At 69.7% G+C, this 55,272-nt stretch carries 52 protein-coding genes and 1 pseudogene (1 of these 53 only partly in view); 27 read left to right on the top strand and 26 right to left on the bottom strand.

The features are described from left to right. Positions 1-815, bottom strand: partial view of an autotransporter assembly complex protein TamA gene (locus ACFOMP_RS09180; protein ID WP_289894498.1) — the beginning only. 1,069 nt of this gene lie to the left of the window's left edge; only the first 815 of its 1,884 coding nucleotides appear in the window; its start codon is at positions 813-815; the stop codon falls past the left edge of the window. Positions 816-906: 91 nt separating this feature from the next. Then, positions 907-1,830 (bottom strand): glucokinase, encoded by a 924-nt coding sequence (locus ACFOMP_RS09175; RefSeq protein ID WP_379029732.1) that lies wholly within the window; start codon positions 1,828-1,830, stop codon positions 907-909. A 154-nt stretch (positions 1,831-1,984) separates the two neighbouring features. On the opposite strand from ACFOMP_RS09175, the gene ACFOMP_RS09170 reads away from it, so the two are divergent. From ACFOMP_RS09170 to ACFOMP_RS09155, 4 genes are all read left to right on the top strand, one after another. Continuing rightward, the gene (locus ACFOMP_RS09170; RefSeq protein WP_289894502.1) at positions 1,985-2,428 is read left to right on the top strand and encodes a hypothetical protein; all 444 of its coding nucleotides are present in this window, start codon (positions 1,985-1,987) and stop codon (positions 2,426-2,428) included. A gap of 96 nt (positions 2,429-2,524) precedes the next feature. Continuing rightward, entirely contained in the window at positions 2,525-3,916 is a 1,392-nt protein-coding gene (gene ahcY, locus ACFOMP_RS09165) for an adenosylhomocysteinase (protein WP_289894503.1), read from the top strand. Beyond that, complete coding sequence (locus ACFOMP_RS09160) at positions 3,903-4,409, top strand: HIT family protein (RefSeq protein WP_379029894.1); 507 nt, start codon at positions 3,903-3,905, stop codon at positions 4,407-4,409. Before ahcY ends, ACFOMP_RS09160 begins: the two co-directional genes overlap by 14 nt. A gap of 86 nt (positions 4,410-4,495) precedes the next feature. Next, the gene (locus ACFOMP_RS09155; protein ID WP_289894505.1) at positions 4,496-4,837 is read left to right on the top strand and encodes a DUF2853 family protein; all 342 of its coding nucleotides are present in this window, start codon (positions 4,496-4,498) and stop codon (positions 4,835-4,837) included. Between the two features lie 105 nt (positions 4,838-4,942). On the opposite strand, the gene ACFOMP_RS09150 is transcribed toward ACFOMP_RS09155, so the two are convergent. Further along, positions 4,943-5,560 carry an enoyl-CoA hydratase/isomerase family protein gene (locus tag ACFOMP_RS09150; protein ID WP_379029891.1) on the bottom strand — a complete coding sequence of 206 codons (618 nt, stop codon included), beginning with the start codon at positions 5,558-5,560 and terminating at the stop codon, positions 4,943-4,945. An 85-nt stretch (positions 5,561-5,645) separates the two neighbouring features. Between ACFOMP_RS09150 and ACFOMP_RS09145 the strand changes: the two genes are divergently transcribed. The 4 genes from ACFOMP_RS09145 (at position 5,646) to ACFOMP_RS09130 (ending at position 10,151) form a co-directional block, all read left to right on the top strand. Further along, complete coding sequence (locus ACFOMP_RS09145) at positions 5,646-7,286, top strand: DUF2125 domain-containing protein (protein ID WP_379029727.1); 1,641 nt, start codon at positions 5,646-5,648, stop codon at positions 7,284-7,286. A 95-nt stretch (positions 7,287-7,381) separates the two neighbouring features. Further along, positions 7,382-8,734, top strand: a complete 1,353-nt coding sequence (locus ACFOMP_RS09140; RefSeq protein WP_379029724.1) for a TldD/PmbA family protein — start codon at positions 7,382-7,384, stop codon at positions 8,732-8,734. After that, entirely contained in the window at positions 8,721-9,542 is an 822-nt protein-coding gene (locus ACFOMP_RS09135; protein WP_379029721.1) for a 3'(2'),5'-bisphosphate nucleotidase CysQ, read from the top strand. Before ACFOMP_RS09140 ends, ACFOMP_RS09135 begins: the two co-directional genes overlap by 14 nt. A gap of 57 nt (positions 9,543-9,599) precedes the next feature. Further along, on the top strand, positions 9,600-10,151 hold the full coding sequence (locus ACFOMP_RS09130; protein ID WP_289894511.1) for a flavin reductase family protein: 552 nt from the start codon (positions 9,600-9,602) through the stop codon (positions 10,149-10,151). 88 nt (positions 10,152-10,239) lie between these two features. Here ACFOMP_RS09130 and ACFOMP_RS09125 read toward each other — a convergent pair whose 3' ends face one another. Genes ACFOMP_RS09125 through ACFOMP_RS09110 form a run of 4 tightly spaced genes read right to left on the bottom strand, consistent with a single transcriptional unit; the run spans position 10,240 to position 14,300 of the window. After that, positions 10,240-10,890 carry a PqiC family protein gene (locus ACFOMP_RS09125; protein ID WP_379029718.1) on the bottom strand — a complete coding sequence of 217 codons (651 nt, stop codon included), beginning with the start codon at positions 10,888-10,890 and terminating at the stop codon, positions 10,240-10,242. 1 nt (position 10,891) lies between these two features. After that, positions 10,892-12,958 (bottom strand): PqiB family protein, encoded by a 2,067-nt coding sequence (locus ACFOMP_RS09120; protein ID WP_379029715.1) that lies wholly within the window; start codon positions 12,956-12,958, stop codon positions 10,892-10,894. Continuing rightward, complete coding sequence (locus ACFOMP_RS09115) at positions 12,955-13,623, bottom strand: paraquat-inducible protein A (protein ID WP_289894514.1); 669 nt, start codon at positions 13,621-13,623, stop codon at positions 12,955-12,957. Before ACFOMP_RS09115 ends, ACFOMP_RS09120 begins: the two co-directional genes overlap by 4 nt. After that, positions 13,620-14,300, bottom strand: a complete 681-nt coding sequence (locus ACFOMP_RS09110; protein ID WP_379029712.1) for a paraquat-inducible protein A — start codon at positions 14,298-14,300, stop codon at positions 13,620-13,622. The genes ACFOMP_RS09115 and ACFOMP_RS09110 overlap by 4 nt, the downstream gene beginning before the upstream one ends. Before the next feature lie 246 nt (positions 14,301-14,546). Here ACFOMP_RS09110 and ACFOMP_RS09105 point away from each other — a divergent pair, with 246 nt between their 5' ends. The 5 genes from ACFOMP_RS09105 (at position 14,547) to ACFOMP_RS09085 (ending at position 20,373) form a co-directional block, all read left to right on the top strand. Next, positions 14,547-15,344, top strand: coding sequence for a flagellar motor protein MotB (locus ACFOMP_RS09105; RefSeq protein ID WP_289894516.1), 798 nt, complete (start codon positions 14,547-14,549; stop codon positions 15,342-15,344). An 86-nt stretch (positions 15,345-15,430) separates the two neighbouring features. Further along, positions 15,431-16,771: a flagellar hook protein FlgE gene (locus tag ACFOMP_RS09100; protein WP_379029709.1), complete on the top strand. Its 1,341-nt coding sequence runs from the start codon at positions 15,431-15,433 to the stop codon at positions 16,769-16,771. Between the two features lie 31 nt (positions 16,772-16,802). Beyond that, positions 16,803-18,260, top strand: coding sequence for a flagellar hook-associated protein FlgK (flgK, locus tag ACFOMP_RS09095; RefSeq protein WP_379029706.1), 1,458 nt, complete (start codon positions 16,803-16,805; stop codon positions 18,258-18,260). Next, positions 18,257-19,276 (top strand): flagellin, encoded by a 1,020-nt coding sequence (locus ACFOMP_RS09090; RefSeq protein ID WP_379029703.1) that lies wholly within the window; start codon positions 18,257-18,259, stop codon positions 19,274-19,276. Before flgK ends, ACFOMP_RS09090 begins: the two co-directional genes overlap by 4 nt. Next, positions 19,273-20,373, top strand: a complete 1,101-nt coding sequence (locus ACFOMP_RS09085; RefSeq protein ID WP_379029700.1) for a flagellar basal body P-ring protein FlgI — start codon at positions 19,273-19,275, stop codon at positions 20,371-20,373. Before ACFOMP_RS09090 ends, ACFOMP_RS09085 begins: the two co-directional genes overlap by 4 nt. A 91-nt stretch (positions 20,374-20,464) precedes the next feature. Here the strand turns inward: ACFOMP_RS09085 and ACFOMP_RS09080 are convergent, their stop codons facing one another. Continuing rightward, positions 20,465-21,115 (bottom strand): carbonic anhydrase, encoded by a 651-nt coding sequence (locus ACFOMP_RS09080; RefSeq protein ID WP_289894520.1) that lies wholly within the window; start codon positions 21,113-21,115, stop codon positions 20,465-20,467. Positions 21,116-21,258: 143 nt separating this feature from the next. Between ACFOMP_RS09080 and ACFOMP_RS09075 the strand changes: the two genes are divergently transcribed. From ACFOMP_RS09075 to ACFOMP_RS09055, 5 genes are all read left to right on the top strand, one after another. Next, positions 21,259-21,636 (top strand): hypothetical protein, encoded by a 378-nt coding sequence (locus ACFOMP_RS09075; protein ID WP_289894521.1) that lies wholly within the window; start codon positions 21,259-21,261, stop codon positions 21,634-21,636. A 71-nt stretch (positions 21,637-21,707) separates the two neighbouring features. Further along, complete coding sequence (locus tag ACFOMP_RS09070) at positions 21,708-23,111, top strand: leucyl aminopeptidase family protein (RefSeq protein ID WP_379029696.1); 1,404 nt, start codon at positions 21,708-21,710, stop codon at positions 23,109-23,111. Then, positions 23,108-23,959 (top strand): C40 family peptidase, encoded by an 852-nt coding sequence (locus tag ACFOMP_RS09065; protein ID WP_379029693.1) that lies wholly within the window; start codon positions 23,108-23,110, stop codon positions 23,957-23,959. Before ACFOMP_RS09070 ends, ACFOMP_RS09065 begins: the two co-directional genes overlap by 4 nt. A 28-nt stretch (positions 23,960-23,987) precedes the next feature. Then, positions 23,988-25,046 carry a saccharopine dehydrogenase gene (locus ACFOMP_RS09060; RefSeq protein WP_379029690.1) on the top strand — a complete coding sequence of 353 codons (1,059 nt, stop codon included), beginning with the start codon at positions 23,988-23,990 and terminating at the stop codon, positions 25,044-25,046. A 99-nt stretch (positions 25,047-25,145) separates the two neighbouring features. Then, a complete protein-coding gene (locus ACFOMP_RS09055; RefSeq protein ID WP_379029687.1) occupies positions 25,146-26,381 on the top strand; it encodes a PQQ-dependent sugar dehydrogenase in 1,236 nt (411 codons plus the stop codon). A gap of 8 nt (positions 26,382-26,389) precedes the next feature. Here ACFOMP_RS09055 and ACFOMP_RS09050 read toward each other — a convergent pair whose 3' ends face one another. The 10 genes from ACFOMP_RS09050 to ACFOMP_RS09005 form a co-directional block, all read right to left on the bottom strand. Next, positions 26,390-26,761, bottom strand: coding sequence for a DUF3775 domain-containing protein (locus ACFOMP_RS09050; protein WP_289894824.1), 372 nt, complete (start codon positions 26,759-26,761; stop codon positions 26,390-26,392). A gap of 51 nt (positions 26,762-26,812) precedes the next feature. Next, the gene (locus tag ACFOMP_RS09045) at positions 26,813-27,460 is read right to left on the bottom strand and encodes a sulfotransferase family 2 domain-containing protein (protein ID WP_379029684.1); all 648 of its coding nucleotides are present in this window, start codon (positions 27,458-27,460) and stop codon (positions 26,813-26,815) included. Further along, a complete protein-coding gene (mutL, locus tag ACFOMP_RS09040) occupies positions 27,457-29,271 on the bottom strand; it encodes a DNA mismatch repair endonuclease MutL (RefSeq protein WP_379029681.1) in 1,815 nt (604 codons plus the stop codon). The genes ACFOMP_RS09045 and mutL overlap by 4 nt, the downstream gene beginning before the upstream one ends. 43 nt (positions 29,272-29,314) lie before the next feature. Further along, entirely contained in the window at positions 29,315-30,643 is a 1,329-nt protein-coding gene (locus ACFOMP_RS09035) for a M16 family metallopeptidase (RefSeq protein ID WP_379029678.1), read from the bottom strand. Next, positions 30,640-32,070 (bottom strand): M16 family metallopeptidase, encoded by a 1,431-nt coding sequence (locus ACFOMP_RS09030; RefSeq protein WP_379029675.1) that lies wholly within the window; start codon positions 32,068-32,070, stop codon positions 30,640-30,642. The genes ACFOMP_RS09035 and ACFOMP_RS09030 overlap by 4 nt, the downstream gene beginning before the upstream one ends. 104 nt (positions 32,071-32,174) lie before the next feature. Beyond that, positions 32,175-32,738, bottom strand: coding sequence for a DUF3035 domain-containing protein (locus ACFOMP_RS09025; RefSeq protein WP_289894531.1), 564 nt, complete (start codon positions 32,736-32,738; stop codon positions 32,175-32,177). Between the two features lie 31 nt (positions 32,739-32,769). Beyond that, the gene (lspA, locus tag ACFOMP_RS09020; RefSeq protein ID WP_354670353.1) at positions 32,770-33,468 is read right to left on the bottom strand and encodes a signal peptidase II; all 699 of its coding nucleotides are present in this window, start codon (positions 33,466-33,468) and stop codon (positions 32,770-32,772) included. Next, positions 33,468-35,057: a bifunctional phosphoribosylaminoimidazolecarboxamide formyltransferase/IMP cyclohydrolase gene (gene purH, locus ACFOMP_RS09015; RefSeq protein ID WP_379029671.1), complete on the bottom strand. Its 1,590-nt coding sequence runs from the start codon at positions 35,055-35,057 to the stop codon at positions 33,468-33,470. The genes lspA and purH overlap by 1 nt, the downstream gene beginning before the upstream one ends. Before the next feature lie 40 nt (positions 35,058-35,097). Continuing rightward, entirely contained in the window at positions 35,098-36,747 is a 1,650-nt protein-coding gene (locus ACFOMP_RS09010; protein ID WP_379029668.1) for a heparinase II/III family protein, read from the bottom strand. Positions 36,748-36,777: 30 nt separating this feature from the next. Continuing rightward, positions 36,778-38,007 carry an RsmB/NOP family class I SAM-dependent RNA methyltransferase gene (locus ACFOMP_RS09005; RefSeq protein ID WP_379029888.1) on the bottom strand — a complete coding sequence of 410 codons (1,230 nt, stop codon included), beginning with the start codon at positions 38,005-38,007 and terminating at the stop codon, positions 36,778-36,780. Between the two features lie 96 nt (positions 38,008-38,103). Between ACFOMP_RS09005 and ACFOMP_RS09000 the strand changes: the two genes are divergently transcribed. From ACFOMP_RS09000 to ACFOMP_RS08970, 7 genes are all read left to right on the top strand, one after another. Next, on the top strand, positions 38,104-38,292 hold the full coding sequence (locus ACFOMP_RS09000; RefSeq protein WP_289894535.1) for a DUF1674 domain-containing protein: 189 nt from the start codon (positions 38,104-38,106) through the stop codon (positions 38,290-38,292). A 159-nt stretch (positions 38,293-38,451) separates the two neighbouring features. Beyond that, on the top strand, positions 38,452-39,633 hold the full coding sequence (locus tag ACFOMP_RS08995; RefSeq protein WP_379029665.1) for an efflux RND transporter periplasmic adaptor subunit: 1,182 nt from the start codon (positions 38,452-38,454) through the stop codon (positions 39,631-39,633). Positions 39,634-39,636: 3 nt separating this feature from the next. Beyond that, positions 39,637-42,735: an efflux RND transporter permease subunit gene (locus ACFOMP_RS08990; protein WP_379029662.1), complete on the top strand. Its 3,099-nt coding sequence runs from the start codon at positions 39,637-39,639 to the stop codon at positions 42,733-42,735. Next, the gene (gene selD / locus ACFOMP_RS08985; protein ID WP_379029659.1) at positions 42,732-43,775 is read left to right on the top strand and encodes a selenide, water dikinase SelD; all 1,044 of its coding nucleotides are present in this window, start codon (positions 42,732-42,734) and stop codon (positions 43,773-43,775) included. Before ACFOMP_RS08990 ends, selD begins: the two co-directional genes overlap by 4 nt. Positions 43,776-43,938: 163 nt before the next feature. Next, positions 43,939-44,592: a protein-L-isoaspartate O-methyltransferase family protein gene (locus tag ACFOMP_RS08980; RefSeq protein ID WP_289894539.1), complete on the top strand. Its 654-nt coding sequence runs from the start codon at positions 43,939-43,941 to the stop codon at positions 44,590-44,592. Positions 44,593-44,615: 23 nt separating this feature from the next. Further along, entirely contained in the window at positions 44,616-46,016 is a 1,401-nt protein-coding gene (locus ACFOMP_RS08975) for a TolC family outer membrane protein (RefSeq protein WP_379029656.1), read from the top strand. A gap of 26 nt (positions 46,017-46,042) precedes the next feature. Beyond that, positions 46,043-46,801, top strand: a complete 759-nt coding sequence (locus ACFOMP_RS08970) for a hypothetical protein (RefSeq protein WP_379029653.1) — start codon at positions 46,043-46,045, stop codon at positions 46,799-46,801. Positions 46,802-46,906: 105 nt separating this feature from the next. Here ACFOMP_RS08970 and ACFOMP_RS08965 read toward each other — a convergent pair whose 3' ends face one another. Genes ACFOMP_RS08965 through surE form a run of 3 tightly spaced genes read right to left on the bottom strand, consistent with a single transcriptional unit; the run spans position 46,907 to position 49,567 of the window. Continuing rightward, on the bottom strand, positions 46,907-48,082 hold the full coding sequence (locus tag ACFOMP_RS08965; RefSeq protein WP_379029650.1) for a LysM peptidoglycan-binding domain-containing protein: 1,176 nt from the start codon (positions 48,080-48,082) through the stop codon (positions 46,907-46,909). Positions 48,083-48,113: 31 nt separating this feature from the next. Then, positions 48,114-48,764: a protein-L-isoaspartate(D-aspartate) O-methyltransferase gene (locus tag ACFOMP_RS08960; protein ID WP_199261933.1), complete on the bottom strand. Its 651-nt coding sequence runs from the start codon at positions 48,762-48,764 to the stop codon at positions 48,114-48,116. Positions 48,765-48,772: 8 nt separating this feature from the next. Continuing rightward, a complete protein-coding gene (gene surE / locus ACFOMP_RS08955; RefSeq protein WP_289894543.1) occupies positions 48,773-49,567 on the bottom strand; it encodes a 5'/3'-nucleotidase SurE in 795 nt (264 codons plus the stop codon). A gap of 185 nt (positions 49,568-49,752) precedes the next feature. Here surE and ACFOMP_RS08950 point away from each other — a divergent pair, with 185 nt between their 5' ends. Together ACFOMP_RS08950 and ACFOMP_RS08945 are read left to right on the top strand one after the other, a co-directional pair. Next, positions 49,753-50,676 carry a sulfite exporter TauE/SafE family protein gene (locus tag ACFOMP_RS08950; RefSeq protein WP_289894544.1) on the top strand — a complete coding sequence of 308 codons (924 nt, stop codon included), beginning with the start codon at positions 49,753-49,755 and terminating at the stop codon, positions 50,674-50,676. 14 nt (positions 50,677-50,690) lie between these two features. Beyond that, complete coding sequence (locus ACFOMP_RS08945) at positions 50,691-51,503, top strand: TIGR02186 family protein (RefSeq protein WP_379029646.1); 813 nt, start codon at positions 50,691-50,693, stop codon at positions 51,501-51,503. 29 nt (positions 51,504-51,532) lie between these two features. Here ACFOMP_RS08945 and ACFOMP_RS08940 read toward each other — a convergent pair whose 3' ends face one another. From ACFOMP_RS08940 to ACFOMP_RS08920, 5 genes and pseudogenes are all read right to left on the bottom strand, one after another. After that, positions 51,533-52,675, bottom strand: coding sequence for a GNAT family N-acetyltransferase (locus ACFOMP_RS08940; RefSeq protein ID WP_379029643.1), 1,143 nt, complete (start codon positions 52,673-52,675; stop codon positions 51,533-51,535). Positions 52,676-52,732: 57 nt separating this feature from the next. Then, positions 52,733-53,488: a glycerophosphodiester phosphodiesterase family protein gene (locus tag ACFOMP_RS08935; protein WP_379029885.1), complete on the bottom strand. Its 756-nt coding sequence runs from the start codon at positions 53,486-53,488 to the stop codon at positions 52,733-52,735. Beyond that, positions 53,488-53,928, bottom strand: a complete 441-nt coding sequence (locus ACFOMP_RS08930) for a RidA family protein (protein WP_379029640.1) — start codon at positions 53,926-53,928, stop codon at positions 53,488-53,490. The genes ACFOMP_RS08935 and ACFOMP_RS08930 overlap by 1 nt, the downstream gene beginning before the upstream one ends. A gap of 9 nt (positions 53,929-53,937) precedes the next feature. Then, positions 53,938-54,393: a YbjN domain-containing protein gene (locus ACFOMP_RS08925; protein WP_019353315.1), complete on the bottom strand. Its 456-nt coding sequence runs from the start codon at positions 54,391-54,393 to the stop codon at positions 53,938-53,940. Positions 54,394-54,435: 42 nt separating this feature from the next. Then, positions 54,436-55,272 (bottom strand): annotated as a pseudogene (locus ACFOMP_RS08920) (chromosome segregation protein SMC); the annotation flags it as partial.

Raw genomic sequence — 55,272 nt, 5'->3', positions numbered from 1 at the left:
GAGAACACGCCCGAGCGGCGCAGGCGCTTCCTCACATCCTCGAGCTTCTCGGGATCGAAACGCTCGCCTTCGGGGAAGCCGGCGATCTTGCGCAGCCGGCGCGGGTCCATGCGCTGATAGCCGCGGATGGTCAGCTTGCCGAAGCGCAGTTCCGGCCCCGGCGCCAGCAGGATGCGGCTGTCGATCTTGTTGGTGGCGTGGTCGGCGACGATGTCGGTCGAGGCCACGTCGGCCTTGGCATGGCCGACATCGCGCCAGCCCGAAACCGCGGCGGTGGCGGCGGTCTTCATGTCGCCGGTGCGGGCGATGGCGCCGGCGTGGTAGTCCTTGGGCAGTTCCGTCCCCGGCGCCACCGGCGCGATTTCGGCGCGGCTGTAGCGGAAGCGCGGCCCCGGCTGGACATGCACCTGTACCTTGCGCACCGCGCCGGGCGCGTCAAGCGGCGCCACGGTCGCGGCCTCGACCCCGTCCAGGGTGATGTCGATGAGGCCGGAATAATAGCCGTTGTCGTAAAGCACGCCCAGGATGCGGGCATAGTCGCCGCGCGCCGCCGCCAGCAGATCCTGCCCGGTCACCCGCCCCTCGTCCTGGGCGCTGACCAGGAGCGAGGTCTGGCGGATCTGCGGCAACAGCGCGTCGTCGCCGCCATCGACCTTGAAATCCAGATCCACTGGCGAGGATTCGTTGCCCTTGCCGCCCCCGAACCAGCCCGAGAACGGTGAGGAGGACGGCCCCGAGGACTGCGCCATCACCATGCCCGCGCCGGTTCCAAGCACGATTGCGGCAGCCGTTCCTGCCTTGATCCAGCTTTTCATTGCCTGACTGCCTTGCTTCTGGCGGTTTTGCCGGAAGCATTGCAGGCCGCGTCAACAAAATCCAGCGCATGCGCCCGGATTCGGACGATTTTCAGCGGATTGCGGCCAGACAGCCATGCAACGCGGCCATGTCGTCGCGGATCACGCCGATCGGGACCGCCTGCGGAATCCGCGGCATCAGCGGGTCTGACAGGAAAGCCCGCTCGAAGATTCCGAAGCGATCGGTGCAGGACCGCGCCACGCTGCCGGCCAGGAACATGCCGTCCATCGGCATGAAGCGGAAGGCAAGTTCGCGGCAGAGCAGGCCGAACAGCCGGGCATAAAGCCGCAGCGTCTCCTCGGCCTCGGCATCGCCGGCGGCGGCGGCCGCGACCACCGTTTCGGCACGGGTCTGCGGGGTGGCGCTGCGCAGCGCATGCAGCCGGGCCAGGCCGCGGCCGGCGAAAAGCTCCTCGACCGAATCGATCCGCCGGGCCTGGTCGCCCAGCGTTTCGGCCAGCGGATCCGCGACCGAGAGCGGCAGCCGGGTATGGCCCTCCTCGGCCTCGAGGCAGGCGATGCCGCCATCGGGCAGCACCTTCACCGCGCAGACGTTGAAGCCGGTGCCGGCATTCACCACCAGCCGCTGGCCGTTCGACAGCGCGCCCTCGGCCGGGCCGCGCAGGAAGCCCGCCGCCTCGCCGTCCAGCGCCGGGGTGGCATAGCCCAGCGCGGTCAGGTCGTTGATCAGCCGGGCGCGGCCGGCCCCGGCAAGCCGCATCAGCCGCGCTTCCGAGAAATCCCAGTCCCGATTGGTCAGCCGCGCCTCGTGGCCCCAGACCGGGCCGGCCACGGCGACGCAGACCGCCTCGACCTGCGGGCTGCCCTGCTGCGCCAGATAGGCGGTCATCACCGCGTCGAAACTGGCGTGATCGTCGCCGCGAAACCGGGTGATCGTCGCGGCGTCCAGCACGCCGTCATGCGCAAGCGCCATCCGGGCATTGGTGCCGCCCACATCCGCCAGCAAGATCGCCATGTCGCCTTCCCTCATCGGTTTCCCGGGCATTTCTAGGGGATTCGCGGCGCCCCTGCTAGCCCTCGCATTCGGCCAAAGCCGGAACCTTTCGGGAACCTCGGCGCATCCATCGGGGTTTTCCCTGCAACCCACGCGCAAGCGAAAGGCCAAGAAGATGAAGACGACGCCGATCCCCCGCCTTGCCCCCGCCCTGCTGGCGCTGCTGCTGGCGCTGCCGGGCCAGGCGGCGCTGTCCGCGACCCAGGACCGCGAGGAGAACCTGGCCAACCCGCGCGGCTGGTCGGCCATCGCCGGCATGGACCCGCGCGCGGTGCGCGAGCTGGCCCGCACCCTGCCGCTGTCGGAAACCGCCACGGAGGACCAGCCCTGGTGCGACCACAAGGCCGCGCTGGAGCGCACCCTGCGCCACGATTTCGGCGAGGCTGAGGTGGCTGCGGGCAGCGAGGGCACGACGCTCTGGGGGTCCGAGATCATGGGCACCTGGACAGTGGTGTTCGAGCGGCCGGACGCCACGAGCTGCGTCATCGCCTCGGGGATCGGCTTCAGCGACGGCGCCAACCCCGCGCTGTTCTTCGTCAAGGCCGGGCTGAACGGCTGACCCCCGCGGCGCTTGCGGGAACCGGCGGAGTCTTCGATTTGCGCCGAAAGGCCGGGAATGGTAAGGCCGCGCCAACAGCAAAGGCGCGAGGGCCCCATGACCGATTCCATCATCCGAGACATCGCCCTGGCCGATTACGGCCGCAAGGAGCTGGACATCGCCGAGACCGAGATGCCCGGCCTGATGGCGCTGCGCGCGGAATATGGCGAAGCGAAGCCGCTGAAGGGCGCCCGCATCGCCGGCAGCCTGCACATGACCGTGCAGACCGCCGTGCTGATCGAAACGCTGGTGGCCTTGGGGGCCGAGGTGCGCTGGGCGTCCTGCAACATCTTCTCGACCCAGGACCATGCCGCGGCGGCGATCGCGAAAGCCGGCATCCCGGTCTTTGCCGTCAAGGGCGAGACGCTGCCCGAATACTGGTCCTATACCGACCAGATCTTCCAGTTCGCGGAAGGCACCGCCAACATGATCCTGGACGACGGCGGCGACGCGACCATGTATGTGCTGCTGGGCGCCCGGGTCGAGGCCGGCGAGACCGGGCTGATCGACGTGCCGACCAGCGAAGAGGAAGAGGCGCTGTTCGCCCAGATCCGCAAGCGGCTGGCGGCCTCGCCCGGTTGGTTCACCCGCCAGCGCGCGGCGCTGCGCGGCGTGTCCGAGGAAACCACCACCGGCGTGCATCGTCTCTATGACCTGCACAAGAAGGGGCTGCTGCCCTTCCCGGCGATCAACGTGAACGATTCGGTCACCAAGTCGAAATTCGACAACAAATACGGCTGCAAGGAATCGCTGGTCGACGGCATCCGCCGCGCCACCGACGTGATGATGGCCGGCAAGGTCGCCGTGGTCTGCGGCTATGGCGACGTCGGCAAGGGTTCGGCCGCCTCGCTGCGCGGCGCCGGCGCCCGGGTCAAGGTCACCGAGGTCGACCCGATCTGCGCCCTGCAGGCCGCCATGGACGGGTTCGAGGTCGTGGTGCTGGAGGACGTGGTCGCCAGCGCCGACATCTTCGTCACCACCACCGGCAACAAGGACGTGATCCGCATCGAGCACATGCGCGAGATGAAGGACATGGCCATCGTCGGCAATATCGGCCATTTCGACAACGAGATCCAGGTGGCGGCGCTGCGCAACCACAAATGGACCAACGTCAAGGACCAGGTGGACATGATCGAGATGCCCTCGGGCGCGCGGATCATCCTGCTGTCCGAGGGCCGGCTCTTGAACCTCGGCAATGCCACCGGCCACCCCAGCTTCGTGATGTCCGCCAGCTTCACCAACCAGGTGCTGGCGCAGATCGAGCTGTGGACCAAGGCCGACGAATACCGGCCCGGCGTCTATATCCTGCCCAAGGCGCTGGACGAAAAGGTCGCCCGGCTGCATCTGGACAAGATCGGCGTCAAGCTGACCAAACTGTCCCCCGAACAGGCCGACTATATCGGCGTGACCCCGGAAGGCCCGTTCAAGCCCGAGCATTACCGCTATTGACCGCCCGGCCGCAGTCCCCGCCGGGGCTGCGCGCCGCCATCGCCCCAGGGAGGCCAGCATGGACGACGATTGCCTGTTCTGCCGCATCGCGCGCGGGGCGCTGCCGGTGCATCGGGTGCACGAGGACGAGCATATCCTCGCCTTCCTGGACCTGCATCCCATCCGTCCCGGCCATTGTCTCATCATCCCGAAACAGCATCATCCCTGTTTCGACGACCTGCCCGAGGATCTGGCGACCCGCATCACCGGCTGCGCGCAGCGCCTCTCGCGGCACATGAAGGCGCTTTACGGCGTCGAGCGGGTGGCGCTGTTCTATACCGGCATCCATGTCGCCCATGCCCATGCCCATGTCGTGCCGATGCATCACGACCACGACGTCTCGTCCCAGGCCTATCTGAAGGACGGGGTGCTGGATTTCTCGGTGCCCGCGCCATTGCCCGGCGACGAGGGCGCGCGGATCGCCGGCGCGCTGGCCCCGGCCTTTGCGACATAGGCCCGCAAGAGCGCGGTTTTGGTTGATATTTGACAGCCCGGCGCTAGGCTTCCCCTCGGATGGATCAATCCGAAAGGGGACAGAGCATGAGCAAGCGCGACGATCTGATCGCCAAATACGCCGCCGACATGAAGGACAAGCTGGGCGTCACGCCGGACATGGAGCTGCTGACCAAGGTGGTCATCGGCTGCGGGCCTTCGATCTATAACGCCGATGGCGAGACCGTGGCCGGGACGGACAAGACCGAGCTGGAGCGGATCAAGACCAACTACCTGATGAAGAGGCTGGGCCTGCCCGACGGCCCCGACCTGTCCGCCGCCATCAGCGAGGTGGTGGCGAAATACGGCAGCTCGAACCGTAACAAGTATCGCGCGGTGGTCTATTACATGCTCTGCACGCATTTCGGCAAACAGGCCGCCTATGGCTGAGCCGCGGGGCCCGGCCGTTCTGACGCAACGTCACGAACCGCCCGCTTCCTAGGGCCGACCGCCCGGCTGCGGCGCCTGCCGGACGGCCGGCATCGCGCCCGGTCGTCAGTCCAGCATCCGCTTGATCGCGGCCACCTGGCCGGCCTCGGCGGCGCGGACATCGGCGGCAAGGGCTTCCGCCTCGTCCAGCAGCGCGTCGGGCGCCACCAGCCGGTCCACCAGCCCCCAGGCCAGCGCCTCATCGGCGGGGATCTTCTGCCCGGCCATCAGGATCATCTTCGCCCGCGACGGGCCGATCAGGGCGCGCAGGCGCGGCGGATCGCTGGGCTGGGGCAGGAAGCCCAGACGCATGACGGGATAGAAGAATTTCGCCCCGGGCACCGCCAGCCGCAGGTCGCAGGCCAGCACCATGCCCATCGCCCCGCCCGCCGCCGTGCCGTTCAACGCGGCGATGGTCAGGCAGGGCATGGCCGCGACGCGGGACGACAGCCGCTCCCATTCCGGGGACAGGGCCAGGCCGGCGCGGGCCTCGTCCAGATCGGCCCCGGCCGAGAAGACCGTGCCCTCGCCGGTCAGGATCACGGCGCGCAGACCCGGCTCGGCGGCAAGGGCCTCGAAGGCGGCCGTCAGCTCGGCCAGCATGGCGCCGGTCAGCGAATTGGCCTTGTCCGGGCGCGAGATGGTCACGCGGCCGATGCCCCCGGCGAAATCCCTTGCGATCATCATTCCCTCCTTGGACCCGGGCGCCGGTTGTGGCAAAAGCCGGCTGGCGTTTCAAAGCAATACTCGCCCGGAAAGGTGTTATGAAATGAACCTGCGACTGACAAGCTCTGCCCTGGCCCTCGCCGCCATGACCGCGCCGGCCCTGGCCGATGTGACCTCGGAACAGGTCTGGCAGTCCTGGGTCGATTACTACCAGTCGCTCGGTTATACCGTGACCGAAGGCAAGCGCGACAAGTCGGGCGACACGCTGACCCTGTCGGAGGTCGCGATCAAGGGCGGAACGCCGGACAGCCAGGTCAGCTTCGCCATTCCCCAGGTGGCGCTGAGCGAATCCGGCGACGGCAAGGTCAAGACCGTCTTCGCCGACACGCTGACCGGCGTGGCGAACGGCACCGACGTGGACGGCGAAAGCTACGAAGTTCCTTTTTCGGTCGCCATGCCCGGCAATGCCATCGTCACCTCGGGCGCGCCCGAGGACATGACGCATGAATTCGACTATCCGACCATCGACTTCACCCTGACGACGATGAAGTCCGGCGACAAGGAAACCCCGCTGCCGATCAAGGTGGGCGTGGCGGATTCCACCGGCACCTTCCACATCGTCGCCGGCGCGCCGGCGAAATACGATTATGCGATGAAGTCGGGCAAGATCACCTTCAGCGGCGACGTGACCGCCGAGGAAGCCGACAAGGTCAAGTTCGAAGGCAGCATCGACGGGGCCGAGACCTCGGGCGAGATGGCCGTGCCCGGCGGCGCGAAGATCGAAGAGGACATGAACGCGGCGCTGAAGGCCGGGCTGGCCATGAACGGCGTGTTCAAGGCCGGGGCGCTGGTCGCCAGCTTCGACTTCGCCGGCACGGACGAGGCCGACCAGCCGACCAGCGGCGCGGGCAAATACGACGGCAAAGGCTTCGAGCTGAGCTATGCGCTGTCGCAGGACGGCATGTCCTACCAGGCCGGCTCGGACGCCGGCAGCTTCGAGCTGACCAGCAGCGACCTGGCCTTCCCGATCAACTACGCCATCGAAAGCGGCAGCTTCGACATGCAGCTGCCGGTGATGCAGTCGGAGGAGGCGCAACCCTTCAAGTTCGCCTATTCGCTGACCGGGCTGACGCTGGGCGATGCGATCTGGAACCTGTTCGACGCCCAGGGCCAGCTGCCGCGCGACCCCGCCTCGCTGGACCTGGACGTGACCGGCACCATGAAGGTGGTCAAGGATCTGTTCGACCAGGCCCCCCCGGCCGAGGATGCCGCCGACACCGCCACCGACCAGCCCGCCGACGGGGCCGCCGATCAGGCCACCGATCAAGCCACCGAAGCGCCGGCCGAGGAAGGCGCGGACCCGACCGCCCCCGCCGGGGATGCCGAGGGCATGGCCGAATTCGAGGCCGAGCCCAGCCCGATGGAGCCGGTCGAGGTCAACATCAACCAGTTCGCGCTGAACGCGCTTGGCGCCAAGGTGAATGCCGAAGGCGCGCTCAAGGCCCCGGAAAGCGGCGACATGACCACTCCGGTCGGCGAGATCCACGCCACCTACGAGGGGGTGAACGCGCTGGTCGACAAGCTGGGCGCCATGGGCCTGATCCCCGAGGATCAGATCATGGGCGTGCGCATGATGATGGCCATGTTCGCCAAGCCGGTCGCCGAAGGCGAGGACAAGCTGGAAACCAAGCTCGAGTTCAAGGAAGACGGCTCGATCTTTGCCAACGGCCAGCAGATCAAGTAATCCCGTCCGGCGCGGCGTCCGCGCGCCCTGACGGATCGCATTGCGGGGGCCGGGCGTTGACGTCACGGCCCCCGTTCTTGTCCAAGGTGAACCGCATGTCCGAATTCCATCGCCTCGAGTCCCTGACGCAGCAGCTGCTGGCGGCGGCGCGCCAGGCGGGCGCCGACCAGGCCGATGCCGTAGCACTGGAGGCCGCGGCCGTCTCGGTCGACGTGCGTGCCGGCCATCTGGAACATGCCGAGCGCGCCGAAGGGGTCGAGATCGGGCTGCGGGTGTTGATCGGCGGGCGGCAGGCCTGCGTCTCGGCCTCGGACCGCTCGGAACGCACCATCGCGGAAATGGCCGCCCGCGCCGTCGCCATGGCCCGCGAGGCGCCGGTGGACGACACGCTGGGCCTGGCCGAACCCGAGCAGCTGGCCCGCGACACCGACAGCGCCCGGCTGGATCTTTACGACCACGGCGCCGAACCGACGCCCGAGGCGCTGCAGAAGCTGGCGCTGCGCGCCGAGGCTGCGGCGCTGGCGGTCGAGGGCGTCTCGCAGATCGAAGCCGCCAGCGCCGGCCATTCGCAGCGCCGCATGTGGCTGGCGGCCAGCAACGGCTTTTCGGCCGGTTACGGGCGCAGCGGCCACAGCCTGTCCGCCGTCGCCATCACCGGCGCGGGGCTGGGGATGGAGCGCGACTGGGCCGGAGAGAGCCGCGTCCATGCCGCCGACATGCCCTCGCCCGAGGAGATCGGCCGGCTGGCGGCCGAGCGCACCGTCGCCCGGCGCGGCGCCCGGAAACCGCCCACCGGCGCCTTCCCGATCCTTTACGACGAGCGCGTCGCCTCGGGGCTGATCGGCCATCTGGTCGGGGCGGTGAACGGCGCCGCGGTGGCGCGCGGCGCCAGCTGGCTGCGCGACGCGCTGGAGGAACAGGTGCTGCCCAGCGGCTTCGACCTGCGCGAAGACCCGCATTGGCCGCGGCATGGTTCGTCTCGCCTGTTCGACGGCGAGGGGCTGGCGACGGCGCCGCGGCTGATCGTGGCGGACGGCGTCCTGCAGGGCTGGACGCTGGACCTGGCCACCGGGCGCAAGCTCGGCATGGATTCGACCGCCAATGCCATGCGCGGCGCCGGCCAGCCGCCCTCGCCCGGCGTGACCAACCTGGAGCTGACGCCGGGCGACCGCACGCGCGAGGAGCTGATCCGCGAGATGGGGCGCGGCCTGGTCGTGACCTCGATGCTGGGCGCCTCGATCAACGGCACCACCGGGGATTATTCGCGCGGCGCCGGCGGCTTCTGGGTCGAGAACGGCGAGATCGCCTATCCGGTCAACGAATGCACCATCGCCGGCAACCTGCGCGACATGCTGCTGCGGGTGACGGCGGCGAACGACCTGCCCGACTGGCGGGGAATGCGCGTGCCCAGCCTGCTGGTCGAGGGGATGACCGTTGCCGGCGAGTGACCTTGCGCTGCTGGAACAGGCCGCGCAGGAGGCCGGCGAGATCGCGCTGCGCTACTGGCGGCGCGACCCGCAGGCCTGGGACAAGGCCGACGGCGCCGGCCCGGTGACCGAGGCCGACCTGGCCGTCAACGCGCATCTGGAACGCCTGCTGCGCGCCGCCCGCCCCGATTACGGCTGGCTCAGCGAGGAAAGCGCCGACGATCCGGCGCGGCTTGAGGCCGAGCACTGCTTCATCATCGACCCGATCGACGGCACCCGTGCCTTCATCGACGGGCAGGTCGGCTTTTCCCATGCGCTGGCGATCACCCGCGGCGACCGGGTGGTGGCGGGGGTGGTGCATCTGCCGGCGCAGCGCACCACCTATGCCGCCTCGGCCGACGGGCCGGCGCTGCGCGACGGCAAGCCGATCGCGCCCGCGACGCATGGTCTCGACGGGGCGCGGGTGCTGACCAGCAAGGCCGGGCTCGACCCCGCGCATTGGCGGGGCGCGGCGCCGCCGGTCATGCGCAGCTTCCGCCCCTCGCTGGCCTGGCGGCTTTGCCTGGTGGCGGACGGGCAGTTCGACGCGACGCTGTCCGTCCGGCCGGCCTGGGAATGGGACGTGGCGGCGGGCAGCCTGATCGCCGCCCGCGCCGGCTGCCTGGCCAGCGACCTTGCCGGCGCCCCGATGCGCTTCAACGCCGTCCGGCCGCTGACCGACGGGCTGGTGGTGGCGGCGCCGGCCCTGCACGGCCAGCTGATCGCCGCCATGACCCCGCGGATGGCGATGCCCGGCGGTCGGGTTGATGCGCCGCCGCCCGCCGACTAAGAAGGGGCAAAGGCCGGAACCGCTCTGGCCATGTCCCGCAGATGACAGGGCCCGCGCATGAGCCGTCTTCCCCCCGCGACCCGCGACCGGCTGGCCGACGAGATCACCTTTCACCCCGCCAATGCCGAGGCCCGGCTGCTGCGCGAGGCGCTGGGACGCTTCGCCACCGGCGTGACCGTGGTGACCACCGCCGGGCCGCTGGGTCCGCTGGGCATGACGGTGAACAGCTTCTCCAGCGTCTCGCTGGAGCCGCCTTTGGTGTTGTGGTGCCCGGCCCGCGCCTCGGCCCGGCACGCGGCCTTTGCCGGGGCGGCGGCCTGGTCGGTGCATGTGCTGGGCTCGGAGCAGCTCGAAACCTGCCTGCGCTTCACCCGGGGCGGCCGGCAGTTCGAGGGGCTGGAGAGCGTGCTGACCCCCGAGGGCGTGCCGGTCATCCCCGGCGTCGCGGCGCGCTTCGACTGCATGGCCCATGCCGCGCATGAGGCCGGCGACCATTCGGTGCTGATCGGCCGGGTGCTGCGGGTGACCGTGGCGGGGCCGGGCGATCACCCGCTGGTCTTCGCCGCCGGCCGCTTCGGCCAGTTCGAACCCGAGGACGCGGCGGGCTAAGGGGGCACTGCCCCCACGCCTTGCGCGCCCCTGAACGGGGCCCGCAAGGCGTTCCCCCGGGGTATTTGGAAAACGGAGAAAGCCGGGCTCAGCTGCCCTCCAGCGGCGGCAGCGGCTGCGAGAAGATGTCGTCGATCCTGGGTTGCGGCGCGGCGCTGGTGCGGACCGAGCGGCCGGGACCGGAAAGCGTGGCGATCTGGCCGGCCAGCCGGGCGATGGCCTGCGACTGCGCCCGGGCGATGGCGGCCGGACCGGTATCGGCCAGCGGCACGGAAATGTCGAAGCTGCGCGCCTGGTTGATCCCGCCCGCGGCGGAATCGCCGACGAAATAGCGCCCGGTCAGCCGATACAGCCCGTCGGCCTGCGCCAGGGCCTTTTCCACCCGCACCTCGAGCGTGCGGCGCGGCGGCTCGGAAAGCGGCCAGGGCTCGGCGATCACCGTCGCGCCCGAGAGATCCGAGATGCTGCGCGCCAGCGCCAGCGTGAAGGCGCGCTGCGGATTGTCGGCCCAGAGTTGCTTGGTGTTCGAGCGCACCGCGCCGTCGGCGCTTTGCCAGCTCAGCTCGTCTCCCGAGGCATATTCCGGCAGCGAGACGTCCTTCAGCTCGGCCGTGCCCAGCCGGTCGGGGACGCGGGCGCCGCCGGCCGGCGGATCGATCAGGTAGCGGGCGGTCTTTTCACCGTTCGAGCAGGCGCCGAGCAGGGCGAGGCAGGCGACGGAGGCAAGGATCAGGCGCATCTTATCGTCCCAGGATGAAGGCTTGCGGATTGCGTTCGATGGTCCGCGCTAGGCTGCCGAAGGCATTGGCGGCGCGGCGCATCTCGCGCATCAGGTTGATGGTCTCGTTGTTGAAGCTGGAACGGTCGCCATAGGCGGCGATCACCGCATCGGCGCGGGCCGCCAGGGCTTCCAGCCGCGCCGAAAGCTGCGGCAGGCGTTTCGCCGCGTCGGAAACATCCTGCGCCGCGGTGCTGGCCGAGGCGAGCGCAGTGTTCAGGCTGCCCGCGGCATTGCCGTCGCGCAGGTCGTTGAGCAGGCCGGAGGCGGATTTCAGCGTCTCGGACAGGTTCCTCGGCAGCTGCTCGGCATCCTCGGTGCCCAGAAGCGCGCGCACATCCTTCAGGATGCCCTCGGCCTCGGTGCCGATCGCGGCATAATCCACCGCCTCGATCTTCGCGGCCGCCGCGTCGATCTGGTCCACCATCGCCGGCACGTCAGCAGCGGCGAGCTTCACCGCCTCGGCGGCGGCGGCGGCCTCGTCCACCATGCGGCGAAGCTCGCCCATGGCGCCGGATTCGCGCAGCTCGGTGGTAACCTGGCGGATCTCGCCGGCGGCGGCCTGCGCATCCTCGAGCGTGCCGCGCAGCGCGGCGGGGATGGCGCGGGTATCCTCGCTGCTGGCGATGGCGGTGACGCTGTTCATCATGTCGGTGACGGATTTCAGCGCCTCCTCGATCGGCAGGTTGCCGACCCGGGCCAGGAAGCCCTGCGCGGTCTCGCTGAAATCGGAGATGTTGCCGGGGACCGAGGGGATGATCGGATGCGGCTTGCCGTCGCGGTCCAGTGCCGCCGGCGCGGCATCGGGCAGCCTGACCAGCTCAACCTGCAGCGCGGTGCCGAAGAATCCGGCACTGGCGATGCGGGCGCGCAGCCCGGCCCGGACCTGGCCGGCGACGAAATCCAGCGCCTGCTCGGGCGTCGCCTCGCCGGACAGGCCCAGCCGTTCGGGGGTGACGGCCAGCGTCACCTCCTGCTCGACATGGTCCTGGCCATCCGCGCCGCCGACCACCCGCGCGGCCAGGCTGGTGACGCGCCCCACGGTCAGGCCCATGAATTGCACATTGGCCCCGGTCTCCAGCCCCTGCACCGACTGGTCGATCAGCATGGTCAGGCGCAGCGCCCTGCCTTCGTCGGCGAACAGGTTCGCCTCGGCCGAGGCCTGGTCGGGTTGCAGCGAGAAGACGTGCCCGTCCTCGACCGGCGCGCCGCCCGAGGTCAGCGTGGCGAATTCCGCGCCGCCCTGCAGCACCGAGGCCAGCGAGTTCACGTTCAGCGACAGCCCCTGCGCCCCCAGCGAGACCGAGAAGCCCGAGGTGTCCCAGAACAGCGTGTTCGTAGTCAGCAGCTGGTCATAGGGCGCGGCGATGAAGACATCGGTCAGCACGCCCTCGTCGTTTTCCGACAGGCGCAGGTTCTGCATCCGCCCGACCGGCAGGCCGCGGAACAGCACCGGCGCGCCCTCGGTCATGCCGCGCGAGCGTTCGGCCGCCAGCACGATCCAGGTGCCCTGTTCGCCGAAGCTGGTCAGCGGCGGTTTGTCGAGACCCTGGAACTCGGTCTGCGGGCCGTCCACCTTGTCGTCCCAATAGCCCTCGACGAAAGAGCCGGTCAGCACCGTGTCGAGCCGCGAGATGCCCTGGGCCGAGACCTGCGGCCGCACGATCCAGAACTGCGCGTCCTTGTCGATATAGGGCGCCAGGTCCTTGTCCACCCGCATGTTCACCTCGACCCGCTGCAGATCCTCGGTGAAGCGGACGGATTCGACCTTGCCGACGGTGATCTCGCGGAATTTCAGCGCCGTTTCCCCGGGGGTGATGCCGGTCGCGTCCTTGAAGGCGACCGAGATCAGCGTGCCGCGGCTGGCGATCATGTTCCAGCCCACCCCCAGCGTCACCACCAGCGCCGCGATGGGCACCAGCCAGATCAGCGGCAGTCCGGCCCGCACCGCACGGGCGGCGGGCTTGCGGACGGGTTCGGCTGGCTTCAGAGGGGCGTCGCTGCGCTGGGGCGGAGGCGTATCCGTCATTCAGGGTCCTTGCGGCTGCGCAGCGGAAGGCCGCGCCAGATCAATCTCGGATCGAAACTCTGCGCGGAAAGCATGGTGAAGGCAACCGACAGCGCGAAGGACACCGCGGCAGGCCCGGGATGGATCGAGGCGACGAAGCCCAGTTGCACCAGCGCCGACAGGATCGCCACCACGAAGACGTCGATCATCGACCAGCGGCCGATGAACTCGACCACCTCGTAGAGATGCAGCCGCTTGTGCGCGGCCCTGACCGTCGCCGGCCGGCCCGCCACCAGCGCCAGCCAGGCGATGGCGACGAACTTGCCGACCGGCACCATGACCGAGGCCACGAAGATGATCGCCGCGATGCCGTAATTGCCGTAATGCATCAGCTCGACCACGCCGCCGAGGATGGTGGATTCGCTGTTGCCGCGCAGCCCGCCGAAAGTCGAGGTCTTCAGCATCGGGAACAGGTTCGCGGGAATGTAGAAGATGAGCCCCGCCGCCAGCCAGGCCCAGACCGCGTTCAGGCAACGCCGGTCGGGCGGCACCAGAGCGCTGCCGCAGCGGCTGCAATTCGTCTCGGCTTCCGGCCAGACCCGGCCGCAGCTGCGGCAGCCCACCAGCCCGGCACGATGCGCGGTCATGACCGGGCCGGAATGCGGCGCCTGCTCGGCCGGGGTCATGCGCGGTTCTCCGGCAGGATCTCGCGCCCGTCGGTGGCGGCGCCGGCATCCTCGATGGCGTCCCAGATCGTGGTGGCGCTGGTAAAGGCATTGCTGGCCGCGTTCACCACGATCAGCCCGCAGAAGGCCCAGAAGGCCGGACCGAAGCTGATATTCGCCAGCCCGCCCACCTTGACCAGCGCGATGGCGGTGCCGATGACGAAGATCTCGGCCATGGACCAGGGCCGCAGCGCCTCGGACAGGCGAAAGGCCGGCACGGCATGGGCATAGGGCGCCCGGTTCCGCGACAGCGGCAGCAGCGTATAGACCAGCAGCACCGCCCGCAGCACCGGCAGCCCGACGATCGAGCCCAGCAGTGCCACGGTCAGCGGCATCAGCGCGCCATGCGAAAACGCCAGCGCCACGCCGAAAAGCGAGGTCTCGTTGCCGAAACCCATGCGCGAAATTTCCAGAAAGGGAAAGAACACCGCCCCCACCATCAGCACCAGCGAGGCGAAGGACAGCGCGATGATCCGGGTGAAGGCGCCGGCGCGCGGGCTGGCCAGCACGGTGTTGCAGCGCACGCAGCGCGCGGTCTCGCCCGGCTCCAGCTCGCGCTCGACATGCAGCGCGTCGCAGCGCGGACAGGCGATGAGCCCCGCGCCGGTGGTCAGGTCATATGCGCCCTCGGTTTGCATCGGCCCAGAATATCCAAGCCGGAAGCCGGCGCAAGACGCCGTGCTCCAGGCCTCGATTCGCGATCGCGCCGCATGGTTTTGCAGGCGGCGGCGGTCGGTCCGGCCGCGGGCCTTTCGGGTGAAACCAAACGATTTCAATGCGGAACCGGCCGGGGCGCGAAGGAAATATCCGGCATTTGAGCCGTTAACTGGAAATTAGCGGCGCCGCGCTAGACCTTTGCGGAAGGCAATGGAAAGGAACGGCACATGGCCGGGAACGGCGGCGGTCCTCCGATCATCATCAAGCGGATCCAGGGCGGCGGCGGCGGTCATCACGGCGGCGCCTGGAAGGTCGCCTATGCCGATTTCGTCACCGCGATGATGGCTTTCTTCCTGTTGATGTGGCTTCTGAACGCCACCACCGAAAAGCAGCGGCAGGGCCTGGCGGATTACTTCAACCCGACCATCGTGCAATCGCCGGCCAGCGGCAGCGACGGCCCCTTCGGCGGCGAGGTGCAGGATTCCACCACCAACAGCGGCCAGGGCGCCGGTGCCTCGCGCGACACGCTGATGGCCCAGGCGCGCGAAGGCCGGGAATCCGGCTTCGACGACATGGCCCGGCATATCCAGAACCAGCTGACCGGCAGCGGCGCCGAATCCATGCAGAAGGTGAATCTGCTGCGCCATGTCGTGACCCGCATGACCGACGAGGGTCTGGTGATCGAGTTGACCGACGTGACGGACGAGCCGCTGTTCATCGGCGACAGCGCCCAACCGACGCCGGCGATGAAGGAACTGGCCGCGATCCTTTCCGGCGTGCTCGGCCGGGTGAAGAACGAGATCGCGCTGACCGGCCATGTCCGCGCCTATCCCGAAATGCTGATCCAGTCCCCCGTCTGGGCGCTGTCGGATGCGCGCGCCCATGCGCTGCGCAACCTGCTGGAGGGGGCGGGATTCGCGCCCACGCGCATCCAGCGCGTCAGCGCCTTTGCCGACCGGCGCAATCGCTCGGTCAATCCGATGGATCCGAACAACAACCGGATCGAGGTGATTTTACTCAGATGACCGGCCCCGGCCGGGTGCCGTTAGGGGCATCTTAACCCCCGCCCGCCAGACTTCCCCAGGAACGACTCATACAGGGTGAAAACAGAATGTCGATCTCATCTGCCCTCAGCGCCGGGGTGTCCGGGCTGGCCGCCAACTCGACCCGGCTGGCCAATATCTCGGACAACATCGCCAATTCCAGCACCTACGGCTACAAGCGCGTGGACACCGATTTCGAAAGCATGGTGATCAACCAGGGGCGCGGCGGCGGCCTGTACACGGCGGGCGGCGTCCGCGCCACCACCTCGCGCAACGTGGACGAACGCGGCAACCTCGTCTCCACCTCGCAGCCGCTGGACATCGCCATTACCGGCCGGGGCATGCTGCCGGTGGTGAATTCCTCGACCCTGCTGTCCGGTTCGACGACGCCGCGCGACTTGGTCATGACCCGCACCGGCTCGTTCCGCCCCGATGATGAAGGCTATCTCCGCACCACCTCGGGTCTGGTGCTGATGGGCTGGCCTGCCAATGGGGATGGCACGATTCCCGCGCAGCCGCGCGATTCCGCCACCGGCCTGCAGCCGATCCGCATCAACCCCAGCCAGACCGCCGCAGACCCGACCACCCGCATCAACCTGGGCGTCAACCTGCCGGCCGCCGACGCCGTCGGCGGCGCCAGCGGCGATCCGCGCGAGATGGAAGTGGAGTATTTCAACAATCTCGGCGGGTCCGAGAAGATGACCATCACTTTCACGCCCGATGTCTCCGGCACCACCGGCACCCGGTCGAACAGCTGGACGATGGAGATCCGCGATTCCGCCATCATCGACGATCCCGGCACAGCGGCCGATGAGGCGCTGATCGGCACCTATACCCTGACCTTCGACGCAAGCCAGGCGGGCGGCGGCACCTTGGCCAGCGTGACCGCCGTCTCCGGCGGCGCCTATGACGCGACGACCGGCACCGTCACCGTATCCGGCGCCAACGGCCCGATGACGATCAACCTGGGACGCTACGGCGACCGCCAAGGTCTCACGCAGCTCAGCACCGATTTCTCGCCCGCCAATGTCACCAAGAACGGCTCGCCGGTCGGCAACCTGACCGGGCTGGAGATCGACGAGAACGGCTATCTGCAGGCCACCTATGACACCGGCTTCACCCGCACCCTTTATCAGGTTCCGGTGGTGGATGTCCCCAACCCGAACGGACTGATCGCCATGGACAACCAGACCTACAAGGTCTCACCTGATTCGGGGGCATTCTACCTGTGGAATTCGGGCGACGGCCCCACCGGCGCCATCGCCGGCTATGCCCGCGAAGCCTCCACCACCGATGTCGCGGCCGAGCTGACCGACCTGATCCAGACCCAGCGCGCCTACACCTCGAATGCCAAGGTCATCCAGACGGTGGACGAGATGCTGCAGGAAACCGCCAATCTGAAACGCTGACCGCGCGCGTCCCCCAGGAGCTTCCTCCCTCATGAGCATTTCCTCCGCCATTTCCAACGCCATTTCCGGGCTGACCGCGGTTTCGCGGGGGACCGAGGTCGTCTCCTCCAACATCGCGAACGCGTTGACCCCGGGCTACGCGCGACGAGAGCTCGATCTCTCGCCGCGCCTGGCCGAGCGCGGCGGCGGCGTCGGTCTCGATGGCGTCAGCCGGGCGATCAATGCCGGGCTGCTTGCCGACAACCGCCTGGCCGAGGCGGATGTCGGCGCCTCGACCACATTGTCGACCTTCCACGCGGCGATCGAAAGGATCTTCGGCACCGGAACCGAAGCCTCGTCGCTGGGCCAGGTCCTGACAGCCTTCGATTCTGCCCTGGTTTCGGCCGCCTCGCGCCCGGAAAACGAGGTCCGGCTGGGCAACGTGCTCGGCTCCGCGACGGATCTGGCTGACAAGCTCAACCAGATCTCGCGTGCCATCCAGACCGAGCGCTCCAGCGCCGAAGAGGCGATCCGGAAGGACGTGTCGCGCCTCGATGCCGCGCTTGGCCAAGTCGCGACGCTGAACAAGCAGATCGTCAGCCTTGCGGCGCAAGGCAAGGATGTCTCGGCGCTTGTCGACACCCGCCAGGCCGCCATCGACGGCATCGCGGAAATCGTGCCCGTCAAGGAGGTCCCACGCGAGAACGGCCGCATCGCACTGTTCACCTCGGGCGGCGCTATCCTCCTCGACGGCAGCGATCCGGCCTGGATCACCTTCGACAGCGTGCCCGGCCTCACGCCCGAGATGACCGTCGGCAATGGCGCGCTGACCCGGCTGTCCTTCAACGGCAAGCCGTTGACCGAGGGGCAGATGACCATGTTCGGGGGCGGCACGATCGGTGCAAACTTCGCCATCCGTGACGAACTGGCCCCCGCCTGTCAGCGGCAGATCGATGCCTTCGCACGCGATCTCTATGACCGCCTGTCTGCCACCAATGTCGATCCTTCGCTGAACGCCGGCGGGCCGGGCCTTTTTACCGATGCCCAGGCCGCCTTCGACGCGGCGCAGGAAACGGGCTTCGCCGGCCGGATTGCCGTCACGACCCGGGTGGATCCCGCAGCCGGCGGCGACTTGTGGCGGATCCGCGCCGGGATCAACGCGGCGGGTCCTGGTAATGCGGGGGACAGCGCAGTGCTTGGCAATCTCAGCGCGGCGTTGGCGGCTTCGCGGTCGCCAGCCTCCACTGCCCTGTCACAGACCCCACGCAGCCTGCAGACGCTCTCCGCGGAACTCTCGTCGAATGCCGCCACGAAACGCGTTCAGGCCGAGGCGACTGCCCTGCAGGACAGCACGCATCGCGTCAGCCTCCAGACCGCGCTGCTTGCGGACGGCGTGGATACTGACAAGGAAATGGAAGGCCTGCTTGCCCTGGAACGGGCCTATTCCGCCAATGCCAAGGTTTTCCAGACCGCCAACGACATGCTCGACGCCATCCTGAGGTTGACATGACTTCCTTCAATTCAATCGGCGACCTTTCCCGCACGTTCCAGCTCCGGTTGGGCCAAAGCACGCTTAAAAGCAAGCTGGACAGCCTGACCCAGGAAATGATGACCGGCGTCAAGTCGGACATCCCCGCGGCGTTGGGCGGGGACTTGTCCCGGATTTCGCATATCGAGACGCGCCTGAAGATGCTCGACAGCTATCAGTTGAACGTCTCCGAGGCCGGGATCCAGTTCAGCGGCATGCAGACGGTGCTGGAAGGCATCCAGACCACCGTCGACGATCTGGGCCCGCAGCTGCTGAGCGAGGTCAGCAGTTCGGGGGATAATGATCTCCGGGCGCGGCTGGGTGATATCGCGCTGAGCTTCCGCTCGATGGTCGACAGCTTGAACACGAGTATCGCCGGTCGCCATGCCTTTTCCGGCAGCCGGACACAAACCGCACCGCTGGGCGATTTCGACGCCATGATGGCAGAGCTTGGCACCACCGTGGCCGGCGCCACCAGCGCCAGCGCCATCGCTGCGCGCATCGATTCCTGGTTCGATACCCCGGCAGGCGGCGGCGGTTTCGCGGATACGATCTATCAGGGCGAGGATACGGGCACCACCGAACTCGCCGTATCGCCCGATCGACGTGTCAGCATGGGCTTTACCGCGAATTCGGCCGAGCTTCGCGACACGTTGAAAGGCATGGCGATTATGGCTTACGCCGCCGAGAACGACGCCACCATTGACGCGACCAGCTTGCGCGAGCTTTTCACTGAAGCGGGTTCGCGCCTGGTGAAAGGCAGCGTGGGGCTGATCCGGGCGCGGGCCGATCTGGGTCAGCGCCAGGCGGCCGTCGCACAGGCGCAGACCAGGAACTCGGCGGAGACGACCACTCTTTCGGTGGCTCGCACGAATCTGATCAATGCCGATCCCTACGAGACCGCAACCGCCCTGGAGGAGACCGAAGCCAGCATTCAAAGCCTCTATGCGCTGACCGCCCGACTTTCCCGGCTGAACCTGACGGATTACCTGTCATGAGGTTTCTGTGCTTTCTTCTGGCGCTGCTGAGCTTTGCGCAGATCAGCGCCGCGGCGCCGGTGCGCATCAAGGACCTGGCGAATATCGACGGGGTGCGCGGGAACGATCTTGTCGGTTACGGGCTTGTCGTCGGGCTCAGCGGCTCGGGTGACAGCCTGCGCAACTCGCCCTTCACCGAGGAGATCATGGCGGGCCTGCTGGAGCGGCTGGGCGTGAACGTGACGGAGGAAGCCTTCCGTCCGAAGAACGTTGCCGCCGTGATCGTTACCGCCACCCTGCCCCCTTTCGCCCGAGCCGGATCACAGATCGACGTCAATGTCGCCGCCATCGGCGATGCGAAAAGCCTGTTGGGCGGCACGCTGGTGATGACGCCGCTGAATGCCGCGGACGGAGAGATCTATGCCGTGGCCCAGGGCTCCGTCCTCGCAGGCGGTGCCGAAGCCTCGGGCGCCGCCGCTTCGGTGGTCCAGGGCGTTCCCACGACCGGAACCATACCTTCGGGCGCACGGGTGGAACGCGAGGTCGCCTTCGATTTCTCGCAGATGACCAATCTGCGGCTAGCCCTGAGGAATCCCGATTTCACCACCGCGGCCCGCATTGAGGCGGCGATCAATCGGCAAATGGGGCGCGATCTGGCCGAACTGATCGATTCCGGCACGGTGGCCATCGATTCGACGGTTCTTGGCAAGGTCAATCCCGCGCGGCTGATGGGACAGATCGAGAATATCAGCGTCGAACCCGAGGCCGCGGCGAGGGTGGTGATCGACCACAAGTCCGGCACCATTGTCATGGGAGAGGATGTGCGCATCTCGCGGGTCGCCGTTTCGCAGGGCAACCTGACGCTTCGCGTCAGGGAAACGCCGGTGGTTTCTCAGCCGAATCCCTTCGCCCCGGGGGAAACGGTGGTTGTTCCCCGCACCCAGGCCGAGATCACCCAGGAACCAGGCATCGGCTTTGCGGAAGTATCGGGAGAATCTTCGTTGTCGGATGTGGTGGCCGGGTTGAACGCCTTGGGCATCCGGCCTCGGGACATGATCGACATCCTGAAGGCCGTCCATGCGGCAGGGGCGCTGCATGCCGAATTCATCGTGAATTGAAGGCCGCCGGCCCGCCGTCGGGCCGGCGCAACGTCGCGATCCTGCGAGCCAGCCTGCGGATCAGGATCGGCCCCCTTGGCAGTTCCGCAGGTCAGACGATGGGCTCGAAACTGTCAAGCTGGTTGTCATATTGCTCGAGCGTGCCTTCAGCGATGTCGTGCAACACGCCGTGCAGGGAAAGATTGCCGGTCTCGACCGCCGCCTTCACGAAGGGGAAGGTCAGCAGGTTCTCCAGCGAGACCAGCACCGCCTGGCGTTCCAGCGCCCGGATCTGCTGATCCTCGGGCAATGCGGCCACCCGTTCGTATCCCGGCCGCAGAATATCCATCCAACGCCCGACAAAGCTGGATTTCTGCTCGAGCTCCGGTGCGTGACCCGAGCACATGGCATGACAACCCTGCACGCCACCGCAACTCGTGTGCCCCACCACGATCAGATGCGCGACCTTCAGCGTGTTGACCGCATATTCCACCGCGGCCGAGGTACCGTGCTGCTCGCCATCCGGCGCATAGGGCGGCACAAGGTTGGCGATGTTGCGGTGAATGAAAAACTCGCCGGTATCCGCTCCGAAGATCGAGGTCACGTGCACACGCGAATCGCAGCAGGCGATGACCATGGCGCGGGGATGCTGGCCGTCCTCGGCCAGGCGGCGATACCAGACACGATTCTCGACGAAAGCCGTCGCGCGCCAGCCGTGATAGCGCTGCACCAGGTATTGCGGCAATGGACGTGCTTGTTTCATTGCTTCCTCATCTACCGTTCGCGCGTTTGATAGCCGCAGATCCGATAAAGTTCGAGAGGTTTCACACGGCGCCCCTAACCTTTTCTTGATGGATTGATGCGAGCTTGCGCAACACGGCGCGATGGCCCGAACTGGGAGAGCACATGACCAAGATTGCGTTTCTGGCCGTGGACGAGACCGTCCGCATCGACGTGCAACGGCTGGAGCAGATCGTCCGCGAACTGGGCGAGGCGACGGCGGCGCAGGTCGTCGGCAGCGCGCTGGAACAGCTTGCCTTGGCGCTGCGCCGCACCATCGCGGCCGTCCAGCAAGACGATCCCGGCGCCGTGGCCGCCCGCGCCGACCAATTGTCGCGACTGGCCTGGCAGGTCGGGCTGGTCTCTCTGGCGGGGGTGGCGGTCGATGTCGGGGCCTGCGCCGAGCGGCGGGACCGGACCGCGCTCGGCTCGACCGCGGCAAGGCTCGAACGAATCGGCAATCGCTCGCTGACCGAGCTTTGGGACCCGATCGAGGGGGCGTGATGGCAGCGACCCTTGCGACAGACGGTCCGGACGCTAGGCTGCGGACAACAGAACCGAGCACGAGCAGAGAGATGATTCCCGAATTTGCCGATCCCGATGCGCCTTCGCTTCCCCTTTGGCTGGTCAGAAGCGGCGAGTCAGGCGCGGAATTCCCGGCCGGGATCGACAGCCGCTCCGCAAATTGGGCCAGGGCGCAGGGTTTTACGGCCAAGCCCGGCCAGCTCTGCCTGCTGCCCGCCGGGGATGGCAGCCTGGCCGGGGCGCTGTTCGGCCTTGGCCCGGCCCCGAAGCCCGCGGATCGGCCGATGCGCGAGCGGTTCCTGCTGGCCCGCGCGGCGGAAAACCTGCCCGAAGGCGCCTGGCGGCTGGCCAACGCGCCCGAGGGGTTCGACGCGGCGCTGGGTGCCCTGGGCTGGCTTTTCGCCCGCTATCGCTTCGACCGCTACAAGACGCTCGAGCCGCCGCGTGCCGTTTTGGTCTGCCCCGAGGGCACGGACGGCGCACGGCTGATCGCCATGGCGGCCGGCGAATATCTGGCGCGCGACCTGATCAATACCCCGGCCGCGGACATGGGACCCGCTGAGCTGGAGCAGGCGGCGCGGGATCTGGCGCGGCGGCACGGCGCCGCGATCGAGGTCCACCGCGGCGAGGCGCTGCTGGCGCAGAACCTGCCGATGATCCATGCCGTCGGCCGAGCCGGCGCGCAGGAACCGCGGCTGATCGACATCCGCTTTCCCGGCACCGGCCCGCGCCTGACCCTGGTCGGCAAGGGTGTCTGCTTCGACACCGGCGGGCTCGACATCAAGCCGCCCGCCTCGATGGCGCTGATGAAGAAGGACATGGGGGGCGCGGCGAATATCCTGGGACTGGCCGAGACCCTGGCGCAGCTGGGCCTGACCGGCGGCATCGCCCTGCGGCTGCTGATCCCGGCGGTTGAGAACGCCATCTCGGCCAATGCCTTCCGGCCGGGCGACATCCTGACCAGCCGCAAGGGCCTGACGGTCGAGGTCAACAACACCGATGCCGAGGGCCGGCTGGTCCTGGCCGATGCGCTGGCGCTGGCCGACGAGGAGGCGCCCGAGCTGCTGATCTCGATGGCGACGCTGACCGGGGCGGCCCGGGTGGCTTTGGGGCCGGACCTGCCGCCGTTCTTCTGCGACGACGACGCGGTCGCCGCCGCCATCCAGGCCGCCGGGCACGCCCATGCCGATCCGGTCTGGCGGCTGCCCTTCTGGGAACCCTACGAGACGATGATCGAGCCCGCCATCGCAGACCTGGACAATGCCCCCTCGGGCGGCTTTGCCGGGGCGATCACCGCGGCGCTGTTCCTGCGCCGCTTCACCGGCCGGGCCCGCAGCTATGCGCATTTCGACATCTACGGCTGGCAACCCGGCGCCGCGCCGGGCCGGCCCAAAGGCGGCGCGGGCCAGGGCATGCGGGCGCTGCTGCACGCCCTGCCGGAGATTTTGACATGACCATCGCGCCGGATCGCCGCCTGACCCCGGCCACCGAACGGGTGGCGCTGGAATCGCTGCGGGGCGTGCTGCTGCGCCCGGCCTATACGCCGGGGCGGCCGACACGGCTGGCCGCCGCGCTGGCCGATCTTTGCCGCGCCCCGCAAGGGGCCCGCGACCGGCAATTGAATTTCGGCGCCGACCTGACGCTCATCGACCAGCAGGGCGATTGGGCCTTCGTGCAGGCGGCGGCGGATGGCTATTGCGGCTGGGTCCGGGCCGAGGCGCTGGACCACGACCTGCCGCCGATCACCCATCGCGTCGGCGCCCCGGCCACGCATGTCTATGCCGAACCCGACCTGAAGACGCCCGAGCGGATGCTGCTTTCGCTGGGCGCACGGCTGTCGGTCACTGCCACCCAGGGCGGCTTCGGCCGACTGGCCCAGGGCGGCTGGGTGCCGGTCCAGCACATCGCCGACCGGCCCGGACCGGACCCCGCCGCCGTGGCCGCCACGCTTCTGGGCACCCCCTATCTCTGGGGCGGCAACAGCCGCAGCGGCATCGACTGCTCGGGCCTGGCCCAGGCGGCGCTGGGCGCCTGCGCCGTGCCCTGTCCGGGCGACAGCGACATGCAGGAGGCGGCCTTCCCCGTGGCCGAAGCCGAGATCCGCCGCAACGATCTGCTGTTCTGGCCCGGCCATGTCGCCCTGGCCCTGGATGCCGAGCGGATGATCCATGCCACGGCCTATGCCATGGCCGTCATCATCGAGCCGATCGCCGAGGCGATGGCCCGCATCGACGCCGCCGGACAGGGCCCGTTTCGCGGCGTCCGGCGACCGCCGCTTGTCCTGCCGGGGCGGTTTCCGTGATGCCGGCGGGATGAAAGGAGGGGCGAGCATGGTCCATCTCTGGGTGCGCAGCGAAAGCCGCGCCAACGAGCAGCGCGTCGGCATCACCCCCGAGGGGGTGCGCCGGCTGATCGCCCGCGGCTTCCGCGTCACGGTCGAGGAAAGCCCGCATCGCATCCTGCCCATCGCCGGCTACGCCGAAGCCGGCGCCGAGATCGCGCCCGAGGGCCGCTGGCCGGCGGCCCCGCCCCCGGCCGTCGTCTTCGGCCTCAAGGAACTGCCGCAGGACGAAACGCCGCTGCGCCATCGCCACATCATGTTCGGCCATGCCTTCAAGAGCCAGCCGGCCGGGCAGGCGCTGCTGCGCCGCTTCCGCGCCGGCGGCGGCAGCCTCTACGACCTGGAATATCTGACCGACGACAGCGGTCGCCGGCTGGCGGCCTTCGGCTACTGGGCCGGCTATGCCGGGGCGGCGGTATCGCTGAAGGCCTGGGCGGCGCAGCGGCGCGGCGGCCTTTGCGGGCCGGTCCAGGCCTGGCACAACCGCGAGCTGCTGCTTGAGGAGTTGCGGGCCGAACTGGACGCCACCGGCGCCGCGCGGCCCCGCGCCATCGTCGTCGGCGCGCTCGGCCGGGTCGGCAGCGGTGCCTCGGATCTGCTCGCCGCCATGGGCGCGCCGGTCACCCGCTGGGACATGGCAGAGACCGCCGGCGGCGGCCCCTTCCCCGAGATCCTGGCGCATGAGCTGTTCGTCAACTGCATCCTTGCCGGCCCGGACAGCCCGGTGCTGGTCCCGCCGGACGCGGTCGATCCCGCCCGCCTGCTGACGGTGATCGGCGATGTCGCCTGCGATCCGACAAGCGCCTTCAACCCGGTCCGGGTCTATGACCGGGTCACCGATTGGGCGCATCCCGCCATCCGCGTCGCCGGCCGGCCGCCGCTGGACGTGATGGCGATCGACAACCTGCCATCGCTGTTGCCGCGGGAAAGCACGCTGGATTATGCTGGGCAACTGCTGCCGGTGCTGGAAGCTCTCGATCGGATCGAGGAAGGGCCTTGGGACCGGGCCCGGCAGCTTTTTGCCAGGCATCTCGCGGCGCTGGCCTGACGAACCCTGTCGCGGCGGAACAAGCCCGCCGCGCGCGTGTTGACCAGCGTCAACCCCATCGCGACGCCGCTGGCGACGCCCGAACGCGACGGAGAAGCCATGCCCCCCACCCGTGTCCCTGCTGCCCCGGTTCTGGCCGCCGCCCTGGCCCTGATCGGCGCCTTGACCGGCGTCCTGACCGCGGCCCCGGCCCTGGCCGATTTCAACGACTATCCGCCGAACGCCCCGGACCAGACGCCGGCCTTCCGGAACCAGACCCGCGCGCCGGTGATCCCACAGGCGTTGCGCCTGGCCCGCACGCCGCTGGTCGAGGGGCTGCGCGACCCCTGGGGCATGGCGCTGTTGCCCGATGGCAGCCTGTTGTTGACCGAAAAGCCGGGCGCCATGCGGATCTATCGCGACGGCAGGCTTTCCGCGCCGCTGAAAGGCCTGCCCAAGGTCGATGCCCGCGGCCAGGGCGGCCTGCTGGACGTGGCCGTGGCGGCGGATTTCGCCAGCACCCGGCAAGTCTGGTTCAGCTTCTCGGAGCCGCGCGGCAATGGCGAGAACGGAACGGCGGTCGGCACCGGACGGCTGTCGCCGGACGGCACCGCGCTTGAGGAGATGCGGGTGATCTTCCGCCAGCAGCCGGGCATCGGCTCGCAGCACCATTTCGGCTCGCGCCTGGTCTTTGGCGGCGACGGTTATCTCTATGTCACCACGGGCGAGCGCGGCATGCCGGCGGACATGCCGGTGGCGCAGGATCTGGGCAACCATCTGGGCAAGGTGCTGCGCATCGATCCCGCGACCGGCAAGGCGGCGCCCGGCAATCCCTTCACCGACGGGAAGGCGCAGCCCGAGATCTGGTCCTATGGGCATCGCAACATCCAGGCCGCGGCGCTGGACCCGCAAGGCCGGCTTTGGACGGTCGAGCATGGTCCGCGAGGCGGGGACGAGCTGAACCGGCCGCAGGCCGGGCGCAATTACGGCTGGCCGATCATCAGCTATGGCGAGAATTACGACGGCAATCCCATCGACGGCGGCCTGACCGCGCGGCAGGGGATGGAGCAGCCGGTCTATTACTGGGACCCGGTGATCGCGCCCAGCGGCATGGTGTTCTATCGGGGCGACATGTTCCCGGAATGGCGCGGCGATGCACTGATCGGCGGCTTGCGCGCGGAAGCCGTGGTGCGGCTGAAGATCGAGGGCGACCGCGTCACCGGAGAGCAGCGCCTGGCGCAGGGCATCGGCCGGGTGCGCGACATCGAGGTCGCCCCCGACGGCGCGCTGCTGGTGCTGATCGACGGCGATCCCGGCGCGCTGATCCGGCTGACCCGGCGCGGCGCGCAGCCCTAGGGGCGGGCTCAGACCGGGCGGTGCAGGTCGTCCTCGACCTCCTCGGGGGAAATGCCCAGGGCCTCCATCCCGGCTTCCAGGTAATCGGCAAGCTGCGGCTCGCCCATCAGATAGTCCTCGGTCGGCGAACTGCGCTCGGCCTTGGCGGTCTCGATCGCCTCGGCCAGGTCCTCGGGGCCGAAAGTGTCGCGGCCGATCCACATCACCGCGACCAGGCTGGCCTGCTCGTCCTCGTTCAGGCTGGCGATGAACTCGGCCAGTTCGGTCTGGGTGCCGCGGCCGGTGCGCTGGCCGCTATGCGCCCAGGCGTTCACGCCGCTGTCGTATTCGCGGGCGCGGATAACGACATGGGCGATCTTTTCGGGACTGATTTCCAGCATGGCGGCACCTCCGGCGTCATTGCCCATTTGTCGCCCCGACCGGCGCCGGGGTCAATCCGGATCGAAGCGATAGCCGAAGCGGGCGATGTCCTCGGCCGCCAGGCGCGCGACCAGCGCGGCGCTGTCGGCGTCATAAGAGGCGCGCCAGTCGCCGTTACCCGAGCGGTTCTCATGCGGCAGTGGGCGCAGGGAAAAGCCCAGATGCCGCTCCAGCGCCGGCAGGTCGTCGCCGAGACGTTCGAGCCGCAGGTAAAGCCCCGGCCGCTCGCCCGCCGAGCCGGTCAGGTAATGCCGCGCCGGCACCGAAAGCTGCCTTTGCGTCAGCGGCGCGCGCAGGAAATCGGCAAAGCCGAGGCTCTTGGCCAGCCGGACCGAGGCATGATCGAAGCTCTGCCCGCGCAGCCAGCGGTGATAGCTGGCCGCCCGCGCCCAGGGGTTGCGCACCAGCGTGAAGGGCAGGTAGCCCGCCAGCAGCTCGGGCGCCACCAGCCCCTCGATATCGGCCAGCGTCGAGTGTTTCCACAGCCGGCCGCGCGCCGCCGCGCCCTTGACCCGGCGCCGGCGGTTGCGGCCCTTGGGCGTGTCGGACAGGATGATATCGTCGCGGCCGACCCGCGCTTCCAGCGCCAGCGTCAGCGAAGTGCCGCCGGTCTTGGGAATATGCACGAAGACATAGCGATGCCGGTGCGAGACGATCATCGCCCGAACAGCCGCTCGATATCCGCCAGCTTCAGTTCGATCCAGGTCGGGCGGCCGTGGTTGCACTGCCCGGATTTCGGCGCCCGCTCCATCTCGCGCAGCAGCGCGTTCATCTCGTCCGCCGACATGCGCCGGCCCGAGCGCACCGAGCCGTGGCAGGCCATCGAAGACAGCACCGCATCGACCCGCGCCCGCAGCCGGTCCGATGCGCCCTGATCGGCCAGGTCGTCCAGGATGTCGCGGATCAGCGCCGGGGCGTCCAGGCGCTGGATCAGCGCCGGCACTTCGCGCACCGCCACGGCGCCGCCGCCGAAGGGTTCGATCACCAGCCCCAGCGCCGCCAGCTCATCGGCGATGGCAAGGATGCGATGGGCGTCCGGTTCGGACAGCTCGACGATCTCGGGGATCAGCAGCGCCTGGCTGGCGATGCCGGTCGCTGCGGCCTGCGCCTTCAGCCGCTCATAGACCAGCCGCTCATGCGCGGCATGCTGATCGACGATGACGATGCCGTCGGCGGTCTGGGCGATGATCCAGTTCTCGTGCAGCTGCGCACGGGCGGCGCCCAGCGGCGCCGCGTCGGGCTCGGGCAGCGGCAGGGGCGCGGGCTCGACCCGCGCGGTCGGCGCCTCGGCGAAGCCCGGCGCCTGAAAGGCCAGGCTGGCGGCGAGGGCCGGGGCCGAGGGCCGGGCGGGACCATAATGCGCCTGATAGGGGCGCGGCGGGATCGGCTCGGGCCGCGCCGCGCACAGCGCCGCCGTCGCCACGGTCGAAGAGCTGCGATGCCCCGCCCCCGCCAGCGCATGGCGCAGGGCGCTGACCACCAGCCCGCGGGCGATGGCGGGTTCGCGGAACCGCACCTCGGCCTTGGCCGGATGCACGTTCACATCGACCTGATGCGGGTCGCAGGTCAGGAACAGCACCGCCGCCGGATGCCGGCCCGAGGCGAGCACATCCATATAGCCCGCCCGCAGCGCCCCGGTCAGCAGCTTGTCGCGGACCGGGCGGCCGTTGACGTAGAGATGCTGCGCCACCGCCGCGCCGCGCGAATAGGTCGGCAGCGCCGCAAAGCCGGTCAGGCTGATGCCGTCGCGGGTGGCGTCTATGGCCAAGGCGTTGTCGATGAACTCGCGGCCCATGACGCGCGAGAGCCGGGTCTGCAGGGCGCCGAACAGCTCGCCCTGCTCGGCATCGGCGCGGAACAGCACCCGGCCTTCCTCCTCGTCAGAAAGCGTGAAGCCGACATAGGGCTCGGCCATGGCCAGGCGGCGGATGGCCTCGGCCACGGCCTGGGTCTCGGCCCGGTCGCTGCGCAGGAATTTCAGCCGCGCCGGGGTGGCGAAGAACAGGTCGCGCAGTTCGACCACCGTGCCGCGATTGCCGGCGGCGGGCTTTACCGGGCCGATGCGCCCGCCCGCGACGGCGATCTGCGCCGCCTCGAAACCGGCGGCGCGGCTGGTGATCGACAGCCGGCCGACGGCGCCCAGGCTGGGCAGCGCCTCGCCGCGAAAGCCGAAGCTGCGGATGTCCAGAAGGTCGCTGCCGCCGATCTTGCTGGTCGCATGCCGGGCCAGCGCCAGCGGCAGGTCGTCCGCGGCCATGCCGCAGCCGTCGTCGCTGACCCGGATCAGCGTCTTGCCGCCCTTGGCGATAGCCACGTCGATGCGGGTCGCGCCGGCGTCCAGCGCGTTCTCGACCAGTTCCTTGACCGCCGAGGCCGGACGCTCGACCACCTCGCCGGCAGCGATGCGGTTCGCGGCCGCCTCGTCCAATTGCCGGATGATCTGGCGCATCTTGGGGGCATGGGTGTTCATGCCCCCAGATCTAGCATTTCCCGGCGCGGCGGGAAAGGATTCGTCAGTTGGTGGCGTCGATGCCCTCGGGCCGGCCGACCAGCACGAAGCGGATCTGGTCGGCATGCAGCAGGCGCTGCGCGACGCGCTGCACGTCCGCGGCGGTCACCGCCTCGATCTTGCCGTTGCGGGTATTCACGTAATCCGCCGGTAGGCCGATCAGCTGCATCCCGGCCAGGATGCCGGCAATCTTGCCGTTGCCGTCGAAGCGCAGCGGATATTCCCCGGTCAGGTAGGTCTTGGCATCGGCCAGTTCCTTTTCCGTCACCCCGCCCTGGGCGAAACGGTCCCATTCGCTGCGGATCAGACCCACGGCCTCGGCCACCTTGTCATTGGCGCTGGCCATGCCGCCCTGCCAGGTCTCGCCGTAAAGCCCGTTCGACAGGCCGGTGCCGACACCATAGGTCAGGCCGCGCTTTTCACGGATCTCGTCCATCAGCCGCGACGAGAAGCCGCCGCCGCCAAGGATATGGTCGGCGACGAAGGCGGCGAAATAATCCGGGTCGGACATCGGCAGGCCGGGCTGGGCGAAGCTGACCACGGTCTGCGGGCTGTCCCAGTCGATCACCGTCACCCCGCCGGTCAGCTGCAGCGCGGCCTTGTCCGGCAGCGGGGCCGAGCCTTCGGCCGGCAGCCCGCCCAGCACCTTGTCGATCAGCTTGCCCAGATCCTCGGCGGTGATGTCGCCGGCCGCCGCCACCACCACGCGGTCGCGGGCCAGCACCCGGTCCTTGGCCGCGACCAGATCCTCGCGGGTCAGCGCCGCCACCGTTTCCAGCGTGCCGTTGATCGAGCTGGCATAGGGATGCGCGCCCCAGGCCTGCCGCGCCAGCTCCTTGCTGGCGATGGCGTTCGGATCGGTGGCCTCGGAGCGGATCACCGCCTGAAGCTGCGCCCGCACCCGCTCGACCGCGTCGGGGTCGAAGCGCGGCTCGGCCAGCGCCTGGCGCAGCAGCTCGGCCGCCTGGTCGCGATTCTCGGTCAGCATGCGGGCGTTCACGGTCAGCGCGTCGTCGCCGACATCGAAGCGGTTCTGCGCCCCCAGCCCTTCGACCGCCTCGGCATAGGCGACCGAGCCCATGTCGGCAGAACCTTCCTCCAGCAGCGCCGTCATCAGGCTCATCTGCCCGCGCTTGCCGGGCGCGTCGAGGCTGGCGCCGCCCTTGAACATCAGCGACAGCGCGGTGAAGGGGATCGAGTGATCCTCGACCAGCCAGGCCTTGATGCCGCCGGGCGAGGTGATCTGCTGGATCTCGATGGCGCGGGCCGGCTGAAGGGTGGCCGGCAGCGCGGCCAGCGCAACGAAGACAAGGGTGGCAAGGGCGCGGATCATTCGACTTCCCCCGGTTTGGCGGCTTCGGCAGGGACGGGTTGCGGGACGGCGGCGGCCGTGTCGGCCCCGGTTTCGGCTCCGGTTTCGGCCGGCGCATCCGGCGGCGGCAGCAGCCAGCCGGTGACCGGGGCCGGGTTTTCCAGCACCAGCCTGGCGGCGGCGCGGATGTCCTCGGGCGTGACGGCGGCCAGGATGTCGGGCCAGTCGTTCACGTCCTCGATGGTCAGGCCGGTGGCCAGGCCCTGGCCATAGTCATAGGCGCGGCCATGCGCCGAATCCTGGGCATAGACGCGGGCGGCGCGGATCCGGGTCTTGACCCGTTCCAACTGCGCCGGGTCGGGGCCGTCAACCAGGAATTGCGCCAGCGCCGCGTCCAGCGCCGCCTCGGCAGCCTCGTTGCTGGTGCCGGGCGCCGGCACCATCGAAAGGCCGAAGGTGGTCGGATCGACCGAGAACCCGTCATAGGAGGCGTTGACGTAAAGCGCCTTGCCGGTCAGCACCAGATCGCGGGCCAGGACCGAGGTCTGGCTGGAACCCGCCAGCAGCTCCGCCAGCACGGTCAGCGCGGCGGCGGTCTGCTGCTCGCCGCGGTTGCGCTCGGGGGCGATCACGGTGCGGATCATCACCGGCTGGGCGACGCGCGGGTCCACCCGTTCCATCCGCCGGGGCGAGCGCTGGATCGGTTCCTGCGGGCGCGGCTTGCGGGTGGCGTCGGGCTTGGGCGGCACCGGGCCGTAATATGTCTCGGCCAGTTCCCGGACCTGCTCGGCCGTCACGTCGCCGGCGATGACCAGCACGGCGTCATTCGGGGCGTAATGCGCGTCATACCAGGCGATGGCGTCGTCGCGGGTCAGCCCTTCCATTTCCTGACGCCAGCCGATCACCGGGCGGCCGTAAGGGTGGTTGTAGAACTGCACCGCGCTGCGTTCTTCCGAGAATTGCGCGCCGGGATCGCTGTCGGTGCGCTGCGAGCGTTCCGCCAGCACCACCTGCCGCTCGGCCTGCCAATCATCCTCGCCGATCCGCAGATTGGCCATGCGGTCGGCTTCCATCTCCATGACCAGCGGCAGCCGGTCGGCGGCGATGCGCTGGAAATAGGTGGTGTAATCGTAGCTGGTAAAGGCGTTGTCCATGCCGCCATTGGCGGTCACGGTCTTGGACAGTTCCCCCGGGCCCAGCTTGTCGGTGCCCTTGAACATCAGGTGTTCCAGGTAATGCGCGATGCCGGACTTGCCGGGCTGCTCGTCGGCCGAGCCGATCCTGTACCACAGCATCTGCACGACCACCGGGGCGCGGTGATCCTCGATCACCACGGCCTCGAGGCCGTTTTCCAGGGTGAAATGGCTGATCCCCTTGGGCATTTCGGCCAGCGCGGGGGTCGCGGCCAGCGCCAGCGCAAGCGGCGTCAGACGAGAGAGGATGGTCATGGGCAGGCTCCGGTTCCGGGTCGCGCCAAGACCCTGCCTTGCGCCGCCCGGCCGCGCAAGACCGCCACCCGTCATCTAAGCGTGATCGGGATCGGCGCCTGCGCTCAGTCGCCCCGCATGATCGGCGCCTGATCGGCCGGCCGCACCGTCGCCGCCTCGCCCCGATTGCGGGGCGGCGCGGCGGGCAGCCGCACGCCGGTGGGGCGCCAGCGCTCCAGCTCGGCCCAGCTGTCCAGCGTCATCGCGTCATAGGCGCGATAATAGACATTGGTGCGCGCCAGCACCTCGAGCAGGCGGCGCGAGTGGCGGCTGCGCCATTCGACATCCTCCTGCGCGGTGGTCTGGCGGATCGCCGCGTCGCGGCCCAGGCGCGAGGCATAGGCGATCAGCGCGCCATCCGCCGCGCCGACGCCCTGCGCGGAAAGCTGGCCGGGATTGCCGCCCAGCGCCGCCACGGCATCGGCCTGCGGCGTGGGATCGGTGATGTTGCTGCCGCCCGGCGTGGGCGCGGGCAGCGCATTCAGGTCCGCCGGCATCTGCAAGGGCTTGGTTGGCAGGATCGCGAATTCGTCGGGACTGGACCGGCCGGAATCGAGGTTCATCAGATGCGGATCGGTGCTGCAGGCGGCCAGGCCCAGCATGGTCATCATCAGCGCGATCGCCCGCATCTTCCGTCCCTCACGTTCTTCTGGCGCCGTTCTAGCGTGAATTCCCGGCGCCGTCACGGGTCTTGTCGTCCAAGGCCAGCTCTGCCTGCGTCTCGCCGCCGGCGGCGGCGGGCGGCTCGCCGGCCGCCGGGCCCGGCTTCGGCGTCCGCGGCTTCGCCGGGGCCCGGCGCTTCTTCGGCGCGGGCTTGCGTTCCGGCGGCAGCAGCACCAGCCCCAGCGCGCCCAGGAAAATGGCGATGTCGGCCACGTTGAAGCTGTAGGGGTTGCGCCAGCCGGGCAGCGACATGTTCAGGAAATCCGCCACCGCGCCATAGACCAGCCGGTCCACCACATTGCCCAGCGCGCCGCCGATCAGCAGCCCGGCCGAGACCTGCGCAAGGCGCGTAAGCTTCGCGCGGCCGATCCAGATCCCGACCCACAGGCAGACCGCCAGGGCGATGCCGATCAGCACCCAGCGCATCACGTCCACGTCGCTGGCGAACAGGCCGAAATTCATGCCCTGGTTCCAGGCCATGCGCAGGTTCAGCCAGGGATCGAGCAGGTCGATCTCGTGCACGCGGTCCAGCTGCATGACGTGCACGACCAGGTATTTCAGCGCCTGGTCCAGCAGGAAGACCAGCGCCGCGGTCAGCGCCACCTTGCGCCAGACGCGCGGCGGCGGCGGCTTCTTCGCGCGCCGCCGGGGGGTCGCCGGGCTTTTCCGCGGCTTGGGGGTCGCGGTCTCGGCCATCAGTGCCGGAAATGCCGTTGGCCGGTGAAGACCATGGCCAGGCCCAGACGGTCGGCGGCCGCGATCACCTCGTCGTCGCGCATCGAGCCGCCGGGCTGGATCACCGCCCGCGCGCCCGCCGCCGCCAGCGCCTCGACCCCGTCGGCGAAGGGGAAGAAGGCATCCGAGGCCACCGAGGAGCCGATGGTCAGCGCCTGGGCCAGGCCCAGCGCCTCGGCCATGTCCTCGGACTTGCGCTTGCCGATGCGGGTCGAATCGATGCGGCTCATCTGGCCGGCGCCGATGCCGACGGTGGCCAGGTCGCGGGCATAGACGATGGCGTTCGACTTCACATGCTTGGCCACGGTCCAGGCGAACAGCAGGTCGTCCAGTTCCTGATCGGTCGGCTGGCGCTTGGTCACCACCTTCAGGTCGGCGCGCAGCACCCGGCCGTTGTCGCGGCCCTGCACCAGGAAGCCGCCGGCGACCTGGCGGAAGGCCAGGCCCGCCGCCTGGGGATCGGGCAGCCCGCCGGTGGTCAGCAGCCGCAGGTTCTTCTTGGCGGCGAAGATCTGCTTCGCCTCGTCGGTGGCCTCGGGGGCGATGACCACCTCGGTAAAGATCTCGGTGATCGCCTGCGCCGTCTCGCCGTCGAGGGTGGTGTTCAGCGCGATGATGCCGCCGAAGGCCGAGGTGCGGTCGCAGTCGAAGGCGCGGCGATAGGCATCGACGGCGCTGTCGCCGCGGGCCACGCCGCAGGGATTGGCGTGCTTGATGATCGCCACCGCCGGGCCTTGGGCCGGGTCGAACTCGGCCACCAGCTCGAAGGCGGCGTCGGTGTCGTTGATGTTGTTGTAGCTAAGCTCCTTGCCCTGCCACTGCTGCGCCGTGGCGACGCCCGGCCGGTCCGAGCCGTCCTTGTAAAAGGCGGCGGACTGGTGCGGGTTCTCGCCATAGCGCAGGCTCTGCGCCAGCTGGCCCGAGAAGCTGCGGCGGCGCGGGGTTTCCGCGCCGATGGCCTGCGCCATCCAGGTCGAGACCGCGGCGTCATAGGCCGCCGTCCGGGCATAGGCGATCTGCGCCTGGCGCTGGCGGAAGGCATAGGTCGTGGTGTCGTCATTGGCGTCGAGCTCCGCCAGCACGGCGGCATAATCCTGAACGTCCACCACCACCGTCACGAAGGCGTGGTTCTTGGAGGCGGCGCGGATCATCGCCGGGCCGCCGATGTCGATGTTCTCGATGCAATCGTCATAGGCGGCGCCCTTGGCCACCGTCGCCTCGAACGGGTAGAGGTTCACCACCAGCAGGTCGATCATGCCGATCTTGTGCGATTTCGCGGCCGCCATGTGCTCTTCGTTGCCGCGCAGCGCCAGCAGGCCGCCATGCACCACCGGATGCAGCGTCTTGACCCGGCCGTCCATCATCTCGGGAAAACCGGTCACATCGGCCACGTCCACCACCGTCAGCCCGGCCTCGCGCAGCGCCTTGGCGGTGCCGCCGGTGGACAGGATCTCGACGCCCCGCGCCGCCAGCGCCCGCGCGAAATCCAGCAGGCCGGTCTTGTCGGAAACGGAAATCAGCGCGCGCTTCAGCGGAATGCGGTCGGTCATCGGTCGGTGGCCCCGTGCTGTGGATGGCGGATTTGGCCCGTCACCTACCCCCGGAACGCGCCAAGGTCCAGCCGATCTGGATGGCCCGGCCCTGCAGATGGGCGGAAATCACCATCTGGCGCGACGGGCGCGGCTCGGCCAGCGCCCGGTCGAGCAGGCAGGACGCCTCGAGCCGCAGCTGGCCCACACCGTCATGGGCAAAGAGCCATTCATCGCCGGTGGGCAGGGTCAGCCGGATCTCCTGCCCCTGCTGGCGGGCCTGGACTTCGGGATGCAGGTGGAAGCGGATGTCGAAGGCCAGCCCCTCAGCCGGGCGGACCTGATCCAGCCGCGCCTGGGCGCTGGCATCCAGCGCCGCCAGCGAATCCTCGCCGCGCAGACCCATGCCGTCGGGGTCGAGCCACAATTCGCGCAGGTGGGTCAGCCCGTGGCTGGCCAGCCAGCCGTCATGGCCGGCCAGCAGATGCGCCGGTTGCGGGGAATGCATCGGGCCGCAATCCGGGGCGGTCAGGTTGCCCAAGGCATCGCAATCGCCGGCCCAGACCAGATCCGGCCGCTCGGTCAGGATGTCGGGCTCGCCCTCCTGCCGGTTCGGGTTCAGCCGCGAGGACGAGAGGCCGGCCAGGCACAGCGCCGAATGGCAGGGCGTGGCGCGGCTGGCCTTGGCCCAGAGCGGGCCGAAACCGTCGCCGGGGCCGCAATTCACGATCAGCGGCTGGCGCGCCACCGTCAGCTCGAAGGCCAGGGTCGAGGCATGGGCGCGCCCCGCCGCCGGGCCGCCGGGCGGCGGGGCGGCATCGAGGATCAGCGTGGTGCGGGCCCGGGCCATGCGGGCGAAACCCATGGCGAGGCCATGCGCCGGCAGCGCCGCGCCCTCGGCGGCGCGCAGGCAGCGGTCGAGCCGCCCCGCCGCGCCGCGCCCGCCGCCGTGAAAGCAGGGCAGCGCCCCGTCGGCATGGCGCAGGGCGCGCAGGATCGGCGCGATGCCGGCGATCATGGCGGGCAGTTCGGGCGGCGAATCCTGACCGGCCTCCTGCGCGACCTCCTGCGCCCAGACCAGCAGCGCCATCGCCTCCAGCAGCGTCTCGGGCGAGCGGGCCTCGGACAGGGTGTCGAGGCCCATGGCGTCGGCTTCTTCGGCCAGCGCGATCAGCGCCGGGGCGGCCACGGCCTGGCGGTCGCGCAGCGACATGGCGCCGATGGCCAGCCCGGCCAGCGCCTCGAGCCGGCACAGCCCGTCCTCGCTGTCATACCAGCTGTCGCGCAGGTGGTTCAGGTGCTGGTCGAGGGCGTGGAAATACGGCCCGGCCCCGTCGCGGTCGAGGCCGGGCAGGATCATCCCGGCATGGAAGATCCAGCGCAGCACCCGCCGCCCGGTGACCTCGGGCGCCCATTCCAGCGCCCCGGCGACTGGCTGGCGGTGGCGGCGCAGCCAGCGCAGGACGTGGTCCTGGGCGATGGCGCGGGCCCGTGGCGTGCCGACGGCGGCCAGGTCGTCGAGCCAGCCGAAGCCGTGCAGCTCGGCCGCCACCGTGGGCGGCAGGTCGGCGGCGAAGAAATCGCCCGACAGCGCGATGCCGCCCAGATGCAGCGCGCCGTCGACGATCTGCTCGCCGCGACCGGGATGGCCGATGGCCTTGGGTTCGGGGCGGCGCAGGAATCCCCGGGGGGCGACGGTGCTATCGGTCATGGACAACGCATTGACTTAGGACGCGCAACCTTAGGTCCGCCCGGCGGTTTTCCGCAAGCGCGCGATGAAGAACCCGTCCATACCGCCGCGTTCGGGCCACAGGTCCGGGCGCAGCCGCAGCCCGCCCTGCGCGGTGATCCAGCCGGGCTCGATGCCCGGGGCCTGCGGCGGCTCGACGGTCAGGTCGGGATGGCGGGCCAGCGCCGCGGCCAGCTGCTCCTCGCCCTCGGCCGGCAGCAGCGAGCAGGTGGCATAAACCAGCCGGCCGCCGGGCTTCAGCAGCGTAAGCGCATGGTCGAGCAGCCGGGCCTGCAATCCGGTCAGCTCGGTCAGCCCGGCGCCGTCGCGGATGCGCGGCAGTTCCGGATGGCGGCGGATGGTGCCGGTGGCCGAGCAGGGCGCATCCAGCAGCACCGCGTCCAGCGGCTGGTCGGGCCGCCAGTCCAGCGCATCCGCGGCGACCAGCCGGGCCGAAAGCCGGCAGCGGGAAAGGTTCTCGGCCACCCGGGCCAGGCGCGGCTGGGAAATGTCCAGCGCCGTGACCTCGGCCCCGGCGGCGGCGAGCTGCAGCGTCTTGCCGCCCGGCGCCGCGCAAAGATCGGCGATGCGCTCGCCCGGACGCGGGTCGAGCAGCCGCGCCGCCAGCGCCGCGGCGGCGTCCTGCACCCACCAGTCGCCCGCCTCATAGCCCGGCAGGGCCGAGACCTGGGTGCCGGCCGGCAGCCGGTACGAGCCGGTGGGCAGCGCCTCGCCGGGGCAATCCGCACCCTTCGGCGTCAGATCGAGCGGCGCGCCGGCCTCGTGCGCGGCCTCGATGGCGGCGGCCACCGCCTCGCCCCAGGCGGCGACCACGGGGCCGCGCAGCCAGGCCGGCAGCTTCTGCGGCGAAAGCCGCGCCCAGGGCTCGGCCGCGCCGGCCACCTTGCGCAGCACCGCGTTCACCATGCCGGCAGCGGCCTGGCCCTTTTGCCCCGAGGCCCGGGCCAGCGCCACGGCGGCATTGACCGCGCCATGCGGCGCCTCGGCCAAAGCCAGCATCTCGACGGTGGCGAGGCGCAGGATGCGCATGATCTCGGGGCGCGGCCGGCGGGCCAGCATCGGCGCCAGCAGCAGGTCGCAGCGGTCCTCGCGCCGCAGCACCTCGAGCGCCAGGCGCCGGGCGCGGGCGCGGTCGGGCGGCGGCAGCCGCTCGGTCAGTGCGGCGGCCTCGTCCAGGGTCGCGCCCTCGTCCACCGCGCCCAGCAGGCGCAGGGCGCCCATGCGTGCGCCGTGCTTGACCGTTTTGCCGCGTGCCTTGTCCAAAGCCTGCCCCTTGCCTAGATTGGTCCGGTCTAGCGCGAAGCAGGGGAAACCGCCATGACCGACCGCAAGGATCTGCCGCCCGCCGATCTGCCGCCCGCCGCGCAGCGCGCGCTGGCCGAGGCCGAGGAGCGCCGCCGCAAGGCGCAGCCGCTGGACCTGCCGGTCGAGCTGGGCGGCCGCGACGGGCCCGAGCCGGTGCGTTACGGCGATTACGAGAAGAAGGGCATCTGCGTCGATTTCTGAGCCGCCGCGCCCGGGCGCGCGGTCGTGCGGGTATTTGGAAAACGGTGAAGACCGGGCCTGCTGGCGAATCCGTGATCGCCGGAGCCGGTCTCGTTTACTTGCCATTGGGGTTTGGCGCCTAAACAATGCGGGCAACCACCAAACCGCAAGGGACGGCAGATGACCTCCGGGCAGGGGATTTTGAGATGCGCGGCGCTGGCGCTGCTTCTGGCGGCGCAGCCCTGGGGGCAGGCCGCGGCGCAGGGCCGGCCCGGGGGCCGCGGCGCCCCGGGCCCGACCGAGGTCGGGGTGATGACCACCGCCGAGGAGGACGTGCCCTATGCCGTCACCCTGCCCGGCCGCGCCATCGCCTATCAGCAGACCGGCATCCGGCCGCAGGTCGGCGGCGAGGTGCTGGAGATCCCCTATGATCCCGGCCGGCCGGTCAAGGCCGGCGATGTGCTGTTCCGGCTGGACCCCGAGACGCTGGCCGCGGCGCTGGCCGCCGCCGAGGCCGCCGTGGCCGGGGCCGAGGCCAGCCTGACCCAGGCGCAGAACACCGTCACCCGCTACCGGCGGCTGGAGGGCTCGGGCGTCTCGGCCGTGGACCGTGCCAATGCCGAGGTGGCCTTGAAACAGGCCGAGGCCGACCTGAAATCCGCGGAGGCCGCGCGGGATGCGGCGCGGCTGTCGCTGCAGCGCACCGAGATCACCAGCCCCATCGACGGGGTGCCGGACGTGGCCGCGATCTCGGTCGGCGATCTGGTCACCGCCAGCCAGTCCGAGGTGCTGACCACCATCACCCAGCTGGACCCGATCTATGTCGACGTGTCCGAATCCAGCGCCCGGATGCTGCGCAACCGCGAACGCGTCAATGCCGGGATGCTGGTCACCAATGGCGAGATGCAGGCCCGGCTGATCCTGGAAACCGGCGAGGAATATCGCGGCAGCGGCCGCATCGTCAGCCCCGGCATCTTCGTGTCGCCGACCACCGGCACGGTGCCGATCCGGCTGCAATTCGACAATCCCGACCGGATGATCCTGCCCGGCCAGTTCCTGCGCGTCGAGCTGACCATGGGCACCACCCGGGCGGTGCTGGTGCCGCAGCGCGCCACCCGGCGGGCCTCGGACGGCACACTGACCGCCTTCGTGGCGCGCGAGGGCAAGGCCCAGCAGGTCACGCTGAGCGAACAGGGCAGCTATCGCAACAGCTGGATCGTCACCCAGGGCATCAGCCCGGGCGAGCAGCTGATCCTGGACGGGCTGCAGGACCTGCGCGCCGGCGCCGAGGTCACCGCCGTTCCCGTCGCCATCGACGCCGAGGGCGTTGTGCGCGAGATCCCGGCCGGCGGACAGGGCTGATCCATGGCGCAATTCTTCATTCACCGCCCGGTCTTCGCCTGGGTGCTGGCCATCGTGACCATGCTGATCGGCGGCTGGTCGCTGATCGGGTTGCCGGTGTCGCAATATCCCGACATCGCCCCCACCACGATCCGCATCACCGCCAGCTATTCCGGGGCGACGGCGCGGGCGGTGCAGAATTCGGTCACCACACCGATCGAGGATGCGCTGACCGGGCTCGACGGGCTGCTCTACACCGTCTCCTTCTCTGCGACCGGGCGCAGCTCGATCGAGCTGACCTTCGACGACAGCGCCGATCCGGTCGATGCGCTGAACGAGGTGCAGTCCAAGGTCCGCTCGGTCGAGAGCCGGCTGCCGAGCCCGGTGCAGAACGACGGGGTTTCGGTCACGCGCACCTCGTCCTCGATCCTGATGGTGGGCTCGCTGGTCTCGACCACCGGGCAGCATTCCACCATCGAGCTGGGCAACCTGCTGGAACAGGTGGTGGAAGGCCCGGTCAAGCGCACCGAGGGCGTCGGCGGGGTCAATGTCTTCGGCTCGGGCTATGCGATGCGGGTCTGGATGGACCCGCTGCGGCTGGCGCAGTTCCAGCTGACCCCCACCGACATCACCACCGCCGTGGCGCAGCAGAACAGCACCGTCTCGGTCGGCAGCCTGGGCGAGCAGCCGGTGGTGCAGGGCCAGCAGTTCACCGCCACCATCACCGCGCAGAGCCAGCTGACCTCGGTGGACGACTTCCGCAACATCCTGCTGAAGACCGGCGAGGACGGGGCCGCGGTGCGGCTGGGCGACGTGGCCGAGGTCGAGATCGGCCAGACCCGCTATGGCCGCGATTCGCGCTTCAACGGCATGAACGCCTCGGGCTTCGCGGTGAACCTGGCCACCGGCGCCAATGCGGTCGAGACCGCGAATGCCGTGCGCGAGACCCTGGACGGGCTGAAGAACGCCCTGCCCGAGGGCGTCGAGGTGCATATCGCCTATGACACCGCGCCCTTCGTCGAGCTGTCGATCGAGAAGGTCTATCACACGCTGATCGAGGCCATCGCCCTGGTCTTCCTGGTGATCCTGCTGTTCCTGCAGAACTGGCGCGCGACGCTGATCCCGATCATCGCCATTCCCGTGGTGCTGCTGGGCACCTTCGCCATGCTGGCGGCGCTGGGATATTCGGTGAACACCCTGACCATGTTCGCCATGGTCCTGGCCATCGGCCTGCTGGTCGACGACGCCATCGTCGTGGTCGAGAACGTCGAGCGCATCATGGCAGAGGAAGGGCTCGACCCGGTCGGGGCGACGGAAAAGAGCATGGGCCAGATCAGCGGCGCGCTGATCGGCATCGCGCTGGTGCTGTCGGCGGTCTTCGTGCCGATGGGCTTCATGCCCGGTTCGACCGGGGTGATCTACCGGCAGTTCTCGGTCACCATCATCACCGCCATGGTGCTGTCGCTGCTGGTGGCGCTGATCCTGACCCCGGCGATGTGCGCCAGCCTGCTGCGCCAAAGCCACGGCCCGGTGCGCTTTGCCCCCGCCCGCTGGTTCAATGCCGGGTTCGAGCGCCTGACCGGGGGCTATTCCGCCAGCGTGCGGCGGACCCTGCGCCGGCCGCTGCTGGTCATGCTGCTGCTGGCGGCGATCGGCTTCGGCGCCACCGAACTGTTCGGGCGCATGCACACCACCTTCATTCCCAGCGAGGACCAGGGCGTGCTGCAATCGCGCATCTCGCTGACCGAGGGCTCGACCGCGCAGCAGACCGCCGCCGTGGTGCAGGAGATCGAGGACTACATGCTGACCGAGGAAAAGGACGCGGTCGAATCGGTCTTCGTCGCCATGGGCTTCGGCTTTTCGGGCAATTCGCAAAGCCGGGCCATGGTCTTCGTGAAACTGCGCGATTTCGACCAGCGCCAGGACCCGCGGCTTTCGGCCAGTGCCGTCGCCTCGCGCGCCAATGCGCGTTTCCAGGGCCACCGGGCGGGGCGGATCACCTTCATGCAGCCGCCCGCCATCCCGCGGCTGGGCAATTCGGCAGGCTTCAGCATGTATCTGCTCGACCAGACCGGCGGCGGGGTCGAGGCGCTGACCGAGGCCGCCGATGCGCTGGAACGCGCCGCCGCGCAGGACGCCCGGCTGCAAAACGTGGAAAGCGGCGGATCCGAGGACGAGGCGGCGCTGAAGATCGACATCGACCAGCAGAAGGCGGAAAGCCTGGGCGTCAGCCTGTCCGGCGTGAACGCCATGCTGTCGACGATCTTCGCCGGGACCGAGGTGAACGACTTCGCCCTGGGCGCGCAGCTGCGCCCGGTGGTCGTGCAGGCCGCCGCCGCCAATCGCATGCAGCCCGAGGATGTCGACAGCTGGTATGCGCGCAATTCCGATGGCGAAATGGTGCCGTTCAACGCCTTCATGACCACCCGCTGGGAGCCGGTGGAGCCCAGCCTGTCGCGCATGGACGGCATCGACGCCATCCAGATCGAGGGCCAGCCCGGCGAGAATGCCAGCTCGGGCGAGGCGATGACGGCGATGGAGGAGCTGGTGGCGCAGCTGCCGGGCGGCTACGGCACCGCCTGGACCGGGCTGTCCTATCAGGAGCGGCAGTCGGGCAACCAGGCGCCCTGGCTTTTCGCGCTGTCGGCGCTGGTGGTGTTCCTGTCGCTGGCCGCGCTTTACGAAAGCTGGTCGATCCCTTTCTCGGTCATGCTGGCGGTGCCGGTGGGGGTGCTGGGCGCGGTGGCGGCGGCGCTGACCTTCGGCCAGGCCAATGACGTCTATTTCAAGGTCGGCATCCTGACCACCATCGGCCTGGCCGCCAAGAACGCCATCCTGATCGTGGAATTCGCCCGCGACCTGGAACAGTCCGGACGGGCGACGGTCGAGGCCGCGACCCTTGCCGCCCGGCTGCGGCTGCGGCCGATCCTGATGACCTCGCTGGCCTTCATCCTGGGCGTGCTGCCCCTGGCCATCGCCACCGGGGCCGGGGCCGGGGCGCAGAATTCCATCGGCATCGGGGTGATGGGCGGCATGATCGCCGCGACCTTCCTTGGCATCTTCATGGTGCCGGCCTTCTACGTTACCGTGCGCCGACTGACCGATGGAAGGGCGCGAAGATGAATGACCACCCCAGACTGACCTCGCTGGCGCATGGCGGCGGCTGCGGCTGCAAGCTGGCGCCCTCGGTGCTGCGCGAATTGCTGGCGGGCGAGCCGCTGGCGGCGGCGTTCCCGCAGCTTCTGGTCGGGACCGAGACCTCGGACGACGCCGCCGTCTACCAGGTGGACGCGAACACCTGCGTCATCGCCACCACCGATTTCTTCATGCCGATGGTGGACGATCCGCGCGCCTTCGGCCGCATCGCCGCGACCAATGCGATTTCCGACATCTACGCCATGGGCGGCCGGCCGATCATGGCGCTGGCGATCCTGGGCATGCCCATCGACAAGCTCGCCCCGGCGCAGATCCGCGAGATCCTCGAGGGCGGGCGCGAGATCTGCCATCAGGCCGGCATTCCCGTCGCCGGCGGCCATTCCATCGACGCGCCCGAGCCGATCTACGGCCTGGCGGTGATCGGCCTTTGCCACCCGTCCGAACTGCGCCGCAACGCCGATGCGCGGCCGGGCGACGCGCTGATCCTGACCAAGGGTCTGGGCGTCGGCATCTATTCCGCCGCCATCAAGAAGGGCGCGCTGGACCAGGCCGGCATCGACGAGATGGTCGCCTCGGCCACCACGCTGAACAAGGTCGGCGTCGATCTGGCCAAGCGGGCCGATGTTCATGCCCTGACCGACGTCACCGGCTTCGGCATCCTTGGCCACGGCCTGGAGATCGCCCGGGGCGCCGGGCTGCGGCTGCGGCTGCGGCTGGCGGACCTGCCGCTCTTGTCGCGCGCGGCCGAGCTGGCCGAGGCCGGCTTTGCCACCGGCGCCTCGACCCGCAACTGGGCCGCCTACGGTGCCGAGGTGGCGCTGCCTGTCGGCCTGCCCGACTGGCGGCGGGCGCTGCTGACCGACCCGCAGACCTCGGGCGGGCTTCTGGTCGCCTGCGCGCCCGAGGCGGCGGCCGAGGTGCTGGACCTGATCCGCGCCGCCGGCTTCCCCCTGGCCGCCGTCATCGGCCGGGCGGAAGCCGGAGCAGCGGGGATCTCGGTCGAATGACCGCCCGGCCGGGTTCCGGCGCTTGGCCGCCCGGCCCGGCGCGGCCCGTCCCCTTCTGCGGCCTGCGGCCACATCCTCGCGTCCATGGCGTCGGGCGCCGTTGCTCACTCCGGATTTTCATGGCAAGAGGTTCCCGTAGCCAACCGAGAGCAGGGTTCGCAGAATGACCGATTTCGCGCAGCGACGCACCATGATGGTCGACACTCAGGTCCGTCCGAACGAAGTGACCAGCTATCCCGTGATCGAGGCGATGCTGTCCGTCCCGCGCGAGCAGTTCGTCCCCGATGCCCGCCGCGACGTCGCTTATGTGGGCAACAACGTCGCCATCGCGCCCGGCCGCGTGCTGCTTGAGCCGCGGACGCTGGGCAAGATGCTGGACGTGCTGAACCTGCAGGGCGGCGACCTGGTGCTGGATGTGGGCTGCGGCTACGGCTACACGGCCGCTGTCATCGCCCGCATCGCCGAAGCGGTGGTCGCGGTCGAGGAGGATGCCGGCATGGCCGCCGAGGCCGAGAGCCGGCTGGCGGCGCAGGACGTCTTCAGCGTCGCCGTGGTCAAGGCCGCGCTGGCCGAGGGCTGCCCCGGCCAGGCCCCCTATGACGCCATCCTGATCGAGGGCGCCGTCGAGGAAGTGCCGCAGGCCCTGATCGACCAGCTGCGCGAGGGCGGCCGCATCGTCGCCCTGTTCCGCGAGGACAATCTCGGCACCGTGCGTCTGGGCCACAAGCTGGACGGGCGGGTCAACTGGCGCTTCGCCTTCAATGCCGCTGCCCCGGTGCTGCCGGGATTCGCGCGGCAAAGGGGCTTCGTCTTGTGAATTCCGACAGGAAAGGCCAAGGGATGTTTCGCAATACGCTGAGAACACTGCGGCGACCGCTGATCGCGGCGCTGCTCGCGGGTGCGACGGCCCTTCCGGCCGGGGCCGAGACGCTGGCCGATGCCATGGTGGCCGCCTATCGCCATTCGGCGCTGCTCGACCAGAACCGCGCCGTGCTGCGCGCCGCGGACGAGGATGCGGCGACGGCGCTGGCCCAGCTGCGCCCGGTGATCCAATGGGTGGCCGAACACAGTTTCCAGAAGATCGAAGACCGCATCGGCCGCTCGACCAGCATCGGGCTGCAGGCGCAGATCACGCTTTACGACTGGGGCCGCAACGCCATCGCCATCGACGCCGCCAAGGAAACCGTGCTGGCCACCCGCGCCGCCCTGGTCGGGGTCGAACAGGACGTGCTGCTGACCGCGGTCCAGGCCTATCTGGAAGTGCGCAGCGCCACCGAACAGGTCGATCTGCAGGCCAATTCCGTGCGGGTGATCGGGCAGGAGCAGCAGGCCGCCTCGGATCGTTTCGAGGTCGGCGAGATCACCCAGACCGACGTGTCGCAGGCCGATGCCGCCCTGGCAGCCGCCCGCGCCAGCCTGGCCGCCGCCCAGGGCAATCTGGAAGTGGCGCGCGAGACCTATCGCGCCGCCACCGGCCAGGCGCCCGGCACGCTGTCGCCGCCGCCGGCGACGCCCAAGCTGCCCGCCTCGCTCGAGGCCGCGCGGCAGATCGGCCAGCGCAGCCATCCGGCCATCCACAGGGCGCAACGCCTGGCCGCCGCGGCCGAACTGGGCGTCGCCGCCGCCGCGGCCGAGCGCAATCCGACCCTGACCGGCCAGGCCAGCATCGGCCGTTCGCGCGAGCTTTCGGTCAATTCTGTTTCCGGCGACGCGCAAACGGTGGACAGCAGCGGCCTGTCGCTGAGCCTGTCGCAGACGATCTATTCCGGCGGCCGGCTGCCCGCCGCGCATCGCAAGGCCATGGCGCAGCGCGATCAGGCCCGCGCCGGGCTTCTGGACGTGTCGCGCCAGGTCGACGAGGCGGTCGGCAAGGCCTGGGCGGGAATCGACGTGGCCCGGGCCCAGATCCGCGCCATCGACGAGCAGATCGTCGCCGCGCAGCAGGCCTACGAAGGCGTGCGCGAGGAAGCGACGCTGGGCGCGCGCACCACGCTGGACGTGCTTGATGCCGAACAATCGCTGCTGGAGGCGCGGGCCGACAAAATCTCTGCAGAGGCCAATCTGCAGTTAGCACATTATCAACTTCTGGCTGCTATGGGTTTGTTGACGGTGGAAAACCTGAAACTGGGGATACCGACCTATGACCCATCGGCCTATTACAATGCGGTGCAGGACGCACCCTATACCAGCAGGCAGGGCGAAAGCCTCGACCGCGTGTTGCGCGCGATCGGGAGGGACTGACCCCGCCCCGAACCCGGGGGCGCGTCATGCAGCATGACATGATGCGCCATCCGCCCCCTCCGCCCACGGAGAATGTCGGCGATGTGCTGGCCTCGATCCGCCGGCTGATCGCGCAGGATGACGGCGGCTGCCGCATCCCCGACCAGGCGCTGAACGCGCTGCCGGTGCGGGAATCGCCGCGGATCGAACCGGTGCTGACGGCACGCCGGGCGCCGCCGCAGAACACCCCTCTGATCCTTGACAGCAGCGATCTCGTCGATGCGCCGGTGCAAGCCGGCCCGCATCCCGAGGCACTTGCGCCGCCCGCGCCCGCGGTCCCGGCAGAGCCGGCGCCGCACCCGTTCGGCGACTGGCTGATCATGCCGCTGGACGGCCAGGCCGATTCGGCCCCGGCCCAACCTGGCGGCACCACTCCCGACCCCGACCCCGGCGCCGATCTTGCGCCGATCCAGATCCAGCCCTTCGGGCCCTTCCTGCAAGAGCCCGCCCCCACGAACGCGCAAATGGAGGAAACCATGCTGCATGCGAATGCTTCCGTGACCCCGATCAATCCCCTGGCCGAGGCCCATGCCGCCGCCGAGGCCCTCAGCCGCGAGACCGAGCCGCATCTGTTCGCCCCGCAGGAAAAAGGTGCCCAGAAGGGCACGCATCTGCGCGGCATGATCCGCGAAGCCATCCGCCAGGAACTTCAGGGCGAGATCGGCACCCGCCTGAGCCGCAACCTGCAGCAGATGATCCGCCACGAGATCGAGCTGGCGCTGCGGCAGATGTGCGAACAGGACTGACGGCGACCGCCTCCACACCCTCCGACGGCAAGGATTGCGGCCCCTGCGGCCTGCCGGCCTGCGGCGGAACGGCCCGCGCAAGGCCGCCACCGGCCGGGCCGGGCGTCAGTTCAGGTATTTCTCGGGATCGACGCTGTCGAAACCGTTGCGGACCTCGAAATGCACCACGCCCTGGCTGCGCACCTTGCCCAGGGCCGTGCCGGCGCTGACCGACTGGCCCTTGCTGACCGCCACATTCTCAAGGCCGGCATAGACCGTCATCAGGTTGCCGTCGTGCCGCACGACGATGATCGGCACCCCGTCCGTGTCGCGGGTGATCGCGGCAACGGTGCCCGAGCCGGCCGCGGCGACCGGGCTGCCGGCGGCGGCCGAGATGTCGATGCCGTCGTTCTTGCCCTTCTGATAGGTGCGGATGATGGCGCCGCTGGCCGGCATCCGGAACCGGCCGTTGCCCGAGGCGGCGGTGCGGGTCTTGCCCAGGTCCGGGCTGGCGGGCTTGTCCACCGGGCTGCTGGCCGGCTTCGTCTGCTCCTTCGGCAGCGGCTCGGCCGAGGAGGGCGGGCGTGGCGTCGGGCTGCCGGCGCCGGGCGCGGTGACGACGGCGGTCGCCGAGCGTGTCTGGCCGGCGACGGGGATCAGCAGCCTCTGGCCGGTGCGCAGGGTCATGCCGGAAGACAGCCCGTTCCACTGCGCCAGGTCGTTGACCGAGATATTGTACTTGCGGGCGATGGACCAGGCGGTCTCGCCGGCGGCGACGACATGCTGCCGGGGCTGGCTCGCGGCCGGCAGGGTCTTGGCCGTCACCGCACCGGCAGCGCCAGCGGCCGGCGGCAGGTTCGGCTGCTTGATGCCCTGGCCGGCGAAGGGATCGCTGACCTGTCCGGTCGAGGAGGTGATGGGCGCCGTCCCGGCCGGGGCACCGGCCGCCACCCGGCGCGGCAGGGCGACGACCGCGCCGGGATTCAGCACGGTGTTGGCGTTGATGGCGTTGTAGCTTGCCAGCTCGCCGGCATTCAGGCCCAGCCGGGCGGCGATGGTGGCGACCGTATCGCCCTGCCGGGCGATGGCGACCTGGTAGCCGGGATAGGAGATGACGCCGCGCTGGTCCGGCACCGGGCGCGGTGCGGCGCGCGCCGCCGCCCCGGCCGTGTCCAGCCCGCCGCCGCCCCAGCCGCGCAGGTCGGGGTCGAAATTGCTGAAATCGAGGCCGCCCTGCGGTCCGCAGGACGCCAGAATCGCCGCAGCGCCGGCGGTCAAGGCCAACTGCCTGATCTTGATCATCTGCCCGTTCCTCACTCTGGACGGCCGGGGGTCATGTCTGTCCCAACCCCTCGACCAGCGGCACGAAGCGCACCTGCCGCAATTCGTCGTAATCATAGCCGTTTTCGCCGCGCCGCACGCGGATCAGCGTCTGCACTGCGTCCGACTGCCCGACCGGCACCACCATGATACCGCCGATCTTCAGCTGCGCCAAGAGCGGGCCCGGCGGATCCTCGGCCGCCGCCGTCACCATGATGCGATCGAAGGGCGCCTGTTCGGGCAGCCCGCGCGAGCCGTCGGCGACCAGGGCGGTGATGTTGGTCAGGCCCAGGTCGCGAAACAGCGCCTCGGCCTCGGCCACCAGCCGGCGGTGGCGGTCGATGGTATAGACCCGCCGGCAGAGCAGCGACAGGATCGCCGCCTGGTAGCCCGAGCCGGTGCCGATCTCCAGCACCTTGTCGCGCGGCCCGACCTCCAGCGCCTGGGTCATCAGCCCCACGACCGAGGGCTGGCTGATGGTCTGGCCGCAGGGAATGGGCAGCGGCGTGTCGTCATAGGCGCGGTCCTCGAAATGGCCGCGGACGAATTCGCCGCGGTCGATGCGCTCCATCGCCTCGAGCACGCGCGGATCGGTGACCCCGCGCTGCCGCAGCGCGAACAGGAAGCGCATCTTGCGTTCGGCAGTCTCGGGATCGTCGCTCATGCCCAGGTTCAGCCCTCCTCCAGCACGCCGCGCAGTTCGGCCAGGGTCTTGTGACAGGTCAGGTCCGGCCGCATCGGCGTCAGCGAGATATAGTCGCGCATATTCGCGTCCACGTCACTCTCTGGCGTGGCCTGCGCCGTCTGCGAGCCGCCCAGCACCCACAGGAACCGCCGGCCGTTCGGCGCGTGATAGGGCTCGACCTCGAAGCGCACGCCCTGGCGGCGGCCCTGGGGGGCGACGCGCGTGCCCTTGACCGAACCGGCGTCGCAGGGCGGGAAGTTCAGGTTGTAGAACAGCCGGAAATCCTCGTCCGAGGTCCAGTCGCCATATTCCAGCAACTGCCGGATTAGCCGCGGTCCATGCGCGCGCGCCGCCTGGAACGGATCGTCCAGCACGGCGGTGCGGCTGCCCATGTATTGCGACAGGGCGATGGCCGGCAGGCCCTGCAGCGCCGCCTCCATGGCGCCGCCGACGGTGCCGGAATACATCACGTTCTCGCCCGAATTGTTGCCGCGGTTCACGCCCGACAGCACCAGGTCGGGCGGATTGTCCCGCATCACGTCGGCGATGGCGGCCAGCACGCAATCGGCCGGCGTGCCCTCGGCGGCGAAGCGGCGCGGCCCCAGCTCGGCGATCAGCGTCGGGTGGACGTAGCTGATGCAATGCGCGACGCCCGATTGCTCGAAGGCCGGGGCGACGGTCCAGACCTCGCCCTCCGGGCCCGCGACCTCGGCCGCGATCGCCTCGAGCGTTTCGAGGCCCGGCGCGTTGATGCCGTCGTCATTGGTGATCAGAATGCGCATGTTCGTCCCTGTGCGGCCCGAGGCCGGCGGCCCCATGCCGCCCGCATCATCGCCGGTTATCCGCCCGTGACACAATGCTTATCCGCGCCACGGCCCTGCGACAACCCGCTGGAGGCGGCATCGCAGCGTTTGACGCGCGGCGCCGGCCGGGGCAGGATCGGATCAGGCAGAAGGCCGGGCAGGACATGCAGATCTATCTTCCGATCGCCGAGGTGGTGGTCAATGGTTTCACCCTGGTCGGGCTCGGCGGCATCGTCGGCCTGATGTCGGGCCTGTTCGGCGTCGGCGGCGGCTTCCTGATCACGCCGCTGCTGTTCTTCATCGGCATTCCGCCCGCCATCGCCGTGGCCACCGGCGCGAACCAGGTCGTGGCCTCGTCGGTGTCGGGCGTGCTGGCGCATGTCAAGCGCAAGACCGTCGACTTCCGCATGGGCTGGGTGCTGCTGGCCGGCGGCCTCGTCGGCTCGTCGGCGGGGGTGCTGCTGTTCAACCTGCTGTCGCGGCTGGGCCAGGTCGATCTGGTGGTGCAGCTTTGCTATGTCGTCTTCCTGGGTCTGATCGGCGCGATGATGCTGCAGGAGAGCCTGCGGGCGCTGCGCCGCCATCACCGCAGCGGCCCGATCAAGCCGATGCGCCGCCACCAGCACGGCTGGGTGCACAAATGGCCGATGAAGATGAAGTTCCGCGCCTCGGGGCTTTACATCAGCGCCATCCCGGTGCTGCTGGTCGGGGCGGCGGTGGGGGTGCTGGGCGCGATCATGGGCGTCGGCGGCGGCTTCATCATGGTGCCGGCGATGATCTACCTGCTCGGCATGCCGACCAAGGTGGTCATCGGCACCTCGCTGTTCCAGATCACCTTTCTGTCGGCCTATACCACGCTGATGCATGCCGTCTCGTCGAACACGGTGGACGTGATGCTGGCGGTGCTGCTGATCGTCGGCGGCGTCACCGGGGCGCAGATCGGCACGCATCTGGGCGCGCGGCTGCGGGCCGAGCAGCTGCGCATTCTGCTGGCGCTGCTGGTGCTGGCGGTCTGCGGCAAGCTGGCGCTGGACCTGTTCCTGCGGCCCGACGACCTTTATTCGATCACGCCGGGGGTGCTGAAATGACCCGGCGCCGGTGGATGTTGCTGCCCATCCTGCTGCTTCCGATCCTGCTGATGCCGGGCCTGCCGGCAGAGGCCCAAACCCGCCCGCCGCCGCCGCACACGCCGACCCCGCCGCCGGCCGAGCAGATCGTCGCCGGCCTGTCGCGCGACGACGTGGACATCACCACCAGCTTCGACGGTTCCGAGATCATCATCTACGGCGCCATCAAGCGCGAGAAGCCGTTCCCGCCGGGCGAGCCGCTGGACGTGATCGTCGCGGTCGAAGGCCCGGCCCGCGCCGTCACCGTGCGTCACAAGGAACGCCGGCTGGGCATCTGGGTGAATACCGGCCGGGTCAGCATCGGCTCGGCCCCGACTTTCTATGTCGTCGCCACCACCCGGCCGCTGGACAAGATCCTGAAGCCCGAGCTGGACCAGCGCTTCCGCATCTCGATCCCGCTGGCCATGCGCGCCTTTGCCGGCAAGAGCGAGGTGGCCGACGTGGTGCCCTATACCGAGGCCTTCGTGCGCCTGCGCCAGGAATCCGAGCTTTACCGCCAGGATGACGGCGCGGTGCTGCTGGCCGAGCAGACGCTGTTCCGCGCCGATGTGCGCCTACCCGCCAACCTGATCGAGGGCTTCTACAGCACCCGCATCTTCCTGATGCGGAACGGCGAGATCATCGACAGCTTCCGCGCCCCCATCGAGGTGCGCAAGGTCGGGCTGGAGCGCTGGCTCTATCGCCTGGCGCTGGACCAGCCCTTTCTTTACGGCATCATGTCGCTGGCCATCGCCGTGGCCGCCGGCTGGGGCTCCTCGGCCGCCTTCCGGCTGATCAAGCGGCCCTGAGACCGGGCGCGGGCCCTGACCGGGCCGCTTCAGGGCGAGAGCGCGCCGCGGCGGAACGGCCCCATCTCGGCCAGCAGCGCCAGTTCCTCGCCCACCGCGGCGCGCTCGCGCTCCAGGTAATCGGTGATCGCCCGGTGGAAGCCCTCGTCGCGCACCCAATGCAGCGAATGGGTCTGGGTGGGCAGGTAGCCGCGGGCCAGCTTGTGTTCGCCCTGCGCGCCGGCCTCGACGCGCGGGATGCCTTGGGCGATGGCCCAGTCGATGGCGCGGTGATAGCACAGCTCGAAATGCAGGAAGGGGTGGTCTTCGGTGCAGCCCCAATAGCGGCCGTAAAGCGCCTCGCGGCCGATCAGGTTCAGCGCCCCGGCGACGGGGCGGCCGTCGCGCTCGGCCAGGACCAGCAGGCAATCGTCGCGCATAGTCTGGTGCAGGATGTCGAAGAAGGCGCGGGTCAGGTAGGGCCGGCCCCATTTGCGCCCGCCGGTGTCCTGGTAGAAGGTCCAGAAGGCGTCCCAATGCGCGGGCCGGATCTGGTCGCCGGTCAGGCTGCGGATGGAACCGCCAAAGGCCTGGGCGCGCTCGCGCTCCTTGCGGATCGCCTTGCGTTTGCGCGCGGACAACTGGGCCAGGAAATCCTCGAAACTGCCATAGCCGCGGTTCAGCCAGTGGAACTGCTCGCTGGCGCGGGGCAGGAAGCCCGCCGCCTCGCCCAGCCGCGCCTCGGCCTCGGTGCAGAAGGTGACATGGGCGCCCGACAGGCCCGATTGCCGCGCCACCTGCGCCATGGCCTGCAACAGCGCCGCCTGCACCTGCGGCTCGGCGGCGATCAGCCGCGGCCCGCTGGCCGGGGTAAAGGGCACCGCGCATTGCAGCTTGGGGTAATAGCGCCCGCCCGCCCGCTCATAGGCCTGCGCCCAGGCATGGTCGAAGATGTACTCGCCCTGGCTGTGGGTCTTGAGATAGCAGGGCGCGACCCCCGCCACCTGCCCGTCCAGCCGCGCCACCAGATGGCTGGGATGCCAGCCCGTGCCCTCGCCGACCGAGCCGGAGGCCTCCAGCGCCGACAGGAAGCGATGCGTGGTGAAGGGATTGCCCCCGGCCCCGCAGCCGTCCCAAAGGGCGGCGTCGATGCCGGAAATCGCGGGCAGGACGGAAACGGTCAGTTCGCTCATGCAGCGAAACATAGGCACGCCGCCCGGCTTTGTCAGCGGGCGGCGGCAAGCGGGGCGTCAGGGCGTCGCGGGCAGGTAATGCTCGAAGGTGATATTGTCGGCCACGCGCCGGGCCTCGACCTCCTCGGCGGGCGAGCGCACCGTCCAGCACAGCACCGGCACGCCGCGCGCCTTCAGCGCCGCCACCGCCGGGTTCCGCAGATCCTTGCGGTCATGCGAGACGAAGGCGGCGCCGACGCGGTCGAAATCCGCGATCGCCGCCAGATGCGCGCGGGCGGGTTCGTCCAGCATCGGCCAATCCCCGGCCTGATAGCCGCAGGTGGTCAGCCCCACCGTCACCCCCGGCGCCGCAGCATGGAAGGCCGCGACGCTGTGCGGGTTGAAGGACATCACCGCCACCGGACCGTCATAGCCGGAAAGCAGCCGCGCCACGCCGTCCTGCAGGTCGCCCACCTCGGCCGAGGAACGCAGGCTCTGGTCCTTGATCTCGATCAGCAGCGGCACCCGGCCCGCGACCTCGTCCAAGAGTTCGGCGAGCGTCGGGATCTGCTCCTCCGTGCCCATGATGCGCAGCATCGAGAGCGCGTCGATGCCCAGGGCGCTGACCAGCCCCTCGGCCCCGGTCAGGCGCGGCAGGTCGTCGTCGTGAAACACCAGCGCCGCGCCGTCCGCGGCGCGCTGGATGTCGCATTCGATGCCGTAGCCGGCGGCGATGGCGGCGCGGAATGCCGCCATGCTGTTTTCCGGCACGCCCGGCCCGTGCAGCCCGCGATGGGCGATGGGCAGGCGCAGGAAATCCGGATGCAGCGCCATCATTCGATCTCGAACACCGCCTCGATCTCGACCGCGACGCCGCGCGGCAGGGCCGGGGCCGAGACGGCGGCGCGGGCATGGCGGCCCTTGTCGCCGAACACCTCGACCATCAGGTTCGAACAGCCGTTGACCACCTCGGGCTGGTCGGTGAATTCGGCGGTCGAGTTCACGAAACCGCCCAGCTTCACCACCCGCTTCACCCGGTCGAGCGATCCCAGCGCCGCCCGCGCCTGCGCCAGCAGCGCCAGGCCGCAGCCGCGCGCCGCCTCGGCGCCGTCCTCGACGGCAAGATCGGCACCCAGCTTGCCCTTCAGCGCGCTGATCTGGCCGGAAACGAACAGCAGGTTGCCCGAGATCACATAGGGCACGTAATTCGCCGCCGGCGCCGGCGCGTCGGGCAGCGTGATCCCCAGCTCTGCCAGTTTCGTCTCGATGGTCATCGCATCCTCCTACCAGTCGATGAATTCGCGGAAATCGCTCAGCACGATGCGCCAGGTGTCCAGCGCATCCTCGAAATTCTTGCGTCCGATGCCCTCGCCGGCAAGCCCGATATCCATCTCGACGAAGGGGTCGCCGGTCTCGTCCAGATAGACCTTGCCGAAGCGCTTGTCGCGGTTCCACTGGTTGACCTGCTCGGTGGTCATCGGCGCGTCCAGGTCGAAGCCGGCCGAGAACTGGATCGAGGCGCAGGTCTTCTCGCATTGGTAGAAATAGACCGAGAAATGCGTGCCGTCGATGCGGCTGTCGATCAGCGGATCGCCCGCGGCATCGGTGCTGGGCTCGGCCGGCAAACCGAAATCCATCATCATCAGGCGGATCACCTCGGGGTCGCCGACGACCTGCGCCTGCGCGGCGGGCGCCTGGATCAGCGCCGCCAATACCAGGGGAACCAGGGTTCGCATCATCTTCTCCGTCACGGAATCGCGCGCTGATTACCGCTTTGCGCGTCAGGCCACCAGAGCCTCCGCGCGTTTCAGGTCGACGCTGACCAATTGGCTCACGCCCTGCTCGACCATGGTGACGCCGAACAGCCGATCCATGCGCGCCATGGTGACGGCATGGTGGGTGATCACAAGGAAGCGGGTGTCGGTGCGCCGGGTCATCTCGTCCAGCAGGTCGCAGAAGCGGGTGACATTGGCGTCGTCCAGGGGCGCGTCCACCTCGTCCAGCACGCAGATCGGCGCCGGGTTGGCCAGGAAGACCGCGAAGATCAGCGCCAGCGCCGTCAGCGTCTGCTCGCCCCCCGACAGCAGGCTGAGCGTCGAGAGCTTTTTCCCCGGCGGCTGGCACATGATCTCCAGCCCGGCCTCAAGCGGATCGTCGGATTCGACCAGCACCAGCCGCGCCTCGCCGCCGCCGAACAGATGCGTGAACAGCGTGGTGAAATTGGCGTTCACCGTGTCGAAGGCGGCCAGCAGCCGCTCGCGGCCCTCGCGGTTCAGGCTGCCGATGCCCTGGCGCAGCTTGCGGATCGCCTCGGTCAGGTCTTCCTTTTCGCTGGCCAGCCGGTCGCGCTCGGTCTCCAGCTCGCGCTTGTCCTCGTCGGCGCGCAGGTTGACCGCCCCCAGTGCGTCGCGGCTGTGGCGCAGCCGGGCGATCTGCTCCTCCAGCGCCTCGGCGGCGATCTCCTCGACCTCGCCCAGCGCCTCCAGCAGCGCCTCGGGCGTGGCCTCAAGCTCCTCGTGGATGCGCAGGCGGGCCGCGGATTCGGCCTCGGTGGCGGCTTCGCCGCGGGCCTCGCGGGCGGCGCGGGTCTCGCGCGCGTCGGAGGCGGCGCGCTCGGC

The sequence above is a fragment of the Paracoccus simplex genome, assembly GCF_042648325.1.
Lineage (GTDB): Bacteria > Pseudomonadota > Alphaproteobacteria > Rhodobacterales > Rhodobacteraceae > Paracoccus > Paracoccus simplex.
The sequence above is the reverse complement of the archived record's forward strand: the minus strand, read 5'-3'. Positions and strand labels throughout refer to the sequence as shown.

Coding starts and splice junctions, on each gene's coding strand:
- ACFOMP_RS09175 (WP_379029732.1), bottom strand. CDS start 1,830: ATGGCGATCTTGCTGGCGGATGTGGGCGGCACCAATGCCCGGATGGCG.
- ACFOMP_RS09170 (WP_289894502.1), top strand. CDS start 1,985: ATGAAGACGACGCCGATCCCCCGCCTTGCCCCCGCCCTGCTGGCGCTG.
- ahcY (WP_289894503.1), top strand. CDS start 2,525: ATGACCGATTCCATCATCCGAGACATCGCCCTGGCCGATTACGGCCGC.
- ACFOMP_RS09155 (WP_289894505.1), top strand. CDS start 4,496: ATGAGCAAGCGCGACGATCTGATCGCCAAATACGCCGCCGACATGAAG.
- ACFOMP_RS09150 (WP_379029891.1), bottom strand. CDS start 5,560: ATGATCGCAAGGGATTTCGCCGGGGGCATCGGCCGCGTGACCATCTCG.
- ACFOMP_RS09145 (WP_379029727.1), top strand. CDS start 5,646: ATGAACCTGCGACTGACAAGCTCTGCCCTGGCCCTCGCCGCCATGACC.
- ACFOMP_RS09140 (WP_379029724.1), top strand. CDS start 7,382: ATGTCCGAATTCCATCGCCTCGAGTCCCTGACGCAGCAGCTGCTGGCG.
- ACFOMP_RS09130 (WP_289894511.1), top strand. CDS start 9,600: ATGAGCCGTCTTCCCCCCGCGACCCGCGACCGGCTGGCCGACGAGATC.
- ACFOMP_RS09125 (WP_379029718.1), bottom strand. CDS start 10,890: ATGCGCCTGATCCTTGCCTCCGTCGCCTGCCTCGCCCTGCTCGGCGCC.
- ACFOMP_RS09120 (WP_379029715.1), bottom strand. CDS start 12,958: ATGACGGATACGCCTCCGCCCCAGCGCAGCGACGCCCCTCTGAAGCCA.
- ACFOMP_RS09115 (WP_289894514.1), bottom strand. CDS start 13,623: ATGACCCCGGCCGAGCAGGCGCCGCATTCCGGCCCGGTCATGACCGCG.
- ACFOMP_RS09110 (WP_379029712.1), bottom strand. CDS start 14,300: ATGCAAACCGAGGGCGCATATGACCTGACCACCGGCGCGGGGCTCATC.
- ACFOMP_RS09105 (WP_289894516.1), top strand. CDS start 14,547: ATGGCCGGGAACGGCGGCGGTCCTCCGATCATCATCAAGCGGATCCAG.
- ACFOMP_RS09100 (WP_379029709.1), top strand. CDS start 15,431: ATGTCGATCTCATCTGCCCTCAGCGCCGGGGTGTCCGGGCTGGCCGCC.
- flgK (WP_379029706.1), top strand. CDS start 16,803: ATGAGCATTTCCTCCGCCATTTCCAACGCCATTTCCGGGCTGACCGCG.
- ACFOMP_RS09090 (WP_379029703.1), top strand. CDS start 18,257: ATGACTTCCTTCAATTCAATCGGCGACCTTTCCCGCACGTTCCAGCTC.
- ACFOMP_RS09085 (WP_379029700.1), top strand. CDS start 19,273: ATGAGGTTTCTGTGCTTTCTTCTGGCGCTGCTGAGCTTTGCGCAGATC.
- ACFOMP_RS09080 (WP_289894520.1), bottom strand. CDS start 21,115: ATGAAACAAGCACGTCCATTGCCGCAATACCTGGTGCAGCGCTATCAC.
- ACFOMP_RS09075 (WP_289894521.1), top strand. CDS start 21,259: ATGACCAAGATTGCGTTTCTGGCCGTGGACGAGACCGTCCGCATCGAC.
- ACFOMP_RS09070 (WP_379029696.1), top strand. CDS start 21,708: ATGATTCCCGAATTTGCCGATCCCGATGCGCCTTCGCTTCCCCTTTGG.
- ACFOMP_RS09065 (WP_379029693.1), top strand. CDS start 23,108: ATGACCATCGCGCCGGATCGCCGCCTGACCCCGGCCACCGAACGGGTG.
- ACFOMP_RS09060 (WP_379029690.1), top strand. CDS start 23,988: ATGGTCCATCTCTGGGTGCGCAGCGAAAGCCGCGCCAACGAGCAGCGC.
- ACFOMP_RS09055 (WP_379029687.1), top strand. CDS start 25,146: ATGCCCCCCACCCGTGTCCCTGCTGCCCCGGTTCTGGCCGCCGCCCTG.
- ACFOMP_RS09050 (WP_289894824.1), bottom strand. CDS start 26,761: ATGCTGGAAATCAGTCCCGAAAAGATCGCCCATGTCGTTATCCGCGCC.
- ACFOMP_RS09045 (WP_379029684.1), bottom strand. CDS start 27,460: ATGATCGTCTCGCACCGGCATCGCTATGTCTTCGTGCATATTCCCAAG.
- mutL (WP_379029681.1), bottom strand. CDS start 29,271: ATGAACACCCATGCCCCCAAGATGCGCCAGATCATCCGGCAATTGGAC.
- ACFOMP_RS09035 (WP_379029678.1), bottom strand. CDS start 30,643: ATGATCCGCGCCCTTGCCACCCTTGTCTTCGTTGCGCTGGCCGCGCTG.
- ACFOMP_RS09030 (WP_379029675.1), bottom strand. CDS start 32,070: ATGACCATCCTCTCTCGTCTGACGCCGCTTGCGCTGGCGCTGGCCGCG.
- ACFOMP_RS09025 (WP_289894531.1), bottom strand. CDS start 32,738: ATGCGGGCGATCGCGCTGATGATGACCATGCTGGGCCTGGCCGCCTGC.
- lspA (WP_354670353.1), bottom strand. CDS start 33,468: ATGGCCGAGACCGCGACCCCCAAGCCGCGGAAAAGCCCGGCGACCCCC.
- purH (WP_379029671.1), bottom strand. CDS start 35,057: ATGACCGACCGCATTCCGCTGAAGCGCGCGCTGATTTCCGTTTCCGAC.
- ACFOMP_RS09010 (WP_379029668.1), bottom strand. CDS start 36,747: ATGACCGATAGCACCGTCGCCCCCCGGGGATTCCTGCGCCGCCCCGAA.
- ACFOMP_RS09005 (WP_379029888.1), bottom strand. CDS start 38,007: ATGGGCGCCCTGCGCCTGCTGGGCGCGGTGGACGAGGGCGCGACCCTG.
- ACFOMP_RS09000 (WP_289894535.1), top strand. CDS start 38,104: ATGACCGACCGCAAGGATCTGCCGCCCGCCGATCTGCCGCCCGCCGCG.
- ACFOMP_RS08995 (WP_379029665.1), top strand. CDS start 38,452: ATGACCTCCGGGCAGGGGATTTTGAGATGCGCGGCGCTGGCGCTGCTT.
- ACFOMP_RS08990 (WP_379029662.1), top strand. CDS start 39,637: ATGGCGCAATTCTTCATTCACCGCCCGGTCTTCGCCTGGGTGCTGGCC.
- selD (WP_379029659.1), top strand. CDS start 42,732: ATGAATGACCACCCCAGACTGACCTCGCTGGCGCATGGCGGCGGCTGC.
- ACFOMP_RS08980 (WP_289894539.1), top strand. CDS start 43,939: ATGACCGATTTCGCGCAGCGACGCACCATGATGGTCGACACTCAGGTC.
- ACFOMP_RS08975 (WP_379029656.1), top strand. CDS start 44,616: ATGTTTCGCAATACGCTGAGAACACTGCGGCGACCGCTGATCGCGGCG.
- ACFOMP_RS08970 (WP_379029653.1), top strand. CDS start 46,043: ATGCAGCATGACATGATGCGCCATCCGCCCCCTCCGCCCACGGAGAAT.
- ACFOMP_RS08965 (WP_379029650.1), bottom strand. CDS start 48,082: ATGATCAAGATCAGGCAGTTGGCCTTGACCGCCGGCGCTGCGGCGATT.
- ACFOMP_RS08960 (WP_199261933.1), bottom strand. CDS start 48,764: ATGAGCGACGATCCCGAGACTGCCGAACGCAAGATGCGCTTCCTGTTC.
- surE (WP_289894543.1), bottom strand. CDS start 49,567: ATGCGCATTCTGATCACCAATGACGACGGCATCAACGCGCCGGGCCTC.
- ACFOMP_RS08950 (WP_289894544.1), top strand. CDS start 49,753: ATGCAGATCTATCTTCCGATCGCCGAGGTGGTGGTCAATGGTTTCACC.
- ACFOMP_RS08945 (WP_379029646.1), top strand. CDS start 50,691: ATGTTGCTGCCCATCCTGCTGCTTCCGATCCTGCTGATGCCGGGCCTG.
- ACFOMP_RS08940 (WP_379029643.1), bottom strand. CDS start 52,675: ATGAGCGAACTGACCGTTTCCGTCCTGCCCGCGATTTCCGGCATCGAC.
- ACFOMP_RS08935 (WP_379029885.1), bottom strand. CDS start 53,488: ATGGCGCTGCATCCGGATTTCCTGCGCCTGCCCATCGCCCATCGCGGG.
- ACFOMP_RS08930 (WP_379029640.1), bottom strand. CDS start 53,928: ATGACCATCGAGACGAAACTGGCAGAGCTGGGGATCACGCTGCCCGAC.
- ACFOMP_RS08925 (WP_019353315.1), bottom strand. CDS start 54,393: ATGATGCGAACCCTGGTTCCCCTGGTATTGGCGGCGCTGATCCAGGCG.